At 72.0% G+C, this 43,084-nt stretch carries 45 protein-coding genes and 2 pseudogenes (1 of these 47 running past the window's edge); 24 read left to right on the top strand and 23 right to left on the bottom strand.

The features are described 5' to 3' along the window. The 9 genes from AB0F03_RS31775 to AB0F03_RS31815 all read left to right on the top strand — a co-directional run. Positions 1 to 624: the 3' portion of a ribonuclease Z gene (locus AB0F03_RS31775; RefSeq protein ID WP_361998248.1), read on the top strand. It extends 282 nt beyond the left edge of the window; only the last 624 of its 906 coding nucleotides appear in the window; the start codon falls outside the window, past its left edge; its stop codon occupies positions 622 to 624. A gap of 20 nt (positions 625 to 644) precedes the next feature. After that, a complete protein-coding gene (locus tag AB0F03_RS31780) occupies positions 645 to 1,649 on the top strand; it encodes an adenosine deaminase (RefSeq protein ID WP_361998251.1) in 1,005 nt (334 codons plus the stop codon). 189 nt (positions 1,650 to 1,838) lie between these two features. Beyond that, positions 1,839 to 2,759, top strand: a complete 921-nt coding sequence (locus AB0F03_RS31785) for a 5-dehydro-4-deoxyglucarate dehydratase (RefSeq protein ID WP_361998367.1) — start codon at positions 1,839 to 1,841, stop codon at positions 2,757 to 2,759. Next, positions 2,756 to 4,045, top strand: coding sequence for a glucarate dehydratase family protein (locus tag AB0F03_RS31790; protein ID WP_361998254.1), 1,290 nt, complete (start codon positions 2,756 to 2,758; stop codon positions 4,043 to 4,045). Before AB0F03_RS31785 ends, AB0F03_RS31790 begins: the two co-directional genes overlap by 4 nt. Positions 4,046 to 4,129: 84 nt before the next feature. Then, the gene (locus AB0F03_RS31795) at positions 4,130 to 5,263 is read left to right on the top strand and encodes a PfkB family carbohydrate kinase (protein WP_361998369.1); all 1,134 of its coding nucleotides are present in this window, start codon (positions 4,130 to 4,132) and stop codon (positions 5,261 to 5,263) included. A gap of 154 nt (positions 5,264 to 5,417) precedes the next feature. Then, positions 5,418 to 6,497, top strand: a complete 1,080-nt coding sequence (locus AB0F03_RS31800) for a PhoH family protein (protein ID WP_361998257.1) — start codon at positions 5,418 to 5,420, stop codon at positions 6,495 to 6,497. Between the two features lie 12 nt (positions 6,498 to 6,509). Continuing rightward, a complete protein-coding gene (gene ybeY, locus AB0F03_RS31805) occupies positions 6,510 to 7,007 on the top strand; it encodes an rRNA maturation RNase YbeY (protein ID WP_361998259.1) in 498 nt (165 codons plus the stop codon). A 6-nt stretch (positions 7,008 to 7,013) separates the two neighbouring features. Next, complete coding sequence (locus AB0F03_RS31810; protein WP_361998262.1) at positions 7,014 to 8,315, top strand: hemolysin family protein; 1,302 nt, start codon at positions 7,014 to 7,016, stop codon at positions 8,313 to 8,315. Continuing rightward, on the top strand, positions 8,312 to 8,671 hold the full coding sequence (locus AB0F03_RS31815) for an MmcQ/YjbR family DNA-binding protein (RefSeq protein ID WP_361998265.1): 360 nt from the start codon (positions 8,312 to 8,314) through the stop codon (positions 8,669 to 8,671). The genes AB0F03_RS31810 and AB0F03_RS31815 overlap by 4 nt, the downstream gene beginning before the upstream one ends. A 76-nt stretch (positions 8,672 to 8,747) precedes the next feature. Here the strand turns inward: AB0F03_RS31815 and AB0F03_RS31820 are convergent, their stop codons facing one another. Beyond that, on the bottom strand, positions 8,748 to 10,175 hold the full coding sequence (locus tag AB0F03_RS31820; RefSeq protein WP_361998267.1) for an MFS transporter: 1,428 nt from the start codon (positions 10,173 to 10,175) through the stop codon (positions 8,748 to 8,750). A gap of 148 nt (positions 10,176 to 10,323) precedes the next feature. On the opposite strand from AB0F03_RS31820, the gene AB0F03_RS31825 reads away from it, so the two are divergent. Together AB0F03_RS31825 and AB0F03_RS31830 are read left to right on the top strand one after the other, a co-directional pair. Beyond that, entirely contained in the window at positions 10,324 to 11,145 is an 822-nt protein-coding gene (locus AB0F03_RS31825; RefSeq protein WP_361998372.1) for a helix-turn-helix transcriptional regulator, read from the top strand. A 29-nt stretch (positions 11,146 to 11,174) separates the two neighbouring features. Further along, positions 11,175 to 11,528 carry a cytidine deaminase gene (locus tag AB0F03_RS31830; protein ID WP_361998270.1) on the top strand — a complete coding sequence of 118 codons (354 nt, stop codon included), beginning with the start codon at positions 11,175 to 11,177 and terminating at the stop codon, positions 11,526 to 11,528. Positions 11,529 to 11,553: 25 nt separating this feature from the next. Here the strand turns inward: AB0F03_RS31830 and AB0F03_RS31835 are convergent, their stop codons facing one another. Then, positions 11,554 to 11,892, bottom strand: a complete 339-nt coding sequence (locus AB0F03_RS31835) for a P-II family nitrogen regulator (RefSeq protein ID WP_361998273.1) — start codon at positions 11,890 to 11,892, stop codon at positions 11,554 to 11,556. Further along, on the bottom strand, positions 11,889 to 13,199 hold the full coding sequence (locus AB0F03_RS31840; protein WP_361998275.1) for an ammonium transporter: 1,311 nt from the start codon (positions 13,197 to 13,199) through the stop codon (positions 11,889 to 11,891). The genes AB0F03_RS31835 and AB0F03_RS31840 overlap by 4 nt, the downstream gene beginning before the upstream one ends. Positions 13,200 to 13,409: 210 nt before the next feature. On the opposite strand from AB0F03_RS31840, the gene era reads away from it, so the two are divergent. Continuing rightward, positions 13,410 to 14,363 (top strand): GTPase Era, encoded by a 954-nt coding sequence (gene era / locus AB0F03_RS31845; protein WP_356816236.1) that lies wholly within the window; start codon positions 13,410 to 13,412, stop codon positions 14,361 to 14,363. Positions 14,364 to 14,388: 25 nt separating this feature from the next. Here the strand turns inward: era and AB0F03_RS31850 are convergent, their stop codons facing one another. Continuing rightward, the gene (locus AB0F03_RS31850) at positions 14,389 to 15,267 is read right to left on the bottom strand and encodes a helix-turn-helix transcriptional regulator (protein ID WP_361998279.1); all 879 of its coding nucleotides are present in this window, start codon (positions 15,265 to 15,267) and stop codon (positions 14,389 to 14,391) included. 123 nt (positions 15,268 to 15,390) lie between these two features. Between AB0F03_RS31850 and AB0F03_RS31855 the strand changes: the two genes are divergently transcribed. Beyond that, positions 15,391 to 16,245 (top strand): NAD(P)-dependent oxidoreductase, encoded by an 855-nt coding sequence (locus AB0F03_RS31855; RefSeq protein ID WP_361998282.1) that lies wholly within the window; start codon positions 15,391 to 15,393, stop codon positions 16,243 to 16,245. A gap of 22 nt (positions 16,246 to 16,267) precedes the next feature. Here the strand turns inward: AB0F03_RS31855 and AB0F03_RS31860 are convergent, their stop codons facing one another. Beyond that, on the bottom strand, positions 16,268 to 17,611 hold the full coding sequence (locus tag AB0F03_RS31860; RefSeq protein WP_361998284.1) for a GH1 family beta-glucosidase: 1,344 nt from the start codon (positions 17,609 to 17,611) through the stop codon (positions 16,268 to 16,270). A gap of 83 nt (positions 17,612 to 17,694) precedes the next feature. On the opposite strand from AB0F03_RS31860, the gene AB0F03_RS31865 reads away from it, so the two are divergent. Beyond that, positions 17,695 to 18,261 (top strand): GNAT family protein, encoded by a 567-nt coding sequence (locus AB0F03_RS31865; RefSeq protein ID WP_361998286.1) that lies wholly within the window; start codon positions 17,695 to 17,697, stop codon positions 18,259 to 18,261. Here AB0F03_RS31865 and AB0F03_RS31870 read toward each other — a convergent pair. Both AB0F03_RS31870 and AB0F03_RS31875 read right to left on the bottom strand, forming a co-directional pair. Then, complete coding sequence (locus AB0F03_RS31870) at positions 18,235 to 18,501, bottom strand: protealysin inhibitor emfourin (RefSeq protein WP_361998289.1); 267 nt, start codon at positions 18,499 to 18,501, stop codon at positions 18,235 to 18,237. The genes AB0F03_RS31865 and AB0F03_RS31870 overlap by 27 nt on opposite strands. Before the next feature lie 21 nt (positions 18,502 to 18,522). Next, positions 18,523 to 19,593 carry a M4 family metallopeptidase gene (locus AB0F03_RS31875; protein WP_361998292.1) on the bottom strand — a complete coding sequence of 357 codons (1,071 nt, stop codon included), beginning with the start codon at positions 19,591 to 19,593 and terminating at the stop codon, positions 18,523 to 18,525. Between the two features lie 342 nt (positions 19,594 to 19,935). Between AB0F03_RS31875 and leuA the strand changes: the two genes are divergently transcribed. From leuA to AB0F03_RS31890, 3 genes are all read left to right on the top strand, one after another. After that, positions 19,936 to 21,657, top strand: a complete 1,722-nt coding sequence (gene leuA, locus AB0F03_RS31880; protein ID WP_356816229.1) for a 2-isopropylmalate synthase — start codon at positions 19,936 to 19,938, stop codon at positions 21,655 to 21,657. A gap of 184 nt (positions 21,658 to 21,841) precedes the next feature. Next, positions 21,842 to 22,537 carry a TerB family tellurite resistance protein gene (locus AB0F03_RS31885; RefSeq protein ID WP_361998295.1) on the top strand — a complete coding sequence of 232 codons (696 nt, stop codon included), beginning with the start codon at positions 21,842 to 21,844 and terminating at the stop codon, positions 22,535 to 22,537. Between the two features lie 174 nt (positions 22,538 to 22,711). Further along, positions 22,712 to 23,860, top strand: coding sequence for a sialidase family protein (locus tag AB0F03_RS31890; protein ID WP_361998375.1), 1,149 nt, complete (start codon positions 22,712 to 22,714; stop codon positions 23,858 to 23,860). On the opposite strand, the gene AB0F03_RS31895 is transcribed toward AB0F03_RS31890, so the two are convergent. From AB0F03_RS31895 to AB0F03_RS31925, 7 genes and pseudogenes are all read right to left on the bottom strand, one after another. Then, a complete protein-coding gene (locus AB0F03_RS31895) occupies positions 23,812 to 24,795 on the bottom strand; it encodes a dihydrodipicolinate synthase family protein (protein ID WP_361998298.1) in 984 nt (327 codons plus the stop codon). The genes AB0F03_RS31890 and AB0F03_RS31895 overlap by 49 nt on opposite strands. Continuing rightward, positions 24,792 to 25,799, bottom strand: a complete 1,008-nt coding sequence (locus AB0F03_RS31900; protein WP_361998300.1) for an ABC transporter ATP-binding protein — start codon at positions 25,797 to 25,799, stop codon at positions 24,792 to 24,794. Before AB0F03_RS31900 ends, AB0F03_RS31895 begins: the two co-directional genes overlap by 4 nt. Next, positions 25,796 to 27,772, bottom strand: coding sequence for a dipeptide/oligopeptide/nickel ABC transporter permease/ATP-binding protein (locus AB0F03_RS31905; protein ID WP_361998302.1), 1,977 nt, complete (start codon positions 27,770 to 27,772; stop codon positions 25,796 to 25,798). Before AB0F03_RS31905 ends, AB0F03_RS31900 begins: the two co-directional genes overlap by 4 nt. Further along, the gene (locus AB0F03_RS31910) at positions 27,772 to 28,728 is read right to left on the bottom strand and encodes an ABC transporter permease (RefSeq protein WP_361998305.1); all 957 of its coding nucleotides are present in this window, start codon (positions 28,726 to 28,728) and stop codon (positions 27,772 to 27,774) included. The genes AB0F03_RS31905 and AB0F03_RS31910 overlap by 1 nt, the downstream gene beginning before the upstream one ends. A gap of 4 nt (positions 28,729 to 28,732) precedes the next feature. Then, positions 28,733 to 30,355, bottom strand: a complete 1,623-nt coding sequence (locus tag AB0F03_RS31915; RefSeq protein WP_361998307.1) for an ABC transporter substrate-binding protein — start codon at positions 30,353 to 30,355, stop codon at positions 28,733 to 28,735. Between the two features lie 186 nt (positions 30,356 to 30,541). Then, on the bottom strand, positions 30,542 to 30,736 hold the full coding sequence (locus AB0F03_RS31920) for a DUF397 domain-containing protein (RefSeq protein WP_361998310.1): 195 nt from the start codon (positions 30,734 to 30,736) through the stop codon (positions 30,542 to 30,544). Continuing rightward, a pseudogene (locus AB0F03_RS31925) lies at positions 30,718 to 30,930 on the bottom strand (Scr1 family TA system antitoxin-like transcriptional regulator); the annotation flags it as partial. The pseudogene AB0F03_RS31925 and the gene AB0F03_RS31920, both read right to left, overlap by 19 nt. 61 nt (positions 30,931 to 30,991) lie before the next feature. Between AB0F03_RS31925 and AB0F03_RS31930 the strand changes: the two are divergent. Together AB0F03_RS31930 and AB0F03_RS31935 are read left to right on the top strand one after the other, a co-directional pair. Beyond that, the gene (locus AB0F03_RS31930; RefSeq protein ID WP_361998313.1) at positions 30,992 to 31,201 is read left to right on the top strand and encodes a hypothetical protein; all 210 of its coding nucleotides are present in this window, start codon (positions 30,992 to 30,994) and stop codon (positions 31,199 to 31,201) included. Further along, positions 31,198 to 31,413 (top strand): hypothetical protein, encoded by a 216-nt coding sequence (locus tag AB0F03_RS31935; protein ID WP_361998316.1) that lies wholly within the window; start codon positions 31,198 to 31,200, stop codon positions 31,411 to 31,413. Before AB0F03_RS31930 ends, AB0F03_RS31935 begins: the two co-directional genes overlap by 4 nt. A 30-nt stretch (positions 31,414 to 31,443) precedes the next feature. Here the strand turns inward: AB0F03_RS31935 and AB0F03_RS31940 are convergent, their stop codons facing one another. The 4 genes and pseudogenes from AB0F03_RS31940 to AB0F03_RS31955 all read right to left on the bottom strand — a co-directional run. Next, complete coding sequence (locus AB0F03_RS31940; protein ID WP_361998319.1) at positions 31,444 to 31,572, bottom strand: hypothetical protein; 129 nt, start codon at positions 31,570 to 31,572, stop codon at positions 31,444 to 31,446. A gap of 79 nt (positions 31,573 to 31,651) precedes the next feature. Continuing rightward, positions 31,652 to 31,981, bottom strand: a complete 330-nt coding sequence (locus AB0F03_RS31945; protein ID WP_361998322.1) for a hypothetical protein — start codon at positions 31,979 to 31,981, stop codon at positions 31,652 to 31,654. A gap of 53 nt (positions 31,982 to 32,034) precedes the next feature. Further along, positions 32,035 to 32,229, bottom strand: a complete 195-nt coding sequence (locus AB0F03_RS31950; protein WP_361998323.1) for an antitoxin — start codon at positions 32,227 to 32,229, stop codon at positions 32,035 to 32,037. A gap of 465 nt (positions 32,230 to 32,694) precedes the next feature. Further along, positions 32,695 to 32,867: pseudogene (locus AB0F03_RS31955) on the bottom strand (helix-turn-helix domain-containing protein); the annotation flags it as partial. Between the two features lie 294 nt (positions 32,868 to 33,161). Here AB0F03_RS31955 and AB0F03_RS31960 point away from each other — a divergent pair. Next, the gene (locus AB0F03_RS31960) at positions 33,162 to 33,620 is read left to right on the top strand and encodes a hypothetical protein (protein ID WP_361998326.1); all 459 of its coding nucleotides are present in this window, start codon (positions 33,162 to 33,164) and stop codon (positions 33,618 to 33,620) included. A gap of 63 nt (positions 33,621 to 33,683) precedes the next feature. Here the strand turns inward: AB0F03_RS31960 and AB0F03_RS31965 are convergent, their stop codons facing one another. Beyond that, entirely contained in the window at positions 33,684 to 35,048 is a 1,365-nt protein-coding gene (locus AB0F03_RS31965) for a hypothetical protein (RefSeq protein WP_361998327.1), read from the bottom strand. Between the two features lie 298 nt (positions 35,049 to 35,346). Here AB0F03_RS31965 and recO point away from each other — a divergent pair, with 298 nt between their 5' ends. The 3 genes from recO to AB0F03_RS31980 are packed head-to-tail and all read left to right on the top strand — an operon-like array spanning position 35,347 to position 38,332. Continuing rightward, on the top strand, positions 35,347 to 36,093 hold the full coding sequence (gene recO / locus AB0F03_RS31970; RefSeq protein ID WP_361998330.1) for a DNA repair protein RecO: 747 nt from the start codon (positions 35,347 to 35,349) through the stop codon (positions 36,091 to 36,093). A 26-nt stretch (positions 36,094 to 36,119) separates the two neighbouring features. Continuing rightward, the gene (locus tag AB0F03_RS31975) at positions 36,120 to 36,968 is read left to right on the top strand and encodes an isoprenyl transferase (protein ID WP_361998333.1); all 849 of its coding nucleotides are present in this window, start codon (positions 36,120 to 36,122) and stop codon (positions 36,966 to 36,968) included. A 38-nt stretch (positions 36,969 to 37,006) separates the two neighbouring features. Beyond that, positions 37,007 to 38,332, top strand: coding sequence for a histidine-type phosphatase (locus AB0F03_RS31980; RefSeq protein WP_361998336.1), 1,326 nt, complete (start codon positions 37,007 to 37,009; stop codon positions 38,330 to 38,332). 19 nt (positions 38,333 to 38,351) lie between these two features. On the opposite strand, the gene AB0F03_RS31985 is transcribed toward AB0F03_RS31980, so the two are convergent. Genes AB0F03_RS31985 through AB0F03_RS32000 form a run of 4 tightly spaced genes read right to left on the bottom strand, consistent with a single transcriptional unit; the run spans position 38,352 to position 41,472 of the window. After that, a complete protein-coding gene (locus AB0F03_RS31985) occupies positions 38,352 to 38,762 on the bottom strand; it encodes a transcriptional repressor (protein WP_121788903.1) in 411 nt (136 codons plus the stop codon). Positions 38,763 to 38,822: 60 nt separating this feature from the next. Continuing rightward, the gene (locus AB0F03_RS31990) at positions 38,823 to 39,725 is read right to left on the bottom strand and encodes a metal ABC transporter permease (RefSeq protein ID WP_361998339.1); all 903 of its coding nucleotides are present in this window, start codon (positions 39,723 to 39,725) and stop codon (positions 38,823 to 38,825) included. Then, positions 39,725 to 40,492, bottom strand: coding sequence for a metal ABC transporter ATP-binding protein (locus AB0F03_RS31995; RefSeq protein ID WP_361998342.1), 768 nt, complete (start codon positions 40,490 to 40,492; stop codon positions 39,725 to 39,727). The genes AB0F03_RS31990 and AB0F03_RS31995 overlap by 1 nt, the downstream gene beginning before the upstream one ends. Before the next feature lie 20 nt (positions 40,493 to 40,512). After that, positions 40,513 to 41,472, bottom strand: a complete 960-nt coding sequence (locus tag AB0F03_RS32000) for a metal ABC transporter substrate-binding protein (protein ID WP_361998345.1) — start codon at positions 41,470 to 41,472, stop codon at positions 40,513 to 40,515. Between the two features lie 160 nt (positions 41,473 to 41,632). Between AB0F03_RS32000 and AB0F03_RS32005 the strand changes: the two genes are divergently transcribed. Further along, complete coding sequence (locus AB0F03_RS32005; RefSeq protein ID WP_361998348.1) at positions 41,633 to 43,015, top strand: glycine--tRNA ligase; 1,383 nt, start codon at positions 41,633 to 41,635, stop codon at positions 43,013 to 43,015. The last annotated feature ends 69 nt before the right edge of the window (positions 43,016 to 43,084 follow it).

The raw sequence follows: 43,084 nt of genomic DNA on the forward strand, positions 1-43,084 counted from the left end.
TCCGGCCAGATGTACTTCGACCGCCTGCGCCACGCGACCGCCTACCGGGAGACGGTCCGCCTCACCGAGGCCCCGGTCGACGCCGACGGCGTCCTCGCCGTGACCCCGTCGTACACCGTGGAGGCCCGCAGGCTCTCCCACCCCGTCGAGTCCTACGGCTACCGGCTCGTCGAACCGGACGGCCGCCGCATGCTGCCCGACCGGCTGGCCGCGCTCGGGGTCAGGGGCCCGGACGTCGGCGTGCTCCAGCGCGCGGGCCGGGTCGGGGACGTGTCGCTGGAGGACGTCAGCGAGGTGCGGCGCGGGCAGCGGTTCGCGTTCGTCATGGACACCCGGCTCTGCGACGGGGTCCACGCGCTCGCGGAGGGCTGCGACCTGCTCGTCATCGAGTCCACGTTCCTCGACGAGGACGAGGCGCTGGCGGTCGAGCACGGGCATCTCACCGCCGGCCAGGCCGCCCGGGTGGCGCGCGACGCCGGCGTACGGCACCTGGTCCTGACCCACTTCAGCCAGCGCTACACCGACCCGGAGGAGTTCGAGCGGCAGGCGCGGGCGGCGGGCTTCGGGGGCGAGCTGACCGTGGCCCACGACCTGCTCCGCGTACCGGTTCCGAAACGGCGGTAAAGCACCCGTACGATGCTTTGATGCCCCTCCCCAAAGCAGAACTGCACCTCCATGTCGAAGGCACCCTGGAGCCCGAGCTGGCGTTCGCGCTGGCCGCGCGCAACGGCGTCGAACTGCCGTACGCCGACACGGACGCGCTCCGTGAGGCCTACCGGTTCGAGGACCTCCAGTCCTTCCTCAACCTGTACTACGAGCTGATGGCCGTCCTGCGCACCGAGCAGGACTTCGCCGACCTGGCCGACGCCTACCTCGCCCGCGCCGCCGCGCAGGGCGTGCGGCACGCCGAGATCTTCTTCGACCCGCAGGCCCACCTGGCCCGGGGCGTGGCCATGGGCACGGTCGTGGAGGGGCTGTGGCGGGCGCTCGGCCGCGGCGAGGAGCGGCACGGCGTCTCCACCCGGCTGATCATGTGCTTCCTGCGCGACGAGTCCGCCGAGTCGGCCCTGGCGGCCCTGGAGGCCGCCAAGCCCTACCTGGACCGGATCACCGGGGTGGGCCTGGACTCCGCCGAGGTCGGGCATCCGCCGGTGAAGTTCCGCGAGGTGTACGAGGCCGCCGCCGCGCTCGGGCTGCGCCGCGTCGCGCACGCCGGGGAGGAGGGGCCGCCGGAGTACATCACCGAGGCCCTGGACGTGCTCGGTGTGGAGCGCGTCGACCACGGTCTGCGCTGCCTGGAGGACCCGGCGCTGGTCGAGCGGCTGGTCCGGGACCGGATCCCGCTCACCCTGTGCCCGCTGTCCAACGTCCGGCTGCGCGCCGTGGACACCCTGGCGGACCATCCGCTGCCGGCCATGCTCGACGCCGGGCTGCTGTGCACGGTCAACTCCGACGACCCCGCGTACTTCGGCGGGTACGCCGGTGACAACTTCGCGGCGGTGGGCACGGTCCTCGGCCTGTCCCGGGAGCGGCTGCGCGAACTGGCCCGCAACTCCTTCCTCGCCTCCTTCCTGGAGGACGACGAGGACCGCAGGGCGCGCTGCCTCGCCGAGGTCGACGCCTACGAGTTCGGCGACGCGGTGGCGTAGGCGCCCCGCCGCTCCGGCGGAGGTCTCCCCGCCGGAGGTGATCCGGGTCACCATGACGTCCGGGGATGGCGGACCGGGGGACGACCGTCTAACCTCCGTTCTTATATGTGACCTGCATTCACAAGAGGGGATGGTCCAGTGGACGGCGACCCGGCTCCGCAGGACGTGGCGCGGCGGCTGCGGGAGGGGATGGCGCGGGGCGTGCTGTCCTTCCCGCTCACCGCCTTCCACGACGACGGCACCCTCGACCCCGACGGCTTCCGCGCCCATGCCGCCGGCCAGCTCGCCGCCGGGCCCGGCGCCCTCTTCCCGGCCTGCGGCACCGGCGAGTTCTTCTCCCTGGACGAGGACGAGTACCGCACGGTCGTCTCCGTCGCCGTCGAGGAGGCGGCCCGCGGCGCGGGCGCCCGGGCGGGGGACGCGGTGCCCGTCGTCGCCGGCACCGGATACGGCTGGGCGCAGGCCGCCCGGTTCGCGCGGATCGCCGAGGAGGCCGGCGCCGACGCCCTGCTGGTGCTGCCGCACTACCTGGTCGACGCCCCGCAGGACGGCCTCGCCGCCCAGCTGGAACAGCTCGCCGCCCGCACCCGGCTGCCCCTGATCGCCTATCAGCGCGGCCAGGTCGCCTACGGCGTGGACGCGTTGCGGCGCATCGCGCGCGTCCCCGGCGTCATCGGCCTCAAGGACGGCCACAGCGACCTCGACCGCCTCCAGCGCCTCACCCTCGCCGCACCCGACGGCTTCCTCTTCTTCAACGGCGCCGCCACCGCCGAGATCCAGGCCCGCGCCTACGCGGCCGTCGGCGTCCCCGCCTACTCCTCCGCCGTCCACGCCTTCGCGCCCGAGATCGCCGGCGCCTTCCGCACCGCGCTGAACGAGGAGGACCACGGCACCGTCGACGCGCTGCTGCGCGGTTTCTACGTCCCCTTCGTCGAACTGCGCGACCGCGCACCCGGATACGCCGTGTCCCTGGTGAAGGCGGCGGCCCGGCTGCGCGGACGGCCGGTCGGTCCCGTACGCGCCCCGCTCGCCGATCCCGCGCCCGCCGACCTCGCCGCCCTGAAGGCCCTCCTCACCACCGGACTCGACCTCGTGGGAGCCTCCCTGTGACCCGTGACCTGACCATCACCGAGGTGCGGCTGACACCGATCCTGGTCGCCGACCCGCCGCTGCTCAACACCCAGGGTGTCCACCAGCCGTACACCCCCCGGCTGATCGTGGAGGTCGTGACCGCCGACGGGATCACCGGGCTCGGCGAGACCTACGGCGACACCAAGTACCTGGAACTGGCCCGGCCGCTGGCCGAGCGGCTCACCGGCCGCTCGGTCACGGACGTGAACGGCCTGTTCGGGATCGACCTCGCCGTGGACGCCTCCCGCGTCGAGGGCCAGGCGGACGCCGGCGGGCTGCGCGGGGTGCAGAGCGCCGACAAACTGCGGCTGTCCGTGCTCTCCGCCTTCGAGGTCGCCTGCCTCGACGCCCAGGGCAGGGCGCTCGGACTGCCCGTGCACGCGCTGCTCGGCGGCAAGGTCCGGGACGCCGTCGAGTACAGCGCCTATCTCTTCTACAAGTGGGCCGCCCACCCGGCGGGCGTACCGGCCGAGCCGGACGAGTGGGGACCCGCCCTCGACCCGGCCGGGGTGGTGGCACAGGCACGCCGGCTCCGGGAGCTGCACGGCTTCGGCTCCTTCAAGCTCAAGGGCGGTGTCCTCCCGCCCGAGGAGGAGACCGCCGCCGTACGCGCCCTCGCCGAGGCCTTCCCCGGGCATCCGCTGCGCCTGGACCCCAACGGCGCCTGGTCGGTGGCGACCTCGCTGAAGGTGGCGGAGGAACTCGGGGACGTCCTGGAGTACCTGGAGGACCCGACGCTGGGCACCCCCCAGATGGCCGCCGTGGCCGCGGGCACGGACGTCCCCCTCGCGACCAACATGTGCGTGACGACCTTCGGCGAGATCAGGGAGGCGTTCGAACGGCGCGCCGTGCAGGTCGTCCTCTCCGACCACCACTACTGGGGCGGGCTGCGCAACACCCAGCACCTCGCCGCGATCTGCGCCGCCTTCGGGGTCGGGGTGTCCATGCACTCCAACACCCACCTGGGCATCAGCCTCGCCGCCATGACCCAGGTGGCGTCCACGGTCCCCGGCCTGCGCCACGCGTGCGACTCCCACTACCCCTGGCAGTCCGAGGACGTCCTCACCGAGCGGCTCGCCTTCGAGGGCGGCCGGATCGCGGTGGGCGACGCCCCCGGTCTCGGCGTGGAGCTGGACCGCGACGAACTGGCCCGGCTGCACCGGCGGTGGGCCGCGGACGACGGCGGGTACCGGGACCGCGACGACGCGGCGGCGATGCGGGTGGCCGAACCGGACTGGCGGACCCCGGCGATGCCCCGCTGGTGACCGCGGGCGTACGGCGTTCCGGGGCGTGGCCTGGTGCACACTGGCCAGAACCGCACCACCGTCAGGGAGCGCACCGTGACCCCGTTGCACACGGCCACCGGAGAGGAACCGGAACACCTCACGCAGGCCGCGCGCGGCCAGACCCAGGTCGACCCGCTCGCCGCGCTGCGCGCCCCGGGTGACCCGCCCTGGGACGTGTATCTGACCGGCACGGTCTTCCTCGACATCGTCTTCACCGGCCTCGACTCGGCGCCCGTGCGCGGCACCGAGTCCTGGGCCCGGGGCATGGGGTCCAGCCCCGGCGGCGTCGCCAACATGGCCGCCGCCCTGGCCCGGCTCGGCCTGCGCACCTCCCTCGCCGCGGCCTTCGGCGACGACCACTACGGCGAGTACTGCTGGGACGCGCTCGCCCAGGGCGAGGGCATCGACCTGTCGGCCTCGCGGACCGTGCCCGGCTGGCACTCCCCGGTGACCGTCTCCATGGCGTACGAGGGGGAGCGGACCATGGTCTCCCACGGGCACGAGCCGCCGCCCGGGGAGCCGGCGCCGGACTGCCCGCCCCCCGCGCGGGCGGCCGTCGCCTCCCTCACGCCCGGCGCCCGGGCCCCGTGGCTCGCGCAGGCCGCGCGGACGGGCACCCGGATCTTCGCCGACGTCGGCTGGGACGACACGGGCGCGTGGGACCTGGGCGGACTGGCCGACCTGGAGCACTGCGAGGCGTTCCTGCCCAACGCGGAGGAGGCCATGCGGTACACGGGCGCGGACTGCCCGCGGGCCGCCGCGCGCGCCCTGACCGAGCGGGTGCCGGTGGCCGTGGTGACGCTGGGGGCGCAGGGGGCGTACGCCGTGGACCGGCGTACGGGCGAGACGGCGGAGGTGCCGGCGATCGCGGTGGAGGCGCTCGATCCGACGGGGGCGGGCGACGTGTTCGTCGCCGGGTTCGTGACGGGGTCGCTGGCGGGCTGGCCGCTGGCCGACCGGCTGGCCTTCGCGGGACTCACCGCCGCGCTGTCGGTGCAGGAGTTCGGCGGGTCGCTCTCCGCGCCGGGCTGGTCGGAGATCGGGGCTTGGTGGCGCCGGGTGCAGTCCCTCCCGGGCCAGGAACCCAGGGCGCTGCGGCGGTACGCGTTCCTCGACGGGCTCGTCCCGCGGGAGCCGGACCGGCTGTGGCCGCTGCGCCGGGCGGTGCCGACCATCGGTTTCCGGCGCTCCGGCTGACCCGCCGGGGACCGGCGGACCCCGGCTCCGGGTGAGGCGTTGTGCGAAAAGACCTTCGGTGTTGTCGGTCCCGCGTCGTACTCTTGATACCGCGAGGCCGCCCACAGCGACGCGGCCGTGACGAGGAGGAAGCGCAGGCCTTCAGCGCCGGCCCATGACAGAGACACCCACAGCTCACACCCCCGCGCAGGAGCAGGCGAGAGCGCAGTTCACCGTCCCCGCGCAGCACCCGATGGTGACCGTGCTGGGCTCGGGCGACGCCCTCCTGCGGGTGATCGAGAGGGCCTTCCCGGCGGCCGACATCCACGTCCGGGGCAATGAGATCAGCGCGGCGGGCGACCCGGTCGACGTCGCCCTGATCGCGCGCGTGTTCGACGAGATGATGCTGGTGCTCCGCACCGGGCAGCCGATGACGGAGGACGCTGTGGAACGCTCGATCGCCATGCTCAAGTCGAGCGAGAACGGGACGAGCGACGGGCCGGAGACCCCGGCGCAGGTACTGACGCAGAACATCCTGTCCTCACGCGGTCGCACGATCCGCCCCAAGACCCTCAACCAGAAGCGCTACGTCGACGCCATCGACAAGCACACGATCGTCTTCGGCATCGGTCCCGCCGGCACCGGCAAGACCTACCTGGCCATGGCCAAGGCCGTCCAGGCCCTCCAGTCCAAGCAGGTCAACCGGATCATCCTGACCCGGCCGGCGGTCGAGGCCGGTGAGCGGCTCGGGTTCCTGCCGGGCACCCTCTACGAGAAGATCGACCCCTATCTGCGCCCGCTGTACGACGCGCTGCACGACATGCTCGACCCGGACTCCATCCCGCGGCTCATGGCCGCCGGGACGATCGAGGTCGCGCCGCTCGCGTACATGCGCGGACGCACGCTCAACGACGCCTTCATCATCCTGGACGAGGCCCAGAACACGAGCCCCGAGCAGATGAAGATGTTCCTCACCCGCCTCGGCTTCGAGTCGAAGATCGTCATCACGGGTGACGTGACGCAGGTCGACCTGCCCAACGGGCAGAAGTCGGGTCTGCGACAGGTGCAGGAGATCCTCGAAGGGGTGGACGACGTCCATTTCTCCCGGCTGTCGTCCCAGGATGTCGTCCGGCACAAGCTGGTGGGCCGTATCGTCGACGCGTACGAGCAGTACGACAACCAGCACGGCACGGAGAACGGCACCCACAAGGGCGGCCGTGGCAGGACCGGCGCCAAGGCTCCCCAGGGGAAGTAGACCAGCACGACCATGTCGATCGACGTCAACAACGAGTCCGGTACCGAGGTCGACGAGCAGGCGATCCTCGACGTCGCCCGCTACGCGCTCGCGCGGATGCGCATCCACCCGCTCTCCGAACTCTCGGTGATCGTCGTGGACGCCGACGCCATGGAGCAGCTCCACATCCAGTGGATGGACCTGCCGGGCCCGACCGATGTCATGTCCTTCCCGATGGACGAGCTGCGTCCGCCGTCCAAGGACGACGAGGAGCCGCCGCAGGGGCTGCTCGGCGACATCGTGCTGTGCCCGGAGGTCGCCGCCCGGCAGGGAGCCGAAGCGCCGACGGGGCACACCATGGACGAGGAGCTCCAGCTGCTCACCGTCCACGGTGTGCTGCACCTGCTCGGTTACGACCACGAGGAGCCCGACGAGAAGGCCGAGATGTTCGGGCTCCAGGCCGCCATCGTGGACGGGTGGCGGGCCGAGCACGGCCTGACCGGGCCCTCCCCGGCGCCGACCGTCTCGTAGCCGCCCATGTCCGTGCAGATCGTGCTCGGGGCGATCGCGCTGGTCGTCGTCGCCTGGCTCGCCGCATGCGCCGAGGCGGGCCTCGCGCGGGTCTCCAGCTTCCGCGCCGAGGAGGCCGTCAAGTCCGGCCGCCGGGGCAGCGCCAAGCTCGCCCAGCTCGCCGCCGACCCCACCCGCTACCTCAACCTGGCCCTCCTGGTCCGTGTCGCCTGCGAGATGGCGGCGGCGGCCCTGGTGACCTACGCCTGCCTCCAGGAGTTCACGGCCACCTGGCAGGCGCTGCTCGTCGCCATCGGCGTGATGGTGCTCGTGTCGTACGTCGCCGTCGGTGTCTCCCCGCGCACCATCGGCCGGCAGCATCCGCTGATCACGGCGACCGCGGCGGCCTACGTACTGCTGCCGCTCGCCCGGGTGATGGGCCCGATCCCGTCGCTGCTGATCCTCATCGGCAACGCGCTCACCCCCGGCCGCGGCTTCCGGCGCGGCCCCTTCGCCTCCGAGGCGGAGCTGCGCGCGCTGGTCGACCTCGCCGAGAAGGAGTCGCTGATCGAGGACGAGGAGCGCCGCATGGTGCACTCGGTCTTCGAGCTGGGCGACACCCTCGTGCGCGAGGTGATGGTGCCGCGCACCGACCTCGTGGTCATCGAGCGGTACAAGACCATCCGGCAGGCCCTCACCCTCGCCCTGCGCTCCGGGTTCTCCCGGATCCCGGTCACCGGGGAGAGCGAGGACGACATCGTCGGCGTCGTGTATCTGAAGGACCTGGTCCGCAAGACGCACATCAGCCGGGAAGCGGAGGGCGACCTGGTGTCCACGGCCATGCGGCCGGCCGTCTTCGTGCCCGACACCAAGAACGCCGGCGACCTGCTGCGCGAGATGCAGAAGGAACGCAACCACGTCGCCGTCGTCATCGACGAGTACGGCGGCACCGCCGGGATCGTCACCATCGAGGACATCCTGGAGGAGATCGTCGGTGAGATCACCGACGAGTACGACCGGGAACTCCCGCCGGTCGAGGACCTCGGCGACGACCGCTTCCGGGTCACCGCCCGCCTGGACATCACCGACCTCGGCGAGCTGTACGGCCTGGAGGAGTACGACGACGAGGACGTGGAGACCGTCGGCGGACTGCTCGCCAAGGCCCTCGGCCGGGTGCCCATCGCGGGCGCGTCCGCCGAGGTCGACCTGCCCGACGGACGCCGGCTCAAGCTGACGGCGGAGGCCGCGGCCGGGCGCCGGAACAAGATCGTGACCGTCCTGGTGGAGCCGCTCCCCGTGGCCGTCGCCGGGGAGGGCCGGTCCGGATGACCCCCCAGGAGCTGCGCGCCTTCTGCCTGTCCTTCAACGCCGCCGTGGAGGACTTCCCGTTCAGCCCGGAGATCTCGGTCTTCAAGGTACTGGGCAGGATGTTCGCCCTGACGCACCTGGACGCGCGGCCCCTGACGGTCAACCTCAAGTGCGACCCCGAGGACGCGATCCGGCTGCGCGGCGAGCACGAGGGGCTGATCGTGCCGGGCTGGCACATGAACAAACGCCACTGGAACACCGTGACGGCCGACGCCGGACTCCCCGACCGCCTCGTGCAGGACCTGGTCGAGGACTCGTACGACCTGGTCGTCGCCGGCCTGCCGAGGTCGGAGCGGCTGCGCCTGGACCGGCCGTGAGAGGCCGGTGCCGGGACGGCGTGACCCACGGCGCGCGCGGCCGTGCGGTGGGCACGGCCGCGCGGAGCGGGAGCGTTCAGATCCTGGGCTGAGCCCGGCGCAGGCCCAGGCCGACCAGGACGGCGGCGGCCAGGACGATCGCCGCGTCGAGGGCGAGGACCGTGTGGACGCCCGCCGGCAGGTCGCCGGAGGTGGTGGCCAGGACGCCCAGCACCGGGATGCCGACCGTGATGCCGACCTGCTGGGTGGACGTCACCAGGCCGGTGGCCAGGCCCTGTTCCTCGTCCGGGACACCGGAGGTGACGGTCAGGCCGTACGAGACGATCGCGCCCAGGTGGCACATGCTCGCCAGGGATATGGCGGCCGTGGCGAGCCACACCGACCAGGTGTCGGCGTCGAGCGGCAGCAGGGCCGCGATCAGCGCGCCCTGACCCGCCAGCGAGCCGACCAGCGTGCGGCGGGCACCGAAGCGGCCGATCACCTTCGCGGCGAGGCCGCCGGCGACGGCCGACAGCACGCCCTGGACACCGAAGACGAGGCCGGTCTCGAAGGCCGACAGGCGCAGGACCTCCTGGAAGTACAGGGTCAGGACGAAGACGACCGTCGACATCATCGAGAAGGTGACCAGACCGCCCACGTTGCCCCAGGCCACCGTGCGGCGGCGCAGCATGGGCAGGGAGACGAGGGGGGCCGCCGAGCGGGACTCCACGACCGTGAACGCGGTCAGCAGCAGCAGACCGGCGGCGAGCGCCGTGATGACGTCCGCGCGGCCGAAGCCGTGGTCTGCGGCCGTGGACAGGGCGTAGATCAGCGACAGCAGACCGGTGGTGACGGTGACCGCGCCGGGCACGTCCAGGCGCGGGCGGTCCGGGGTGCGCGACTCCGGCAGCAGGCCCGGGGCCAGCGGCAGCACGATCAGCGCGAACACCGTGAGCAGGGCCATGGTGGAGCGCCAGCCGAACGCGTCGGTCAGCACACCGCCGGCGACCATGCCGACGGTGAAGCCCAGCGAGAGCAGCGTGCCGGAGATGCCGAGGGCGCGGTCGCGGGCCGGGCCCTCCGGGAAGGTCGTGGTCAGCAGGGACATGCCGGCCGGGACGATCGCCGCCGCGCCGAGCCCCTGGAGGGCCCGCCCGGCCAGGAAGGACGCCGGGTCCCAGGCCAGGGTCGCCAGCAGCGAGGCCGCGCCGAACAGGGACAGGCCGGCCAGGAACAGCCGGCGGCGGCCGTACAGGTCGCCGATGCGGCCGAAGAGGAGCAGGAAGCCGCCGGAGGGCAGCGCGAACGCGGTGACGGCCCACTGGAGGGCGGAGCGGCTCATGCCGAGGTCCGAACCCAGCTCGGGCAGGGCCACGTTGAGGACGGAGAAGTCCAGCGCAACCATGAACTGGGCGGCGCACAGCACGAAGAGGACGAGCTTGTCGCGCGTCGACAACCGCGGGGGGCCGAGCGGTGTGTCTGCGGGGACGGTGGGCCGGGTCGAGGTGGTGGTGTCGATCGCCATGGCACGAGCTTGGGGCGCCCGGAACAATCGTGGGGAGTCGGAACTTATGGTGGTGGTGGCACCACCAGAGACGACGGGGGAGGAGCGGCACGTGCCTGCTGCGGAGGCGACGAGGAGTCATCGGCGTGACGAGTTGCGCGAGTTCCTGATGAGCAGGCGGGCCCGGGTCACTCCCGAGGCCGCCGGGCTGCCGGGCGGCGGGGGCCGGCGCCGCACGCCCGGGCTGCGCCGGGAGGAGGTCGCCGTGCTCGCCGGCGTGGGCGCCTCCTGGTACCAGTGGCTGGAGCAGGGGCGGGACATCTCCGTCTCCCCGCAGGTCCTCGACGCCGTCGCCCGGGTGCTGCGGCTGAGCGACGCCGAACGCCGGCACCTGTACCTGCTGGCCGGGCTGAACCCGCCCGCGCCCCAGGTCGTGCCCGGCAGGGCGGACATGTGCGACGGGCTGCGGCGGCTGATCGACACCTGGATGCCGTACCCGGCCCACATCATGGACCTGTACTACAACTGCGTGATGTACAACGACGCGGCGACGCTGGTCCTCGGCATGCGGCCGGACATCACCCAGAACTGCCTCGTCGACTTCTTCACCGATCCGCTGTACCGCTCGCGCAGCAACAGCTGGGAGCGCAACGCGCGTACGGTCGTGGCGCAGTTCAGGGCCGCGTGCGCGGCGCGGCCGGACGACGACGGGTTCCAGGCGGTGCTCGCCGAGGTGTCGGCGCGCAGTTCCGAGTTCGCGGCGCTGTGGGCCGAGCGCGACATCGAGGACCAGGGGCAGGTCCGCAAGGAGCTGGACCATCCCCTGGTCGGGCTGCTGGTCGTGGAGTCCACGGTGATGAAGGTGCCGGCCCGCCCCGATCTGATGATCGTGCTGCACACCCCGCTGGACGAGGCGAACACCGCGGCCAAGCTGGAGTGGCTGGCCTCGCCGGAGGGCCGCCGGGGCGCGATGTACCCCGTGGCGGGATGACCGGCCCCCGGGCTTCGTATGCTCTGGGCATGACCGAGAGCAACGCGCTTGACCCCGAGGACCGCAAGATCGTCACCCTGGCCCGTTCGGCCCGGGCCCGCAACGGCGTGCCCGAGGGGGCGGCCGTACGGGACGAGACCGGGCGTACGTACGTCGCCGGGTCGGTGGACCTGGCCTCCCTGAGCCTGAGCGCCCTGCGCACCGCCGTGGCGATGGCCGTGGCGTCCGGCGCGACGTCGCTGGAGGCGGCGGCCGTGGTGAGCGACGCGGAGTCCGTGCCGGCCGCCGACCTGGCCGCCGTCGCCGATCTCGGCGGTGCGGGGACGCCGGTGCTGCTCGCCGGCGCCGACGGAACGGTCCGCCGCACCGTCCCCGCGGGCTGACCCGGCCCGCCCGGGGAGCCGCCGGTCAGAGCGCGTCGGGGCCGCGCTCGCCGGTGCGCACCCGTACGACCGTCTCCACGGGGACGGACCACACCTTGCCGTCCCCGATCTTCCCGGTGTGCGCGGCCCTGACGACCGCGTCGATCACGTCGTCGGCGACCGCGTCCTCCACCACGACCTCGATGCGCACCTTCGGCACGAGGTCGACGCGGTACTCGGCGCCCCGGTACACCTCGGTGTGACCGCGCTGCCGGCCGTACCCGCTCGCCTCGGTCACGGTCAGGCCGTGCACCCCCAGTTCCTGGAGGGCGGTCTTGACCTCGTCCAGACGGTACGGCTTGACGATCGCGGTGATGAGCTTCATGCCTGGTTGCTGACCTTCTGGCCGGAGGAGAGGAGGGAGGCGCCGACCGGGGCGCCATGGCCCAGGACACCGTGATCGTATGCCGTCTCGGCGTGCACGGTAAGGTCCAGCCCGGTGTGCTCCTGCTCCTCGCTCGCCCGCAGGCCCAGCACCCGGTCGATCAGCTTCCCGAGGCCGTACGTCACCGCGAACGCGTACGCCGCGACGACCACCACGGCGAGCAGCTGCCTGCCGAACGGGGCGAGCCCGCCGCCGTAGAACAGTCCCCGGGTGCCGCCGGTCATCGCCTTCTCGGCGAACAGGCCGATCAGCAGGGTGCCGATCACGCCGCCGACCAGGTGGACGCCGACGACGTCGAGGGAGTCGTCGTAGTTCAGCCGGAACTTCCAGCTCACCGCGTAGGAGCAGACGACACCGGCGGCCAGGCCCACGGCGAGCGCGCCCAGCAGGGAGACCGTGCCGCACGAGGGGGTGATCGCGACGAGGCCCGCCACCGCGCCGGACGCCGCGCCCAGGGTGGTCGGGTGGCCGTCGCGCCGCTGCTCGACGAAGAGCCAGCCGAGCAGGCCGGTGCAGCCGGCGGCGAGCGTGTTGAGGAACGCGGCGGCGGCGAGGCCGTTCGCGCCGAGCGCGGAGCCCGCGTTGAACCCGAACCAGCCGAACCAGAGCAGACCCGCGCCGAGTACCACCATCGGCAGGTTGTGCGGGCGCATGGCGTCCTTCTTGAAGCCGAGGCGTGGCCCGAGGACCAGGCACAGGGCGAGCCCGGAGGCGCCGGAGGTGATCTCGACGGGCAGACCGCCGGCGAAGTCGAGCGCGCCGAGCCGCTCCAGGATCCAGCCGCCGGGGCCCCACACCCAGTGGGTGACCGGGACGTACACGGCCAGCGTCCACACCGGTACGAAGACCAGCCACGCCGCGAACCGCGTGCGGTCGGCCACCGCGCCGCTGATCAGCGCCGCCGTGACGATCGCGAAGGTCAGCTGGAAGGTGGCGAAGAGCAGGGTCGGCACCGAGCCGTGGACGCTGCCGGGACCGAGCCCGCTCATGCCGGCCTGCCCCAGGCCGCCGATCAGTCCGCCGAAGGAGTCGTCCCCGAAGGCGAGGGAGTAGCCGGCCGCCAGCCACACCACCGTGACCAGGGCGATCGACACGAAGCTCATCATCAGCATGTTGAGGACGCTCTTCGTGCGGACCATGCCGCCGTAGAACAGGGCGAGGCCCGGGGTCATCAGCAGGACGAGGGCGGTGGCGGCGAGCAGCCAGGCGGTGTCGCCGGTGTTCACGTGGGGTGCGGCCAGGGTCACGGGCGTCTCCAACGGTGTGCGGGCTCGTCAGAGGGTCACCGGTGGGCGTTTCCGGTCGCCTACGGGTGTGTTTCCGTGACGTTTCGTTGCGTGCGGGTTTCCGGAAGCTCACGGGTGGGAGACGTACGCGGACGCCGGTACGGCGCGGGTTCGTGGATCAGGACGGACGCTGGTACGGCGCGGCTTCGTGGATCAGGGAGAATGGGCGGCATGAGTGTTCGTACCCAGTCATCCGAGCAGCCGGCGGAGACCATCCACCGCGCCGGCTTCGCCTGCTTCGTGGGCCGCCCCAACGCGGGCAAGTCCACCCTCACGAACGCTCTGGTCGGGCAGAAGGTGGCGATCACCTCCAACCGCCCCCAGACGACCCGGCACACCGTGCGGGGCATCGTGCACCGCCCGGACGCGCAGCTGATCCTGGTGGACACCCCCGGGCTGCACAAGCCGCGCACGCTGCTCGGGGAGCGCCTCAACGACATCGTCCGCACCACGTGGGCCGAGGTCGACGTGATCGGCTTCTGCCTGCCCGCCGACCAGAAGATCGGCCCCGGCGACCGGTTCATCGCCAAGGAACTCGCGGGCATCCGGAAGACCCCCAAGATCGCCGTCGTCACCAAGACCGACCTCGTCGACAGCAAGGCCCTGGCCGAGCAGCTGATCGCCATCGACCAGATGAGCAAGGAGCTGGGCTTCGAGTGGGCGGAGATCGTCCCGGTGTCGGCGGTCGGGTCGAAGCAGGTCGACCTGCTCGCCGACCTGCTGGTCCCCCTCCTGCCCGAGAGCCCCGCGCTCTACCCCGAGGGTGACCTCACGGACGAGCCCGAGCAGGTGATGGTCGCCGAGCTGATCCGCGAGGCCGCCCTGGAGGGCGTCCGCGACGAACTGCCGCACTCCATCGCGGTGGTCGTGGAGGAGATGCTGCCCCGCGAGGACCGTCCCGCCGACCGCCCGCTGCTGGACATCCACGCCAACGTCTACATCGAACGCCCCAGCCAGAAGGGCATCATCATCGGCCCCAAGGGCAAGCGCCTGAAGGAGGTCGGCATCAGGTCCCGCAAGCAGATCGAGGCGCTCCTGGGCACGCCGGTCTTCCTGGACCTGCACGTCAAGGTGGCCAAGGACTGGCAGCGCGACCCCAAGCAGCTGCGCAAGCTGGGCTTCTAGCCCGGTCGCCGCCCGGCCGCGGCCGTCAGGGGGCCGTGCCCCGGGTCTCCCCCAGCGGGGTGGTGCCCGGCCGCATGTCCTGCGTGCCCACCACCCGCAGAAGCTGGAGGCGGTCGTGGGACTCCGTGCCCGGGCGGGCCGTGTGCAGGACGAGCTGGTTCCGGCCGCCGTGGCTGAGCAGGACCTCGCAGTCCAGCTCCAGCAGGCCCACGACCGGGTGCAGGAAGCGTTTGACGGCCGGGCGGCGCCGGGACACCTCGTGCCGGTCCCACAGTCGCGCGAACTCCTCGCTCCCCGCCCGCAGTTCGGCCACCAGGGCGGCCGGCTCGGGGTCGTCGGGCCGGGACGCCGCCACCGCGCGGAGGTTGGCCACGTGGTCGCGGGCGTGCGCCGGGAGGTCCTCGGGCGGGAAGAGCGCGCGGGCCGTGGGGTCCAGGAAGAACCGCCGGGTCAGGTTCCGCTCGCGCGGCGGGCGGGCCGACGCGTCGCCGACCAGCGCCTTCGCCAGCGCGTTCTGCGCCAGCACCGTGCCGCAGTCCGTGACCACCTGCGCCGGTGAGTCGTACAGCCGGTCCAGGACCAGCAGCAGCCCCGGCCGGACGTGCGCCGTGGCCGCGTCCCGGCGCGGCGGCTCCTCGCCCACCAGGTGGAAGAGGTGGTCGCGTTCGTCGTCGGTCAGCCGCAGCGCGCGGGCCAGCGCCGTGAGCATCTGACGGGACGGGCGCGGACCCCGGCGCTGCTCCAGCCGCGTGTAGTAGTCCACCGACATCCCGGCCAGCGCGGCCACCTCCTCCCGGCGCAGCCCGGGGGTACGGCGGCGGGCGCCGGGCGCCAGGCCCACGTCGGCCGGGTCCAGGCGGGCACGGCCACGGCGCAGGAAGTCGGCGAGTTCGGCTCGGTTCACCCCTCCAGCGTGCGGCAGGCCGCACGGGTTATCCAGGGAGCGCCGGTCCCCCGATCGGGAGGTCTCTCCCACCGCCGCCGACCGCGGCGGAGGCTGGGAGCACCGAACGAGAGGAGCACCACCATGCTGACCCTGATCACCGGTGCCACCGGACAGGTGGGACGAGGATTCGCCGCCCGGCTGCTCGCGCGGGCCCGGCCCGGGGAGCGGGTCCGGGTGATCGTCCGTGACGAGGCCCGCGCCGCCGGTCTCGCCGCGGGCGGCGCCGAGGTCGTCGTCGGCGACCTGCGCGACACCGACGTCCTCGGCAAGGCGCTCACCGGGGTGGACGCCGTGGTCAACATCGCGGCCTCCTTCCGGGGCGTGCCGGACGAGGAGGTGTGGGCGGTCAACCGGGACGCCGCGCTGGAGCTGGGCCGGGCGGCCCGCAGCTTCGGGGTGCACCGGTTCGTGCAGGCCAGCACCATCCTGGTGTACGGCGCCGGGCGCGGACGGCCGCTGGTCGAGGACGACCCCACCGTGCCGGGCGGCGGCCCGCTGTGGACGGCCTACCCGCAGTCCAAGGCGGAGGCGGAGCGCGGGCTGCTGGCGCTGGACGGGCTGGACGTCCGGGTGGGCCGGCTCGCCTTCGTCTACGGCGAGGGCGACCCGCACCTGCCCGGCATCACCCGCTGGACCGCGTCCCAGCCGGCCACCAAGCGGCACCACCTCGTGCATGTCGCCGACGCCGCCCAGGGCCTGACGCGCCTGCTGGACGCCCCCGGCGCCGGCGGCCGGGTCCACAACATCGCCGACGACGCCCCGGTGACGGCGCTGGAGATCCACCAGCTGCTCGGGGTGGAGCCGCCGGCGGACGGCCCCGACCCCGACCCCGACCCCTGGTACGCGATCGCCTCCACCGACCGCATCCGCCGCGAACTGGGCTACCGGCCGCTGTTCCCCACCTTGTGGAGCGCCCGCGACGCCGGCGCCCTGTAGGGGCCGAGAGCGCGGGCGGTCGTCACCGCTGGGCCCGCAGCAGGTCCCGGAACCAGTGGTAGGACGCCTTGGGGGTGCGCCGCAGCGTCTCGCGGTCCACGTGGACGAGCCCGAACCGGCGGGCGTAGCCCTCCGCCCACTCGAAGTTGTCCAGCAGGGACCACACGAAGTAGCCGCGCACGTCGACCCCGGCGGCCAGCGCGGTGTGCAGCGCCCGGATGTGGCCGTCCAGGTAGGCGATGCGTTCCCGGTCGTCGACGCCCTCGTAGGAGCAGCCGTTCTCGGTGATGACGACGGGCGGGAGCCGGTCGCCGTAGCGGTCGCGGAAGTCCGTCAGGAGTTGGGTCAGTCCCTCGGGCACCACCGGCCAGCCGAAGTCGGTCACCGGCCGCCCCTCGATCTCCCGCACGGAGAAGGGGAGTCCGGCGGGCAGCCGCACCCCGCCGTACTCGCTGTCGCCGTCCCTGGGGGCGCCCACCCGGGTCGGGGCGTAGTAGTTGACGCCGTACCAGTCGACGGGCTCGGCGATGACGCGCAGGTCGGCCTCCACGTCGCCGGGCATCAGCGCGTCCATCCCCTCCGGGTACCGGCCGAGGATGACCGGTTCGGCGAACAGCCGGTTGAGCAGGAGGTCGTGGAGACCGGCCGCCTCCGTGTCGGCCGGTTCGGCGGAGGCCGGCCAGGTCGGGCCGTGGGAGTTGGCGATGCCGATGTCCGTGGCGCCCGCCGCGCGCAGGGCCCGCACCGCGAGGCCGTGGGCGAGGAGCTGGTGGTGGGCGGCGGGGAGGGCGTCGAGGAGGAGCTGCCTGCCCGGCGCGTGGACGCCCAGCGCGTGGCCCAGCAGGGTGTGTTCGGCGGGCTCGTTGAGGGTGATCCAGGTGCCGACGCGGTCCCCGAGCCGTTCGGCGACGACCGCCACGTACGCGGCGAACCGCTCGGCGGTGTCCCGCCGGAGCCAGTCCAGCGAGGCGGGCAGGTCCCAGTGGAAGAGGGTGGGCACGGGCCGTACGCCCGCCGCGCACAGCTCGTCCACCAGCCGGTCGTAGAAGTCGAGGCCGCCGGGGGAGTTCACCCGGGGCCAGGAGACGGAGAAGCGGTAGGCGTCCACGCCGAGGCCGGCGAGGAGGGCCACGTCCTCGGCGTAGCGGTGGTAGTGGTCGCAGGCCACCGCCGCCGTCGAGCCGTCCTTCACCCGGCCCGGCTCGGCCGTGAACACGTCCCAGACGGACGCCTCCCGCTGTCCGGCCGCCCCCTCGATCTGGTGCGCGGAGGTCGACACCCCCCACAGGAAGCCGTCCGGGAACCGCGGGACCGGAGCGCCCGGGGCCGGGACCGCCGGGCGGGGAGCACCTGCGTCAGTCGCCATCCCCGGATCATCCTTACCGCGGGTGATCCCCGTCAACGCCCGCGCACGCCGGGGTCGTTGAGCGGGCGCCTTATGATCACCGGATGCTCGAAGGCAAGCTCGTACGACTCCGCGCCCTGCGCGCCGACGACCTGGACGCCCAGCTGCGCTGGCGCAACGACCCGGAGGTGGCGCACTGGGCGACCGGGGGCCACCCGCACTTCGGCCCGGTGACCCGGGAGGCCGTGGAGCGCTTCCACGAGGCCCGGCTGCGCGAGGACCCCCGGGACGGGGCCACCTTCACCGTCGAGGAGCTGGACGGCGAACGCCCCATCGGCATGGCCGACTACCGCGACCTGGACACGTTCGCGGGGCGCGCGACCGTCGGCATCACCATCGGCGAGCGGGACCGCTGGGGCGGCGGGCACGGTTCCGAGGCGCTGCGCCTGCTGCTCGGCCACCTCTTCGGCGCCTGCCGGCTGCGCCGGGTCGAACTGGACACCTGGAGCGGGAACGAGCGGGCCCTGCGCGCCTTCCGGCGCCTGGGCTTCGTGGAGGAGGGGCGCCGGCGGGCCGCCGTACGGGTGGGGGAGCAGTGGCACGACACCGTGGAGTTCGGGCTCCTCCGCGAGGACTGGGCGGCGTCAGGCGCCCTCCTTCAGCACCCGTGACACCAACTCGCGCTGCTCGTCGGTGAGCCGGGGGTCCGCCGCGTACACCGTGCGGCCGTCCACCGTGATCTCGTAGCGGAAGCCGTCCGGGACGCCCGCCGGTGGTGTCTCCTGGCCGGACGCGAGGACGCGTTCGGCCAGGGCCCGCCACTCGTCGGCGTCGGATCGGTCCGAGGTGTCGACCTCCGCCCGGCGCTCGATGCCCGCGAAACCGCCCGTACGCCGCACTTGAATACGCATGGGTCCCTGTCTAGTACGGAACTACAGCGTGCGCACCCCCACCTCCTCCCAGGCCTTCTGCACGGCCTGGAGTTCGCCCCCCGCGCCGTACCGCTCGCGCGCCGCCTTCACCGTCAGCGTGGCGAAGTCGCTGAACTGGGCGTCCTTCTTCAGCCGGCCCCCGGTGAGCACGTCGTACCAGATCCGGCCGGCCTTCTCCCAGGCGTAGCCGCCCAGCGCGGTGGCGGCGAGGTAAAAGGCGTGGTTCGGGATGCCCGAGTTGATGTGCACACCGCCGTTGTCGCGGCTGGTGCGGACGTAGTCCTCCATGGTGGCCGGCTGCGGGTCCTTGCCGAGGACGTCGTCGTCGTACGCCGTGCCCGGTGCCTTCATCGAGCGCAGGGCGGTGCCGGTGACGCGCGGCGCGAGGAGCCCGGCGCCGATCAGCCAGTCGGCGTCGGCGGCGGTCTGGCCGAGCGTGTACTGCTTGATCAGCGAGCCGAAGACGTCGGACAGGGACTCGTTCAGCGCGCCGGGCTGCCCGAAGTAGGTGAGGTTGGCGGTGTGCTGGGTGACGCCGTGGGTCAGCTCGTGGCCGATGACGTCGACCGGGATGGTGAAGTCGAGGAAGATCTCGTTGTCGCCGTCGCCGAACACCATCTGCTCGCCGTTCCAGAAGGCGTTGTCGTAGCCCTCCCCGAAGTGCACGGTGGCGTCCAGCGGGAGTCCGTGGTCGTCGATGGAGTGCCGGCCGTACGCCTTCAGGTACAGCTCGAAGGTGGCGCCGAGGCCCGCGTAGGCGCGGTTGACGGTGGCGTCCGAGCCCGGGTCGGAGCCCTCCGTGCGGACGCGGTCGCCGGGCAGGTCCTGGGTGTGCCCGGCGTCGTAGACGGTGCGGTGCGGCTGGTCGGCGGCGGTGCCGGCCGGCGCGGCGACGGCGGGTGCGCCGACGACCGTGGTCAGCCGGCGCTTGGTGCGCTGGTAGGCGTCGTGCTCCAGGGACCGGCGGGCCGGGCCGGAGAGCGCGGGGTCCTCGTGGCGGGCGAGCCGGTCGAGGACGTGCGGCGGCACGATCGTGCAGAAGACGGGCGTCAAGCCCCCGTGGGTCGTCATGTTCGGACCATTGCACTACGTGATGTCGATGTCACTACCTGCCACCATGATTGGTGAAATACCGGGACAGGGAGCACGGCACTCCGTGACGCTGTGGTAGGGCGATGTGGTCCGGCGCACTTTATGTCCCTTTTGTATGGACTGCTGGCGCTGGTCCCGCATACTGGGACGGGCCCGCGCCCCCGGAGCGGCTCGGCTAGGCTGCGGAGCATCATGCGTTCCTGGCTGCTCCTTCTTAGCTGCCGCGGCGAGGGCCTGTAGTCGAGGCCGACTCCCTCCCCGCGGAGCTTGGCGTTGCGTCGTCGGCCGTCCTTCCGGACCTCTTGAGGAGCCTTACGCATCATGGCCAACCGCCAGCAGCCCAGCCGCATGCCGATCCACAAGTACGGCCGTTACGAGCAGGTCGACATCGCCGACCGCACCTGGCCCGGGAAGCGGATCACCGCCGCCCCCCGCTGGCTCTCGACCGACCTGCGCGACGGCAACCAGTCCCTGATCGACCCGATGTCGCCCGAACGCAAGCGCCGGATGTTCGACCAGCTGGTCGCGATGGGCTACAAGGAGATCGAGGTCGGCTTCCCCGCCTCCGGCCAGACCGACTTCGACTTCGTGCGCTCCATCATCGAGGAGGAGGGCGCGATCCCCGAGGACGTGACCGTCTCCGTCCTCACCCAGGCCCGCGAGGACCTGATCGAGCGCACCGTGGAGTCCCTGAAGGGTGCCCGCCGGGCCACGGTCCACCTGTACAACGCCACCGCGCCGGTCTTCCGCCGCGTCGTCTTCCGCGGCTCCAAGGACGACATCAAGCAGATCGCCGTCGACGGCACCCGCCTGGTGATGGAGTACGCCGAGAAGCTGCTGGGCCCCGAGACCGAGTTCGGCTACCAGTACAGCCCCGAGATCTTCACCGACACCGAGCTGGACTTCGCCCTGGAGGTCTGCGAGGCGGTCATGGACGTCTACCAGCCGGGCCCGGGCCGCGAGATCATCCTCAACCTGCCCGCCACCGTGGAACGTTCCACCCCCTCCACGCACGCGGACCGCTTCGAGTGGATGCACCGCAACCTCTCGCGCCGTGAGTACGTCTGCCTGTCCGTCCACCCGCACAACGACCGCGGCACGGCCGTCGCCGCGGCCGAGCTGGCCCTGATGGCCGGCGCCGACCGCATCGAGGGCTGCCTGTTCGGGCAGGGCGAGCGCACCGGCAACGTCGACCTGGTCACCCTGGGCATGAACCTGTTCTCCCAGGGCGTCGACCCGCAGATCGACTTCTCCGACATCGACGAGATCCGCCGTACGTGGGAGTACTGCAACCAGATGGAGGTCCACCCGCGCCACCCGTACGTGGGCGACCTGGTCTACACGTCCTTCTCCGGCTCCCACCAGGACGCCATCAAGAAGGGCTTCGACGCCATGGAGGCCGACGCGAAGGCCAAGGGCGTCACGGTGGACGACATCGAGTGGGCCGTGCCGTACCTGCCGATCGACCCCAAGGACGTCGGCCGCTCCTACGAGGCCGTCATCCGCGTCAACTCGCAGTCCGGCAAGGGCGGTGTCTCCTACGTCCTGAAGAACGACCACAAGCTGGAACTGCCGCGCCGCATGCAGATCGAGTTCTCGAAGATCATCCAGGCGAAGACGGACGCCGAGGGCGGCGAGATCACGCCGAAGGACATCTGGGCGGTCTTCCAGGACGAGTACCTGCCGAACCCCGGCAACCCGTGGGGCCGCGTCCAGCTGAAGACCGGCCAGTCCACGACCGACACGGACGGGGTGGACACCCTGACCGTCGAGGCCACCGTCGACGGCGAGGACACCGTCCTGACCGGCTCCGGCAACGGTCCGATCTCGGCCTTCTTCGACGCCCTCCAGTCCGTCGGCGTCGACGTACGCCTGCTGGACTACCAGGAGCACACGATGAGCGAGGGCGCCTCCGCGCAGGCCGCCTCGTACATCGAGTGCGCGATCGGCGACAAGGTCCTGTGGGGCATCGGCATCGACGCGAACACGACGCGTGCGTCGCTGAAGGCGGTCGTCTCCGCCGTCAACCGCGCCGCCCGCTGACGCCTCCGACCGGCCGTTCAGGGGCCCCGACCGTGCGGTACGACGGCCGGGGCCCCGTCGGTTCTCGGCCACCGCGCACCCCAGGTCACGGAAAGGTCTCTTCCGGGGTACTGACTCAGGGTCCTGACTGTGGCTAACATCACGCCAGTGCGGCGATGTTGCCGTGCGGTTACGGAGGTGCGACGTGCTGCCAGTACGGGGACGAGACGGCCGTGCCGCCAGGGCTGCGCGCATCCTGGGCACCCGCACCGCGTGGACCCCCGCCGGGGACGGCGACTTCTACTGCCCCGGCTGCGGAGGTGACCGCAACTACCAGCGGCTCACCGGCCGTCGCCGCCTCACCCTGCTGGGCGTGCCCGTGCTGCCGCGCGGGGCGACCGGGCCGGTCGTGGAGTGCGCGGCCTGCCGCCGGCACTTCGGCACCGACGTCCTGGACCACCCCACCACCCGCCGCTTCTCCGCGATGCTCCGCGACGCCGTGCACACCGTCGCCCTCGCCGTGCTCGCCGCGGGCGGCACCGGCTCCCGTACGGCCCTGGAGGCGGCCGCCACCGCCGTCCGCGCCGCCGGCTTCACCGACTGCACGGAGGACCAGCTGGCCGCCCTCGTCGACGCCCTCGCCGCCGACACCGGCCGGTTCTTCGAGCAGCCGGGCAGCGCGAGCCTGACCATAGAGCTGCACGAGGCCCTCGGCCCGCTCGCCCCGCACCTGGCCCCCGCCGGCCGCGAGGCACTCCTCGTCCAGGCCGCCCGCATCGCCCTCGCCGACGGCCCCTACACCCCGGCCGAACGCGACGCCCTCGCCACGGTGGGCGCGGCCCTCACCATCTGCGCCGACGACGTGACCCGCCTCCTGACAGCGGCCCGCACCCCGTCCTGACAGCGGCCCGGACGCCGGGCGGCCCGGCGGAGGTCGAACCCCGGCGTCGGGCGCCGGCCCGGCCCCCGGCACCCGGCCGGTCGTCGTTCGTTCGGGTTCGCGGGGTGGGGGTGGGCCGGTGCGGGCGGGGAGGATCAGGGGGTGATCGCACTGTGCCGCTGGATTCTCGTCGGGGTGGGGCTTTTCGGCCTGGCCGCCGTGCCGGTGCCCGCGTACGCCTCGCCCGGCGGCTGTGCTGCCTCCGTGCCCTATGTCTCCGGGCGGGGCGGTTACGCCGCCTACCGGATTCCCGCCACCGTCATCACCCGGCAGGGCACCGTACTGGCCTTCGCCGAGGGGCGGCGGGACGGGGCGGGGGACAGCGGCGACATCGACGTCGTCCTGCGCCGTTCCGCCGACGGCGGCTGCACCTGGGGCCCGCAGGCGGTCGTGGCCGCCGGGCGGGGTGACACCCGGGGCAACCCGGCGCCGGTGGTCGACGCCCGCACCGGCGACATCGTCCTGCTGACCTGCGGCAACAGCGGGGCCGTCACCCAGGCGCAGATCACGCGCGGCGAGGTCCCCCCGGAGCGGGGCCGCCGGGTGTTCGTGCAGCGCAGCCGGGACGACGGCCGGAGCTTCACGGCCCCGCGGGACATCACGGCCGGGGTGACGCGCCCGGACTGGCGCTGGTACGCCACCGGCCCCGGCCACGCCCTCGCCCTCACCCACGGCCCGCACGCCGGCCGCCTGCTGGTCCCCGCCAACCACTCCGCCGCCCCGCCCGCCGGTTCCCCCGACACCGGCCAGGAGCCCCGCTACCACGGCGGTCACGCCCTCTACAGCGACGACTCCGGCCGCACCTGGCACCTGGGCTTCGTGGACGCCGGCTACGACGGCGTGACCAACGCCGACGAGACCAGCGCCGCCGAGCTGGCCGACGGCCGTCTGTACCTCAGCTCGCGGGACCAGGACGGCACCGCGCCCGGCAACCGCCTGGACAGCTACTCGTCCGACGGCGGGCGCACCCTGGACCGCCCCTACGCCGTCCAGCCGACCCTGGACGACGTCCCGGTGGTCCAGGGCAGCGTCCTGCGGCTGACCGGCCCCGGCGGCCCGCTGCTGTTCTCCGCGCCCTCGGTGCCGACCGCCCGCCGCGCCCCGGCCCTGTGGTCCAGTACGGACGCCGGTCACACCTTCACCCGGCTGCTCACCCTCTCGGACCGGCCGGCCGCCTACTCGGACCTGGTCCAGCTCGGCCCCGGCACGGTCGGCGTCCTGTACGAGACCGGCGGTCAGAGCCCGTACGAGTCGCTGGTGTTCCGCAGGCCGGCGCTGCCCTGAGAGCCGCGCCCGAGCAGTCCGGCCGCCGCCAGGAACCTGCCGACCCGCTCGACCTCCGCGCCGGACAGCGGCACCTGCGGCTCGGCCGTCACCGGGCAGTCGATGACGCCCCGCAGATGCAATGCGGCCTTGAACGCGCCCAGCGCCGACGAGCTGCCGCCCATCCGCGCCGGATCCCCGACGCCGGTCAGCCCGAACAGCGCGCACAGCCGCTCCTGTTCGGCCCGGGCGCCCTCCGTGTCACCGGCCCGGCACAGCCGGTACAGGCGGACGTAGCCGTGCGGGTCGACGTTGGCCAGCCCCGGCACGGCCCCGTCGGCGCCCAGCGCCAGCGCCGCGTCGGTGATCAGCTCGGAGCCGGTCAGCACGCCGAACCCGGGGTGGGCGCGGGCGCCGGTGACGACCTCCCGGAAGGCCGCCAGGTCCCCGCTGGAGTCCTTGACCCCGGCCAGCACCCCGTCCCCGGCGAGCCCCAGCAGCAACTCGGCGGGGAGCTTGGTGTGCACGGCGGCGGGGATGTCGTAGGCGATCACCGGGACGGTGCTGGCGGCGGCGATCCGGCGGTAGTGGTGGACGATCTCCGCGGGGTGGGTGCGGGCGTAGAAGGGCGCGGTGACGACGACGGCCTGCGCGCCGGCCGCGGTGACCGCCGCCACGTGTTCGAGCACCCGTGGGGTGGTCATGTCGATGGCGCCCGCGAGGACGGGCAGCTGTCCGGCCACGTGGGCCGTCACGGCCGCCACCACCTGGCGGCGCTGCGCGTCCGTCAGGAAGGCCGCCTCCGACGTGGAGCCGAGCAGGAACAGCCCGTGCACCCCGCCCTCCACGAGATGGCCGACCAGGCGCAGCAGCGAGGGCACGTCCACCTCGCGCCCGGGTGTCAGGGGCGTGCAGACGGGCGGGACGACACCGGTGAGCGGGGCGGGGAAGGTCATCGGGGCTCCTGGCGAGCGGGGTCGCGGGTCGGCTGGTCCTCCTCCACAGGATGGTGGCAGCGGTAGCGGTGCCCGGGGTGCGACGCGGCCGTGAAGTCCGGCATGGCCTCGGCGCACACCGCGTCCGCCTTCCAGCAGCGGGTGCGGAACGGGCAGCCGCTCGGCGGCCGGGTCGCCGAGGGCACCGGCCCGGTCAGCGGGATCGGTTCGACGGGGTCCAGCAGGCCGGGCGTGGCCGAGAACAGGGCGCGGGTGTACGGGTGCCGGGCGCCGTCGGTGACGCGGCCGGCCGGGGTCTCCTCCACGATCCGGCCGAGGTACATGGTGATCACCCGGTCGCTCATCCGCCGTACCGTCTGGATGTCGTGGGAGACGAACACCAGGGCGAGACCGAGGCGTTCGCGCAGGTCGAGCAGCAGGTTGAGGATCTGCGCGCGGACCGAGACGTCCAGGGCGCTGGTCGGTTCGTCGGCGACGAGCAGGGCCGGGTCCAGGGCCAGGGCGCGGGCGATCGCGACGCGCTGGCGCTGCCCGCCGGACAGCTGGCCGGGCACGGCGTCGGCGAGGGCCCCGGGCAGGCCCACCAGACCCATCAGCTCCCGTACCCGCTCCTCCCGTTCGGCCCGGGTGCCGCGTGCGTGGACGTCCAGCGGGTCGCGCAGGACCCGGCGGACGGTCAGCCGCCGGTTCAGGGCCGTCGACGGGTCCTGGAAGACCATGCCGACGCCCGCGCCGACCGTGGCCCGGCGTTCGGCGGGCGGCATCGTCCACAGGTCCCGGTCCCGGAACGAGACCGTCCCGCGTACGGGCCGTTCGACGCCCACGAGCACCTTCGCCAGCGTCGACTTCCCGCATCCCGACTCGCCGACCACGCCGACCGTCTCACCGGCGCCGACGCGCAGGGTGGCGCCGGTCAGCGCGTGCACCCGGTCGCGCCGGAACAGTCCGCCGCCGCGCGCCCGGTGGACGACGTGCGCGTCCCGTACCTCGACGACAGCGGTCACGGGCGGGCCTCCTCGCTCTGCGCCGACGTCAGGTCCACCGCCGGGTGGTGGCAGGCGGCCGTGTGCGCGGGGGTGCCCGTGAGGACCGGGGCGGCCGTCCGGCACACCTCGCCGGCGAGCGGGCAGCGGTCGGCGAACCGGCAGCCCGCGGGGAAGCCGGCGGGGGAAGGTACGACGCCCTTGATCTGTGCCAGCCGCTCCTCGGCGGACTCCAGCGACAGGACGGCGGCGAGCAGGCCGCGCGTGTAGTGGTGGGCCGGCGCGGCCACCAGGGCGGAGGTCACCCCGCTCTCCACGATCTGCCCGCCGTACATGACCACCACCCGGTCGGTGACGTCGGCGACGAGCGCCAGGTCGTGCGAGACCAGGAGCAGCGCGAAGCCCAGTTCCCCGCGCAGCCGCAGCAGCAGTTCCATGATCTGGGCCTGCACGGTGACGTCCAGGGCCGTCGTGGGTTCGTCGGCGACGATCAGGCCCGGCTCGCGGGAGAGGGCCATGGCGATGAGGACGCGCTGGCGCTGTCCGCCGGACAGTTCGTGCGGGTAGCTGCGCAGGGTGCGTTCCGGGTCGAGGCCGACCAGTGCCAGCAGCTCGCGGGGGGCGCGGCGGCCCCCGCGCCGGACCAGCTGGGCGAGCTGGGCGCGGACGGTCATGGCGGGGTTCAGCGCGGACAGGGCGTCCTGGTGGACCATGGCCATCTCGTGGCCGAGCAGCCGCCGCCGGGCCCGCGCCGGTTCGGTGAGCAGGTCCCGCTGCCGGAACCGCACCTGGCCCCGCACCCGCGCCCCCGCGGGCTGGAGGCCCATGACGGTGAGCGCGGTCAGCGACTTCCCGCAGCCCGACTCGCCGACCAGGCCCAGCACCTCACCGACGTACACCTCGAAGCCGACCCCGGCCACGATGTCCACGCCCGCGTGCCGGCCGGGGAAGCCGATGGTGAGGTTCTCCACGGCGAGCACCGGCTGCCCGTCGCGGGAGGGCAGCGGCCGGGCCCGGGAGCGCAGCCGGCGGGCGGCTTCGGCCAGGCCGGGCAGCGGGAGCACCTCGCCGCTGCCGGGCTCGGGTGCCTCCAGCCGGTCCGGCGGCGTAGCGACCTCGCGCGGTGCGGGCGCCGCCCAGGCGTCGGAGACGCCCTCGGACAGGATGTTCAGCGACAGCACGGTGAGCAGGATGAGCAGCCCGGGGAAGACGGTGGCCCACCAGCCGCCGGTCAGCACCATGTTCTTGCCGTCGGCGATGACACTGCCCCAGGACGGGTCGGGGGGCCGTACGCCCGCGCCGATGAAGGACAGCGACGCCTCGAACACGATGGCCTCGGCGACCTGGACGGTGCAGAACACCAGCACCGGGGCGGCGCAGTTGACGGCCACGTGCCGCAGCACGATGTGCGGGGTGCGGGCGCCGATGACCCGCTCGGCGGTGACGTAGTCCTCGCCGTACTGGTCGAGGACGTTGGCGCGGACGACGCGGGCCACCGGCGGGGTGAACAGGAAGGCGAGGGCGCAGATCAGCACGCCGATGCCGCCGCCGAACACGGCGACGAGCACGGCCGCGAGGGCGATGCCGGGGAACGCCATCACCACGTCGAGGCAGCGCATCAGCGTCTCGTCGACGGACCGGCGGGAGGTGGCGGCGAGCGCCCCGAGCAGGGCCCCGGCGACCAGGGCGAGCCCGGTGGCGCCCAGGCCGATGGCGAGGGACCACCGGGCGCCGTACATGAGCCGGCTCAGGATGTCCCGGCCCAGACTGTCCTGCCCCATCCAGTGCGCGGCGGACGGCTGCCCGGTGCCGCCGGCCGGGTCCTGCTGGTCCAGCGGGTCGTGCGGGGCGAGCAGCGGAGCCAGTACGGCGACCAGGACGACCAGCGCCAGGAAGCAGACGGCCGCCTTCGACGACAGCGGCAGCCGGCGTAAGCCGCGCAGCCGGACGCCGGGCCGGGAGAGCCGCTCGGTGAGAGCCGCGCGCGTGATCATCAGCCCGCCCTCAGACGTGGGTTGACCAGCAGGTACAGGAGGTCGATGACGAGGTTGACGACGACGAACCCGGTGGCGGTGGTCAGGACGACCCCCTGCACGACGGCCGGGTCACCGTTCTGCACGGCGTCGATCATCAGCTTGCCCATGCCGGGCAGGGAGAAGATCGTCTCGATGACGACGGCGCCGCCGAGGAGGTAGCCGACGCGCAGCCCCAGCACGGTCAGCGGGTTGACCAGCGCGTTCCTGAGGACGTTCCGGCCGACCACCACCCGGGGCGGCAGTCCGCTGCCGATCGCGGTGCGCACGTAGTCCTTGTCCAGCTCCTCCACGACCGACGTCCGCACGATCCGGGTCAGCTGCGCGGCCACCGGCAGGGACAGCGCGACGGCGGGCAGGGTCATGGTCCGCAGCCAGCCGGTGACGGAGTCGGCGGGGTTGACGTAGCCGCCGGTCGGGAACCAGCCCCGGTCGACGGCCAGGTACTGGATCATCAGCAGCGCCAGCCAGAAGCCCGGCGCCGCCACCCCGACCAGCGAGACGACGCGGATGACCTGGTCCGGCACCCGGTCCCGGTACACGGCCGCGGTCACCCCGCCCACGAGCGCCACCACGACCGCGAGTGCCAGACCGAGGAAGGTCAGCTGGAGGGTGAGCGGCAGCGCGGTGGTGACCTGGTCGGCCACCGGGGCGCGGGTGAGGGCGCTGGTGCCGAGGTCCCCGTGGAGCAGGTCGCCGACGAAGTGGACGTAGCGCACGGGCAGCGGGTCCAGCAGCCCGTTGCGTTCCCGGAAGTCGTGCAGCTGCCGGGGGGTCGGATTGGCGCCCTGGAAGAACGCGGACGCGGGGTCGGCGTCCGAGAACCGCATCACCAGGAAGACGAACAGCACGATGCCGAGGAGCAGCGGTACGAGCAGGACGATCCGGCGGAGCAGGATGCGTACGACGGCCGTCATGCCGTCAGACCCACCGGGCGCGCAGGAGGTTGACGCCCGGGTACGGCTGGGCCCGTATCCCGGTGAGCCTGTGCGGGTCCCAGGCCGTCATCAGCTCGTTGTGCACCACCGGGTACAGCACGGCCTGTTCGGCGACCACGTCGATGTAGTCCTGGACCATGGCCTTCTTCTTCGCCGGGTCGGGTTCCCGGGTCGCCCGGTCCATGTCCTTGAACAGCTGCCGGGCGACGGGGTCGTCGGCCCACCGGGTGTAGCGCATCCAGAGGTTCCGGGGGCCGTAGTTGTAGTGCATGATCAGGTCCGCGTCGAGCCCGAACTGGTTGGGGTTGGAGGCGGCGGCGACGACCTGGTAGTCCCGCTTCTGGTCCATCTTGGTGAAGACGGCCGTGGTCTCCTGCGGGGCGAGGGTGGTCGCCACGCCGACGGCGTCCCACGAGGCCTTGACGGTGGGCAGGCAGTCGACGATCCAGCTGACGTTGACGGCGAGGATCTCCACCTCGAGGTTCTTCACCCCGGCGGCCTTCAGCAGCGCCTTCGCCCTCGCCGGGTCGTATCCGTAGACGGTTTTCGCCGGCCGGTAGCCGGGGTTGCCCTCGTCGAGGAAGGAGGACGCGGGTTTCCCGTGCCCCTTGAGCGCCACCCGCACCATCTTCTCGCCGTCGATGGCGTAGTGCAGCGCCTGGCGGACCCGCACGTCGTCGAAGGGCTTGTGCCGGGTGTTGAACATCAGGAAGAGGTTGTTCATCCCGGCGCCGCCCGCGACCTTCAGACCGCTCTGCTCCAGGCGCGGGATGTTGGCGTAGGGGACGTTGTCGGCGATCTGGGCACCGGCGTCGGTCCCCGAGATCTTCGCGACGCGCGAGGCCGCGTCCACGATGGTGAGCCAGTTCATGCGCTTGAAGGCGGGCTTGCGGGGGCCGTTGTAGGCGGCGAACGCCTCGAAGGTGGTGTTGGACTTCGGGTGGTGCGCGGTCTGCCGGTACGGTCCCGAGCCGACGGCCAGCCCCCTGACCGCCTCGTCCCAGGCACCGGGCCGGGAGAAGACGTGCTTCGGCATGATCTTGGCGAGGGTGAGCCTGGCGAGCCCGTCGGGGAACGGGAACCTGAGCACCAGCTCGACCGTGCGCGCGTCGATCTTCCTCGCGCTGTCCAGCCAGCCGGCGAAGAACCCCTTGGCGAGGGTCTCGGTGTGCGGGTCCAGGATGCGGTCGAAGACGAACACGACGTCGTCGGCGGTGACGGGCCTGCCGTCGTGGAAGGTTGCGCCCGGCCGCAGCGCGAACCGCCAGCGGGTGGCACCCGGATCCTTCGGCACCTCGGTGGCCAGGGCGGGATATGGCACCCGGGTGATCGGGTCGGTGTCCAACAGGCCCTCGTAAATGTGGTTGTTGGCGGCCATCGCGAACGCCGAAGCCGTCTGCGTCGGGTCCCAGCTGCCGTCGTTGCCGTACCCGATCACGGCGGTCAGCGTCCGCTCCTTGCCGCTGCCACCGTGCCCGGTGTCGTTCGTGGACTGCGGCCCGCCGGAGCAGGCGGCCAGCGTGGCGCCCGCCCCCAGCGCTCCGGCGCCCCTCAGGAACGACCGGCGGCGCGGCGCCGGTACACCGGGAATCACGTCGTCGCGCACGGGTCCTCCAGCAAGTCGGTGGGGAGGGGGCGGGAGATGCGACGTCCTACGTCCTACGTCCGATCGGTAGCGCGACCATAAGAGGGGCTGTGGAGGCGGTCAAGACGGCACACACGAATGGCCCAGCCGCCGGAGGCCGGGCCGATGGCGTAGCCGGCCGGCGACCGGGCCGGTGAGCCGGTGCGCTCAGGCCGTCAGGGCGCCGACGAGCCGCGCCCAGGCCGGGGCCCCGACCACCAGCACGGCCCCGTCGGCCACCTTGCTGTCCCGGACGGGCACGACACAAGGGACGCCGTCGGCCACCTCGACGCAACTGCCGCCCTCACCGTTGCTGTAACTGCTCTTGCACCAGCTGGCGTTGCTCAGGTCGTACTGCTGCATCGTCTGTCATCCTCAGCCGCCGACTCGACCAGGGAGAGGGACGCCTCCAGCGACAGCGCGGCGACCCTGAGCAGATCGTATGCGCGCTGTGCCCGCTTCACCACAGCCGGATCGTCCATCAACGTCCCTGAGAACGAGGTCTCCGTATAGGCGAGGCTGCCACGCGTTTGCAGGGCGCGGGCGATTGCCGAGTGTAGATGCGGAACGTGACTCTTGGTGCACGAAGCGTGAAACAGGGAAGGGCAGGGGATCAGAGTGAAGGCTCTCGAAGAGGCGGAGGAGACATTGCGGGAACTGCGGGTGGCGCTCGAGAAGGCCGGGGTCGTTCTCCCGTCGCTGGGACTCGACCCGGTGAGTCTGGCGAGAGAGGTGCCTTGCCCGCTGGTGGAGCTGGGCCGCTGCTCGGTGGAGACCGCGCGGAGCCTCACGGCCGCCCTGACCGCGTCCCCGGGGGTGGCGCGGTGAAGCCTCCCGCCGGCAGCCATGTGGTCGACACGCGTACCGGCCGGGTCGGCGTCGTCATGGGGTATGAGGGGCCGTACGTACAGGTGCGGCCCTACGGCGGGGGCCGGGAGTGGGACGCCGAGCCGGAGACGCTGCGGGGGGCGACCACGGCCGAGCGGCTGAGCGCGGCGACGGCGTACGCCAACGCGCGCAGTCGCGGAGAGACGCTGTGATCGTCCGCAGGGGACCCCGCTTCATACGATTCACCTGTTACGGATTCGCCACACGACTGCGAAAATCAGGAATACCGCGATCACGATGACACCGGACCACCACTCGCGCAGCGCCCCGCCGTACATAAGAGCATCGAACGAAGCTCCGCGCTCTTCCATTTCGACTCCTTGACTGGTGCGGCGCGGGTATCGACGTGGACGCAGTTCGAGACGGGTGGTGGACGCAGCGTCTCAGGGTCTACTTCCTCTTACGGGCTTGTGCGACTCCGAAGGCGATGAAACCGAGGATGGCGATGCCGAACAGGACCCAGAGCGGGACGCCATCCATCCCCTTGTAGGCCAGTACGGTTTGATCAGCGGACAGTCGCACGACAACTTCCTCCCCTTGAGGTCCAGGTTCTCTGGTGGTGTCTTCATGGGCGGCTTCCGTGGCCTGCCCGACCGCCAACCCACCGACCGTGCAGGGAATCGCCGGCGTTCCGCCGCTCAGGTACGTGCAGCCGGTGGCGAAGGCATTGCCCGCGACGAAGCCGATCGCTGTGCCGGCAGCGGCGTAGTCGGCGGACACCGAGGGTCCCCGGCGCCACGCGCCGGGGACCCTCGTCGCGCATGGTCTCGGAGTTACCGCTCGGTCGTCCCGTCGCCGTCATAGGAACGGCGCACCGCGTCCGCAGCCTTGTCGGTCTGGGCGTCGTACTTGTCGCCCGTGCGTTCGTCGACCATGCGCTCGGCGCCCGCGACGCCCTTGTCGGCCTGGTCCGGGTGGCTCTTCGCCATCTCCTTGGCCTTGTCGGCCATGTCACCCAGCTTGCCCATGGGTACCTCCTGTGAGCTTGCGTGCGTCGTGCCAAGGCAGCGGGTACCCGCAGTCTTCGGCCTTGCACCGGCTGCTCGACCGCCGGTTCGGGCCGACGATGCGACGCGGGCCGCCGGGGCCGGGCGCCGCGCCGACACAGACTTACGGTCTGTGGATCACCCAGAGCAGTTCCGCCGGCCAGCGGTGTGCCCAGTCGGGTGGGTCGGTTTCGTCGTAGCCGTTGGGTGTTCCGCGTTCGGGCCGCGGCTCGATGAGGTCGCGGGTAGCAGCGGCTCCCATCGCCCGGGCCGCTGCGGCGAGTCGGGCTTCGGACAGGTCGAGCCCGACCACAGTGGCGCCCTCGGCGGCGAGCGCCCGGACTACTGGCCGGTGCCGCAGCCGAGTTCGAGGACGCGCTTGCCGGTGACGTCGCCCCGGGCGGGCAGGTGCGCGTCCGGCGTGGGCTGGTGCGCGGACGGCTGAAAGCGGTCGCTCATGCCGGCTTCGCCGGACTGCCGGTAGCGCTCGGCCCAGCGCCGGGCCGTGGTCGGCGAGACCTGAAAACGTTGCGCGGCGCGTCTGGGGGGCAGTCTTCGGCCACGCAGCGGGCCGGACGCAGACGGCCGGTCTCCGTCAGGGGTGCATCACGGTGGGGCACGAAGGCCTTTCTGCCGCCGGTGCAGATGGCGCAATACGCGCCAGGCCAGAAAAAGGCCCTCACCCATTTCGAGATCAATCAGCCGTGAGCCCTGTCACCGTCCACAAACTCTCCGGACAGAACATCTAGCTCTTCCGCCACGGTGTCAGGGCTGCCGAGCTCACCTCGGCCGGCCCGGTCCTGAGGGGCGTCCCGCCCGACCGCACGCCATCGGCCGTTCGCGGAAACGCGAGGCCGGCGTAGCCTCGATCGGCCATGCTGGGGACCCCAGTGTGTGCACTACGAGGAGGAGACGTGGCTGAGCTGGTCAGCCGTCGGCAGTACCCGGTGGAAGTCGATCACGGTGGCTTCGCGCTGGAGGATGCCGATGATCGGCACGTGCCGGTTGGGTTCCCTGAAGACTTCGAGCGGGGTGTGTTCCTTTCCGCTCACCCTGGGCGTCTTGATTTCGTGAGTGCGGGTCATACCCACACCGCTGACCTCATTGTCGAGGTCTGGGATGCCGAGCCTCCCGTCCCGTCCGGTGCCTGGGAGGAGAGCGCGACAACCGGCCTCTCCTGCTCGTCGGGGGAGCTGCGGGCAAGGTCGATCACCGGTGGCCCGATGCCGGAGCTGATTCCCCTGTCGGATGGTCCGGGGAAGTGGTCCGTGCGGGTGGTGTGCGCGGGCCGGGAAGCACTTGCCGCGCTGGCCGAGGAAGGCGCCGTGGAGGGAGTGGAGCGGTACGTGGCCCAGTTCTGGCCTGAGGGCTAGCGGTTCGGCGGGCGCGGTTCACGGGGTGCGCGAACCGTGCCCGCCGGGTGCGTGCACGATCCGTCAGGACACGATCTTTACAGTGAAACCGTCGTCCGGTCCGTCAAGAATGCGGTTCTTGTCGTAGAACTGCGCCAGCAGGATCCCGGCCGCGCCGTTCTCCCCCTTCTTGACCGGCATCACACTGAAATTGTTCGGCTCTGCCCGGTGGTCGTATTTTGATTGCGCGGCCCCCTCATAGGTGCTTTGGAAGGGGAACTCGTCGCACTCCCTGGTGCCGCCCTTCGAGTAACCGGCTCCGTAGTACTTCTTACAGTTGTAGACAGAACGGTTGTAGTTCTCCTTTCGGCGCTTCGCATCCCAGTACAGACGTGTAAGCGGATCGTCGGCAGTCCGGCCCGGGAAGTGCTTCCTTGTGCTGGGCGGCAGCGTGCTGGACGGTTTGGTGAAAGCCTTCTGAATGTGAAGTGCCACGCCCCGCTCCGGCGCCTTTGCTTTAGTGCTGTATTGCAGCGTGGCCAGGACGCTCCACGCGGCGGAGCCCTTGGCGGCGTTGGGAAGGTAACCGGCCTTGTCCCAGCGCGGCGGCAACATGAACAGGTCGTGCTTCCCCGGGCTGGTGAGGGCCCAGCCAGGTGGGGCTTCGAGGTCGATGGTCGGTTGGTAGACCGAGAAGACGGTGTCGGCCTTCATGCCGGTGCTTCCCTGACCCGCTTTGGCGGTGACGGTGTGCTTGAAGCTCCCGTTCTCCAGCAGTTGTGCCCAGGTCCTGGTGACGGGCATTGCCACACCGCCCCGGGTGTAGGTGACCGAGGAGGGCCAGCTCTTCGTGACTCTTCCGTTGGTGACGATGCCCAGGCCAGGTGCTCCGTTGGTACCGGCTGCGGTGAAGGCCGTGAAGTAGTACGTGACGGTGATGGTGCGGCTGGCTTTGGGGATGGTCCCGATCGCCAGTACGTCGAAACTGCTCGTTCCCACAGGCTCGCCGTTCACCAGCCAGACCTGGCTGAGAAGGGATCCCGAGCACACCGCGAAACGTGACTTGAGGTAGAACTGCGCCGTTCCGAGCCCACGAATGCACTCGATGGGCGTCATGGAATGGGACGGCTCAGGCAGGCTCACTGCTGGGCCGGCCCCCGCGGCGGGGGCATGTGACTCCCGGATCGTGGCCTGTGCGGAGTCCGTGACGGACAACGGCGCATAGGACTTGGCGGGGCCGACCGTCTCACGTGGCAAGAGCGGCTTTGAATTTCGCAGGGCACCCATGTGCTGAAGCCTGCGGAGGCCGCCGGGCTGTCTGATCTCTCTCAGATTCGGGGCTTTGCCGACGAGTGGTAGCGCGTAGGTCTCCAATTGCGCGGTCTTGCCGCCGTCGGCATGGGCGGCCCCAAGTGGTGTGATCAGCGGGGCCAGTAAGGCGGGGAGCATCACAGCAGCTGTACGTATTCGTGCCCGCCAGGACGGACTCCTCTTCATGGAACCCCCTCTTCCAGGAAACATCTCACCGGTGTGAAGCCTCCAAAGAAGTACCAGGCGCAGGAATTGCACAGCACCGGAGTGTTTCGTTCTGGCGCGATCTCACCAGCTGTTGACCGGAAGGCAGCCAGGCGTGAGATCGTCGCCACCGCGAGGTATCCACCGTGCTGGAGCCAACGCTCGCCCCCAGAGGCCAGGGGAGGGGGCCCGGTGTCTCCGGGCCGCTTCCCGCATGGGCGAGAATGGTGGCATGAGTCTGTTCCGCGACGACGGCATCGTGCTGCGCACCCAGAAGCTGGGTGAGGCGGACCGGATCATCACCCTGCTCACCCGCGGGCACGGGCGCGTGCGGGCCGTGGCGCGCGGGGTGCGGCGCACCAAGTCGAAGTTCGGGGCCCGGCTGGAGCCGTTCTCCCACGTGGACGTGCAGTTCTTCGCGCGGGGGAGCGAGCTGATCGGGCGCGGGCTGCCGCTGTGCACCCAGAGCGAGACGATCGCGCCGTACGGCGGGGGGATCGTCACCGACTACGCGCGGTACACGGCGGGCACCGCCATGCTGGAGACGGCCGAGCGGTTCACGGACCACGAGGGGGAGCCGGCCGTGCAGCAGTACCTGCTGCTGGTCGGGGCCCTGCGGACGCTCGCCCGCGGCGAGCACGCCCCCCACCTCGTCCTCGACGCCTTCCTGTTGCGCTCCCTCGCCGTCAACGGGTACGCGCCCAGCTTCGGTGACTGCGCGCGGTGCGGCATGCCCGGCCCGAACCGGTTCTTCTCCGTGGCCTCGGGCGGCTCCGTCTGCGTCGACTGCCGGGTGCCCGGCAGCGTCGTACCGTCCCCGCAGACCCTGATTCTGCTGGGGGCGCTGCTTACGGGAGACTGGGAGACGGCGGACGCGTGCGAGGCGCGGTACGTCCGCGAGGGCAGCGGACTGGTGTCCGCCTACCTGCACTGGCATCTGGAGCGCGGGCTGCGCTCCCTGCGGTACGTAGAGAAGTAGTCCACGGTCGAGGAGACGAGAAGCACATGGTCGTACGCGGGTTCCTGGGGCGCCAGCGGCGCGAGTACACGGCGCCGGAGCCGCATCCGTCCGGTGCCCGCCCGCCGAAGCTGCCGGCCGAGCTGGTCCCGGAGCACGTCGCGATCGTCATGGACGGCAACGGGCGGTGGGCGAAGGAGCGTGGGCTGCCGCGCACCGAGGGGCACAAGGTCGGCGCCGAGCGGGTGCTGGACGTGCTCCAGGGCTCCATCGAGGTCGGTGTGCGCAACATCTCCCTGTACGCCTTCTCCACCGAGAACTGGAAGCGGTCGCCCGACGAGGTCCGCTTCCTGATGAACTTCAACCGCGACTTCATCCGCCGGACCCGCGACCAGCTCGACTCGCTCGGCATCCGGGTGCGCTGGGTGGGCCGGATGCCCAGGCTGTGGAAGTCGGTCGCCAAGGAACTCCAGGTCGCCCAGGAGCAGACCAAGGACAACGACCTGCTCACCCTGTACTTCTGCATGAACTACGGCGGCCGGGCCGAGCTGGCCGACGCGGCGAAGGCCCTCGCCGAGGACGTGAAGGCCGGCCGGCTGGACCCGTCCAAGGTCAGCGAGAAGACCATCCAGAAGTACCTGTACTACCCGGACATGCCGGACGTCGACCTGTTCCTGCGCCCGAGCGGTGAACAGCGCACCTCCAACTACCTGCTCTGGCAGAGCGCGTACGCCGAGATGGTCTTCCAGGACGTGCTGTGGCCCGACTTCGACCGCCGTGACCTGTGGCGGGCCTGCGTCGAGTTCGCCTCCCGCGACCGGCGTTTCGGCGGTGCCGTCCCGAACGAGGAACTCATCGCCATGGAGGCCGCCATGAAGGGTGACTCCACCTCGTAGCCACCGGGAGTTCACCAGGGCCGCCGAAAATGTGGATCATGAGACGTGTCACCCCTGGCCTCGCACTCGGCGCCCTGCTGCTCACCGCCCTGCCCGCGCACGCCGCCGACGGCCCCGCGCACCGCGAGAGCTACGGCACCAAGGCGCCGTACGCGCCCCGGCAGAACCCGCGCGACTACCAGAAGCCCCCGGCCGGCTTCGTCCCCGTCCTCACCGAGAACGTCTCCCGGCACGGCTCGCGCACCGCCACCGACAGCGAGGACGGGGACCTCATCCTCGCGCTGTGGGACAAGGCCGAGGCGCAGGGGCGACTCACGCGCAAGGGCGAGGAGTTCGGGCCCCGGGTGCGGGCCCTGCTCGCCGCGATGGCGAAGACCGGCTACGGCAACCTCAGCGGGCGCGGCCGGCAGGAGCTGGCGGAGACGGCCGCCCGCATGGAGAAGCGGCTGCCGTCGCTGTTCGCGAAGATCGCCCACGACGGCGAGAAGATCGACGTCGTCAGCTCCGGCCAGGGCCGGGCCGTGGACAGCGGCAACGTCTTCGCCGGCGTCCTCGCCGAGGCCGACCCCGAGCTGAAGCCGCTGATCGGGCCGACCCGCACCGACAAGGACCTGCTGTACTTCCACAAGGCGGCGGGCGGCGCGGCCTACCGCGACTACCTCGCCCACGACCAGCGTCTGAAGGACACCCTCGACGGCATCACCGGCCAGGACCGGACGCGGCAGGCCGCCGGCAGCGTCCTGCGGAAGATCTTCACGGACTCCTTCGTCGCGCAGATCACCGACCGGACCGGCGCCGCCCAGGCCGTCTACAACCTGTACGCCATCGCCCCCGCGATGAGCGAGGAGAGCCCGGACGGCGCGGGCTGGGGCCTGGAGCGGTACATCTCCCGCTCGGACGCGGCCTGGTTCGGCTACCTCGGCGACGCGGAGGACTTCTACGAGAAGGGCCCCGGCTTCTCGGACAGCGACATCACCTACAAGATGGCCGGCGTCCTGCTCGACGACCTCTTCGAGCAGGTCGAGGCCAAGCGCGCCGGCACCAGCGACCTCGGGGCCGAGCTGCGCTTCACCCACGCCGAGGAGGTCGTCCCGCTGGCCGCGCTGATGGGCCTGCCGGGCAGCACCCGGCCGGCGACGCCGGGGGAGCCGTACACGTACGCCGGCAACCCGTGGCGCGGTGCCTCGGTCTCCCCGCTGGGCGCGAACATCCAGTGGGACGTGTTCCAGAAGGGCGACCGCTACCTGGTCCGCATGCTCTACAACGAGAAGGAGACGGCGTTCAAGGCCGGCTGCCGTCCCGTGGCCAGGAACAGCAGCTTCTACGACCTGGACGAACTGGAGCGCTGCTTCGGCCGGGACTGAGCGACCGGCCGGGAGCCGCTCAGCCCGCCGCGCAGTCGGCGCACGTGCCGAAGATCTCCACCGTGTGCGCCACGTTCACGTACCCGTGTTCCGCGGCGATCGCCTCCGCCCACTTCTCGACCGCCGGGCCCTCCACCTCCACCGCCCTGCCGCAGGCGCGGCAGACCAGGTGGTGGTGGTGCTCGCCGGTGGAGCAGCGGCGGTAGACGGACTCGCCGTCGGAGGTGCGCAGGACGTCGACCTCGCCGGCCTCGGCGAGGTTCTGGAGGGTGCGGTAGACGGTGGTGAGCCCGACCGAGTCGCCCTTGTGCTTGAGCATGTCGTGCAGTTCCTGCGCGCTGCGGAACTCGTCGACCTCGTCCAGGGCCGCCGCCACGGCTGCACGCTGGCGGGTCGCGCGGCCCTTAACGGGCGGTCCAGCGGTGGTCACCGGTTGCCTCCTCACGTCTGGCGTCTGCCGGGCCATTGTGCCAGTCCGCACCGGCAGTGGTCAGGCGCCGACCTGGTCCCCGGCGCCCCGCGCGACCGGAATCGAGCACTCCGCCGGGTCGCCCGCGGGCTGGGCCGCCGCTGCCGCGCGGGCGCGTCGCCGGGCCAGCGGGGTGGCCAGGGCGGTCAGCGCGACGAACGCGGCGATGGTCAGGAGGACGATCGTGGCGCCCGGCGGGACGTCCTGGTAGTAGGAGGTGACCGTGCCGCTGACGGTCACGGCCACCCCGATCGCCACCGCGATCACCAGCGTGACGGTGAAGCTGCGGCTGAGCTGCTGCGCCGCCGCCACGGGCACCACCATCAGCGCGGACACCAGCAGCAGGCCCACGACCCGCATGGCCACCGTGACGGTCACCGCCGCGGTGACCGCCGTCAGCAGGTTCAGCGCGCGCACCGGCAGGCCCGTGACCCGCGCGAACTCCTCGTCCTGGCTGACCGCGAACAACTGGCGGCGCAGGCCCAGCGTGACCAGCAGCACGAAGGCGGCCAGGACGCAGATCGCCCGCACGTCGGACGGCGACACCGTGGACAGCGAGCCGAACAGGTACGAGGTCAGGTTGGCGTTGGAGCCGCCCGGCGCGAGGTTGATCAGCATCACGCCGCCGGCCATGCCGCCGTAGAACAGCATGGCCAGGGCGATGTCGCCGCGGGTCCTGCCGTACCAGCGGATCAGCTCCATCAGCACCGCGCCGAGCACCGAGACCGCCGTCGCCATCCACACCGGGGACGTGGACAGCAGGAAGCCCAGGCCGACGCCGGTCATGGCCACGTGCCCGATGCCGTCGCCCATCAGCGCCTGGCGGCGCTGGACCAGGTAGATGCCGACCGCGGGCGCGGTGATGCCGACCAGCACGGCCGCGAGCAGCGCCCGCTGCATGAAGGCGTAGTCCAGGAATTCCATCAGCTCAGCAGTCCCGTGCGGATCGGTTCGGTGCCCGCCGGTGCGTGCGGGTGTACGTGGTCGTGACCGGGCAGCGCGTGCTGGCCGACCGCGCGGGGCGGCGGGCCGTCGTGCAGCACGCAGCCGTCCCGCAGGACGACCGCCCGGTCGATCAGGGGCTCCAGCGGGCCCAGTTCGTGCAGGACCAGCAGGACCGTCGTACCGGCCTCGACCTGCTGCCGCAGCGTCCGTGCCAGCACCTCCTGGCTGGCCAGGTCGACGCCCGCCATCGGCTCGTCCATGATCAGCAGTTCGGGCTCGGAGACCAGTGCGCGGGCGATCAGCACCCGCTGGTGCTGGCCGCCGGAGAGGGCGTCGACGGAGTCCTTGGCGCGGTCGGCCATGCCGACCAGCTCCAGGGCCCGCCGCACGGCCTGCCGGTCCGCCTTGCGGAAGACGCCGAAGCGGGTGCGGGACAGCCGGCCCGAGGAGACGATCTCGGTCACGGTCGCCGGGACGCCGCCCGCGGCCGTGGTGCGCTGCGGTACGTAGCCGACGCGCGCCCAGTCGCGGAAGGACCGGCGGGGGGTGCCGAACAGTTCGACCGTGCCGCCGCTGACCGGCACCTGGCCGATGACGGTGCGGATCGCCGTCGACTTGCCGGAGCCGTTCGCGCCGAGCAGCGCGACGACCTCGCCGCGGCCGACGGTGAGTTCGATGCCCCGCAGCACGGGACGCGCGCCGAGTTCGGCGGTCACGCCGCGCAGGGCTATGACGGGCTCTCGCATGATCCTGCCTTCCGTGCCGGTCACTTGGCGCCCAGCGCCCGGCGGAGCGCCTCGAGGTTGGCCTGCTGGACGGCGAGGTAGTCCTTGCCGCGGGATTTGCCGGTGATGCCTTCGAGCGGGTCGAGGACGTCGGTCCGCAGGCCCGTGTCGTGGGCGAGGGTCCGGGCGGTCCTGTCACTGACGAGCGTCTCGTAGAAGACGGTGCTGACACCGTCGGCCCGGGCCGTGCGCTCCAGGTCCTTCACGCGCGCGGCGCTCGGCTCGGACTCGGGGTCGAGGCCGTTGACGGCCTCCTCGATGAGACCGTAGCGCTCGGCGAGGTAGCCGAACGCGGCGTGCGTGGTGAGGAAGACCTTGCTCCGGGTGTGCGCGAGGCTCTGCCGGAACCGGGAGTCCAGGGCGCCCAGCTCGCCGGTCAGGGTCGCGGTGTTCTTGCGGTAGTCGGCCGCGTGCCGGGGGTCGGCCTTCTCGAAGGCCCTGCCGACGCCCTCGGCGACCTGGGCGTACTTCACCGGGTCGAGCCAGATGTGCGGGTCCTTGCCCGCCCTCTCGCCGTCCTGGTGGCTGTCGTGCCCGGCCGCGTGGCCGCCGACCTCGGTGCCGTGCTCCTCCAGCGTGGTCAGGCCGGCCGCGTCGATCTTGGTGCCGACCGGGGACTGGGCCACCGCCTCGTCGACGGAGGGCTGGAGGCCGCTCAGGTAGAGGACGGCGTCGGACTCCTCGAGCTGGGCGATCTGCCGGGGGCTGATCTCCAGGTCGTGCGGCTCCTGGCCGGGGGAGGTGAGCGTGGTGACGCGGACGTGCTTCCCGCCGATCCGCTCGGCGAGGAAGGTCATCGGGTAGAACGACGCGACGACGTCGAACTTGCTGGTGTTGGCCACGACCGCCGTGCCGCCGGAGCAGCCGGACAGCGTGCCGGCCGCGAGGGCGGCGACCGCGGTGGCCGCGGCGGCGGGTATGAGGCGTCGTCGTACGTTCATGACAGTCATTTTCAACAAACATGGAAACCGTTGTCAACTACGCTCACCAGATGGTCTTCACGGGGGCCGATTTGGTCGTGGGGGAGCATGCGCCGGTAACCTGAATCATTCGCTGGAAGCATCTCGCTTCAACGCCCGTCGTCGTAATGAAGAGAGCACCGTGGCCGCCGACAAGATCGACACCATCGTCAGCCTGAGCAAGCGCCGTGGCTTCGTTTTCCCGTGCAGTGAGATCTACGGCGGACAGCGTGCCGCCTGGGACTACGGACCGCTGGGTGTCGAGCTGAAGGAGAACATCAAGCGCCAGTGGTGGCGCTACATGGTGACGTCGCGCGAGGACGTGGTCGGTATCGACTCGTCCGTCATCCTGGCCCCCGAGGTCTGGGTCGCCTCCGGTCACGTCGCCACCTTCACGGACCCGCTGACCGAGTGCACCTCGTGCCACAAGCGGTTCCGTGCCGACCACCTGGAAGAGTCGTACGAGGAGAAGAAGGGCCACGCCCCGGCGAACGGCCTGGCGGACATCAACTGTCCGAACTGCGGCAACAAGGGCCAGTTCACCGAGCCCAAGCAGTTCTCCGGCCTGCTCTCCACCCACCTCGGCCCGACCCAGGACTCCGGCTCCGTCGCCTACCTGCGCCCCGAGACCGCCCAGGGCATCTTCACCAACTTCGCCCAGGTGCAGACCACTGCGCGCCGCAAGCCGCCGTTCGGCATCGCCCAGATGGGCAAGTCCTTCCGCAACGAGATCACTCCTGGCAACTTCATCTTCCGCACCCGCGAGTTCGAGCAGATGGAGATGGAGTTCTTCGTCAAGCCGGGCGAGGACGAGCAGTGGCAGGAGTACTGGATGGAGCAGCGCTGGGGCTGGTACACCGGGCTGGGCCTGCGTGAGGAGAACATGCGCTGGTACGAGCACCCGAAGGAGAAGCTCTCCCACTACTCCAAGCGCACCGCCGACATCGAGTACCGCTTCCAGTTCGGCGGCTCGGAGTGGGGCGAGCTCGAGGGTGTCGCCAACCGCACCGACTACGACCTCGGCGCCCACTCCAAGGCCTCCGGCCAGGACCTCTCCTACTTCGACCAGGAGGCCGGCGAGCGCTGGACGCCGTACGTCATCGAGCCCGCGGCGGGCGTCGGCCGCACCATGCTGGCCTTCCTGCTCGACGCCTACGTCGAGGACGAGGCGCCCAACGCCAAGGGCAAGATGGAGAAGCGGACGGTGCTGCGCCTCGACCACCGGCTCGCCCCGGTGAAGGTCGCCGTCCTCCCGCTGTCGCGCAACCCGGAGCTGTCCCCGAAGGCCAAGGGTCTCGCCCAGGCCCTGCGGCAGAACTGGAACATCGAGTTCGACGACGCGGGCGCCATCGGCCGCCGCTACCGCCGCCAGGACGAGATCGGTACGCCGTACTGCGTGACCGTCGACTTCGACACGCTCGAGGACAACGCGGTGACCGTGCGCGAGCGGGACACCATGAAGCAGGAGCGCGTCTCCCTCGACCAGATCGAGGGCTACCTGGCCAGCCGCCTGCTGGGCTGCTGACCCCGGCCGAACCGGCCACCCCGGCCCGCCCCTCCGCCCGAACCCGGGCGGAGGGGAGGGCCTCTGCGC

The organism is Streptomyces sp. NPDC028722, from assembly GCF_040637655.1.
In the GTDB taxonomy this organism is placed as follows: domain Bacteria; phylum Actinomycetota; class Actinomycetes; order Streptomycetales; family Streptomycetaceae; genus Streptomyces.

Coding starts and splice junctions, on each gene's coding strand:
- AB0F03_RS31800 (WP_361998257.1), top strand. CDS start 5,418: ATGACAGAGACACCCACAGCTCACACCCCCGCGCAGGAGCAGGCGAGA.
- AB0F03_RS31830 (WP_361998270.1), top strand. CDS start 11,175: ATGACCGAGAGCAACGCGCTTGACCCCGAGGACCGCAAGATCGTCACC.
- AB0F03_RS31780 (WP_361998251.1), top strand. CDS start 645: ATGCCCCTCCCCAAAGCAGAACTGCACCTCCATGTCGAAGGCACCCTG.
- AB0F03_RS31815 (WP_361998265.1), top strand. CDS start 8,312: ATGACCCCCCAGGAGCTGCGCGCCTTCTGCCTGTCCTTCAACGCCGCC.
- AB0F03_RS31825 (WP_361998372.1), top strand. CDS start 10,324: ATGAGCAGGCGGGCCCGGGTCACTCCCGAGGCCGCCGGGCTGCCGGGC.
- AB0F03_RS31785 (WP_361998367.1), top strand. CDS start 1,839: ATGGCGCGGGGCGTGCTGTCCTTCCCGCTCACCGCCTTCCACGACGAC.
- AB0F03_RS31990 (WP_361998339.1), bottom strand. CDS start 39,725: ATGGAATTCCTGGACTACGCCTTCATGCAGCGGGCGCTGCTCGCGGCC.
- AB0F03_RS31895 (WP_361998298.1), bottom strand. CDS start 24,795: ATGACCTTCCCCGCCCCGCTCACCGGTGTCGTCCCGCCCGTCTGCACG.
- AB0F03_RS31995 (WP_361998342.1), bottom strand. CDS start 40,492: ATGCGAGAGCCCGTCATAGCCCTGCGCGGCGTGACCGCCGAACTCGGC.
- AB0F03_RS31920 (WP_361998310.1), bottom strand. CDS start 30,736: ATGCAGCAGTACGACCTGAGCAACGCCAGCTGGTGCAAGAGCAGTTAC.
- leuA (WP_356816229.1), top strand. CDS start 19,936: ATGGCCAACCGCCAGCAGCCCAGCCGCATGCCGATCCACAAGTACGGC.
- AB0F03_RS31860 (WP_361998284.1), bottom strand. CDS start 17,611: ATGGCGACTGACGCAGGTGCTCCCCGCCCGGCGGTCCCGGCCCCGGGC.
- ybeY (WP_361998259.1), top strand. CDS start 6,510: ATGTCGATCGACGTCAACAACGAGTCCGGTACCGAGGTCGACGAGCAG.
- AB0F03_RS31975 (WP_361998333.1), top strand. CDS start 36,120: ATGGTCGTACGCGGGTTCCTGGGGCGCCAGCGGCGCGAGTACACGGCG.
- AB0F03_RS32000 (WP_361998345.1), bottom strand. CDS start 41,472: ATGAACGTACGACGACGCCTCATACCCGCCGCCGCGGCCACCGCGGTC.
- AB0F03_RS31940 (WP_361998319.1), bottom strand. CDS start 31,572: ATGGAAGAGCGCGGAGCTTCGTTCGATGCTCTTATGTACGGCGGGGCG.
- AB0F03_RS31820 (WP_361998267.1), bottom strand. CDS start 10,175: ATGGCGATCGACACCACCACCTCGACCCGGCCCACCGTCCCCGCAGAC.
- AB0F03_RS31870 (WP_361998289.1), bottom strand. CDS start 18,501: ATGCGTATTCAAGTGCGGCGTACGGGCGGTTTCGCGGGCATCGAGCGC.
- AB0F03_RS31810 (WP_361998262.1), top strand. CDS start 7,014: ATGTCCGTGCAGATCGTGCTCGGGGCGATCGCGCTGGTCGTCGTCGCC.
- AB0F03_RS31875 (WP_361998292.1), bottom strand. CDS start 19,593: ATGACGACCCACGGGGGCTTGACGCCCGTCTTCTGCACGATCGTGCCG.
- AB0F03_RS31835 (WP_361998273.1), bottom strand. CDS start 11,892: ATGAAGCTCATCACCGCGATCGTCAAGCCGTACCGTCTGGACGAGGTC.
- AB0F03_RS31855 (WP_361998282.1), top strand. CDS start 15,391: ATGCTGACCCTGATCACCGGTGCCACCGGACAGGTGGGACGAGGATTC.
- AB0F03_RS31910 (WP_361998305.1), bottom strand. CDS start 28,728: ATGACGGCCGTCGTACGCATCCTGCTCCGCCGGATCGTCCTGCTCGTA.
- AB0F03_RS31980 (WP_361998336.1), top strand. CDS start 37,007: ATGAGACGTGTCACCCCTGGCCTCGCACTCGGCGCCCTGCTGCTCACC.
- recO (WP_361998330.1), top strand. CDS start 35,347: ATGAGTCTGTTCCGCGACGACGGCATCGTGCTGCGCACCCAGAAGCTG.
- AB0F03_RS31905 (WP_361998302.1), bottom strand. CDS start 27,772: ATGATCACGCGCGCGGCTCTCACCGAGCGGCTCTCCCGGCCCGGCGTC.
- AB0F03_RS31965 (WP_361998327.1), bottom strand. CDS start 35,048: ATGCTCCCCGCCTTACTGGCCCCGCTGATCACACCACTTGGGGCCGCC.
- AB0F03_RS31950 (WP_361998323.1), bottom strand. CDS start 32,229: ATGGGCAAGCTGGGTGACATGGCCGACAAGGCCAAGGAGATGGCGAAG.
- era (WP_356816236.1), top strand. CDS start 13,410: ATGAGTGTTCGTACCCAGTCATCCGAGCAGCCGGCGGAGACCATCCAC.
- AB0F03_RS31865 (WP_361998286.1), top strand. CDS start 17,695: ATGCTCGAAGGCAAGCTCGTACGACTCCGCGCCCTGCGCGCCGACGAC.